This window comes from Dietzia sp. NPDC055877 (assembly GCF_053615975.1).
The window spans coordinates 228,218-285,888 of record NZ_JBSHCV010000003.1 but is presented as its reverse complement, the minus strand read 5'-3'; the positions used below and the strand labels follow the sequence as shown (position 1 = coordinate 285,888).

The window sequence follows — 57,671 nt, the reverse complement described above, 5'->3', positions numbered from 1 at the left end:
CGCGGGGCGAACGGAGACTGTCACGGCCACAATCCTAGGGGCCGGGTGCATTTCCCGGTTCTGCGACAGCCCTCTCCGGTTGATTCGATGTGATGGAATGATCACAGTGGTCGACACGACAGCCTTCGGCCAACCGGTCACCACCGAATCGGCCGGGGCGTGATCGTCCGAAGAATGGCCGGTCGTATCGATCCGGCGGGAACGCCGAGAGGGAGCGAGATACATGAGAACCGGACCTGCCGGTCGTGTGTCCCCACTTCGTTCATGGGGCACGGTGATCGTCGCGATGGCGTCGTCGATCGCGGTCGTCTCCGGGATCCTGTGGGGATATTCCCCGCCCCCGGCGCACAAGCCCACCGCAACCGTCGAGTCGCTCCGGGATCAGCCGCCGTGCCTGAACATCGGGATGGCCACCAACGCGGACTGGGATGTGTTCTCGTCGGAGGACTACGACCTCGCCACCGAGACGACGCGGGATCTGGGCATGGGACGGTTGCGGATCAACGCGAACTGGTCGGAGGTTGAGAGCAATCCGGGGCGCTACGACTGGACGGCGCTGGATATGCGGATGAGGCATGCCCTCGACGCGGGTTTGACGCCGCTCCTTCTCGTCCATTCGGTTCCCGACTGGCAGCAGGTCCCCGGGCCCGGCCAGATCACCGACGCCCATCGCCAGTTCGCGGCGAACTACGCGCGGTTCGCAGGGGCCGTGGCGGATCGCTACGGCGATGACGTGGACGGCTACGAGATCTGGAACGAGCCGAACCTGCCCAGGTTCTGGCCCGATCCGGACGTCAGCCACTATGTCGAGTTGATCAAGGCCGCGTACCCGGCGATTCACGCGGCCGACCCCACCGCCACCGTGATCTCCGCGGGGTTGGCTCCGGCCGACGACCTGCGTGGCCGGATCGAACCCGTGAGGTTCCTCACGACGTTCTACGACCTGGGCGGGAACCAGTACGCGGATGCCATCGGAATGCACCCCTACTCGCACCCTGAGATGCCCTCGCATGATGCGTCCTGGAACACTTTCGGGAAGCTGGACGCCATCGTCGAACTCATGCGCCGCAATGGTGACGGGGACAAGAAGATCTGGCTCACCGAGTACGGGGCCCCCACCCGACCCGAGGCGGCGGACAGGACCGTCCCGGTCGAGAAGCAGGCCGCGATGATCGCAGAATCGTATGAGCTCGCGACCGCGCACCCTGCGATCGGCCCGATCTTCATCTACACGCTGATCGACAATGCCGAGTCGTCAAACGATCCCGAGTCGCATTTCGGTATCTACCACTGGGATCAAACACCTAAGCCTGCGGCGGCAGCGATCCAGGAGGCGATCAGGGACTGCGTAGACACCGGCGGCGGCTCGGTGGCGAACCCCATGCCGGAGCTCGGCGACCAGCCGGCTCTGAGCTCCGTTTCTTAGAGCACGACCGTCGGTCGCCGGCAGGCCCTCCGACCCCAGTCGAGCCGGGGCCCGTGCCGGATGGCGCCTCAGCGAATCACGACCGGCGCCGACGTGACCTCGGCGACGCGCGCGGCGATCTCCTCGTTCTCTTCGCGGGACGTCTTCCCGGCGGGTCGGATGGTGATCCGCCGTCCGGATGCGGTGACCTCTGCGCCGGTATACCGCGGATCGCGCGTGACGGCCCGGCGCACGGCGTCCAGTTCGACATGGGCGCCGTTCACCACGACGCGATCCTCAGTAGTTCCGCGGTATTCGAGTCCGTCGCGGCCGAGTGAGACCAGCAGGTCGGACTCCCGGGCGCCCCGGGGAGTCAGGAACACGACGCGGCCGGGTCGCCCGAAGACGGATGGCCGACCGAGATCAGACCGGACCTCGATTCCCGTGACGTCGGTGAGGCCGACGCTCGAGGCGAGATCGGCGACGGTGCAGTTCGTGCCCCACTCCAGTGGTTGGGGAGAGTCGGGCCCCGCGGTGTCGGCGAGCTCGGCGTGGAGGCTCTGTTCGGCCGCGGTGAGGCAGACCAGGTCGGAGACGGGGGCGTCCGGCCGTGCGGCCACCTGCTCCAGCCAGTCGGCGAACCGCTGCGCGTGCAGAACGCGATCCGAGGCGGGATAGATCGAGGGATTGAACAGCATCTCGGTCCGGATCCCGTCCCCGGGCGCCGGCGTGATGGTGAACGAGAGATCATCGCAGGGGCCGTGACTGACCACTTCCAACCCGGTTTCGAGTGCTCCCGCCATCGACGGGATCTCAAAGGGAATGACGTTGACCATCGGCCCGTAGACCCGCCCGGTACGCCATGCGACCGGCAGTTCGGCGCGAAGGGCATCGGGCGCCTGTCGCTGGTGGTTCTTCGTGGTGCGAACCGTATTCCGGAACACGGTGACGAGGTCGGGGATCGTGGCCGCGTGATCGACGCGCAGGTGCAGCGGTAGAGCGCCCATCGACTGGGACGGGGTCATCTTCTCCTCCGGCGTGAATCGGCCGGTGACGGGGAGACCCACGACGACCGCCGGGCTCTCGAGGATCACCGACGTGTAGGCGATCGCGGCTGCCGCCGCGACGTGTGCCCAGTTCACCCCGTCGAGGGCCTCGGCGACCCGAGTGGTGAAGCGCGGGACGCGGAAATCGATCATCTCGTAGAGCGGGGCCGGCGGTGCGACACGATCGGCGAAGCTGATGACCTCCGGCGCTCCGTCCAGGTGGGCCTTCCAGAACTCGAGATCGGCGGGATCGGGCTCGGGAGTCGCGGCGATCAGGTCGGTGATGCTTCCCAGGGGGGAGTCAGGGACGGCCTGACCTGCTGCGAGCGCGCCCAGGACCTGGCCGACCCTGGCACGCAGGAGAGTCGCCCCGTACCCGTCGATGAACATGTGGTGGCAGATCCCGAACCATGCGAAGGAGGTGGGCCCGAGTGTGAGGACGTAGGACCTGAACGGGAGTTCGGGTCCGCTGATCGGAAGCGCACGCCGCACCTCGCGGAACGCGAGATCTCGGGCCGCCTGCTGCGGATCCGGCTCCGCGGAGAGATCCACCCGATGAACGGGAACCTCGGACGCGGTGTCGAGTTGCTGGTACCACTGGCCGTTCTCATCGGTTCCGGCGACGAGGAGGATCGAATGCGTATCCCTGACCCCGATCTCCACGGCGTCGACCACCATCTGCTCTGAGAGCTCCTCGCCGGCGAACCAGACGATCTGGGCGACCGAGTATGCCGAATTCTCAGGATCCTGGAGGTGCCCGTCGCGCATCCCGGTCTGTGAGGGAATCAGCGACAGGCGGGGGGAGAGCGTGTCGGTCATGAGCACCTATGCTGGTCAGGGTCCGGGCATCACCTGTTGCCGGGACGTTCGCCGCGCATGTTACCGCCAGACCGGGTGCTCCAGGCTGTGCTCGATGCCATAACGTGGAAGAGTATTCATCTGACGCCATCGGGGGATATGATCCCGCGGTGCTTTGTGATGTCCGGCCGGTGCCGGTCCCGGCGCCACCGCATCGACTGGAGGGACCCATCCATGGAGACGGCTAGCCCGGACGTGCGAGCTTCGTCCGTAGGGACCGGGAGAAACTACCGACCACCGGTGCTCGACCTGGGCCTGCTCCTGTCGTCGATGGGGAGATCGCTTCCGGTAGCGCTCGTGATCGGCATCGCGGTCGGTCTACTGGCAGGCGTGGTCGCCTCCACGTTCCGCGATGAGTACACGGCGACGACCACCGTGAACGTCGCCACGCCGGGTCGCGCCGAGCGGGACGCTGCGACCATGGAGGCACTGGCCGCGGGGATGTCCGAGTACGTCACCGACGAGCGGGCGAGGTTCTTCATCGAAGAGGGCGTCGGCGAGGCCGTGACGCTGTACGGGCTGCGTCCGTCGGTCGCGGCCACCACCTCGAAGATCCCCGGTCTGCTGGAGATCAGTACGCGGTCGCATTCCGGACCGCTGGCGGCCGCCAAGATGGGGAATCTCGCGGTCGAGGCCATGAACCTGCGGGCCGACGAGGCTCGTGAAGAGGTCCTGGAGCCCGTAGCAGAGGCTGCCCAGCAGGAGATCGACCGGCTCAACGAGCAGATAGAGGCCCGCCGTCGAATCGATCGCACGGCGGATACCTCGGATCTCCTCGCTCTCATCTACGAGGCACGGGCCGGCGCAGAGCAGCTCCGGACCGCCTACCCCACCGCCACGATCGTCGCCCAGACCGGCAGCACCGGACCGAGCTGGCCGGCTCCGGTCTCGACGGGATTCGTCGTGGGCATCACCGCGACGGTGATCGCCGTTCTGGTCCTCGGACTGCTACGTCTGCGCAGGGGTCGGCGTACTGACGCGATCTGGGCGAGGGCCGCGGGTCACCGTCACCTCGCGGCCGTCGACGTCGACTCCGCGACCTCCGATGAGCTCCCGCCTCTGACCGAGGCCGCGGTCTCCGCGGTGCTTTCCGCGGGCGGCACCGTCGTGGTGCTGGGACGGACGGAACCGATCGAGGTGCCGAGTGGAGACGGTATCGATGCGGGGCGACTGATGATCGCGCCATACGACGATCCGTGGTGGCGGGAGGTGCCCGCCGCGGACGTCGACCTGGGTGTGGTCGTGGTGGATGACCGCTCCACCGATGGTCGGACCGCAGAGGCCGGATTGGCCACGTTCTCGGAGGTCGGGGTCCCCGCGCGCGTGGCGGTCCGAACACCGGGGAAGAGTTGAGCGCGACGGGTGCGCAGGGTTCTTCGCGCACACCCCGGGTCGCGTTGGTCCATGAGCGGCTCACGGATATCGCCGGGAGCGAGCATGTGGTCGAGCAGATGGCCCGGACCTGGCCGGACGCGAGGATCCACGTCCCGTTCGCCCGGCCCGAGGGGGTCCCGGCAGGCCTCGGGGAACGGGTCAGCACCGGCCCGCTCCAGCGCGCCTACGACCTGGTCGGTGGCGTCTCCTACGCGCCGCTGCTCCCGATGGTGCCGTGGGCCCTCCGGAGGGCGGACATCACTCCCGCCGACACCGACGCCATGGTGATCAGCCACCACGCCTTCGCGATCGCTGCCGCAGCACTCGATGTCCCGTCGGTCGCATACGTCCACAGCCCGGCCCGGTGGGCCTGGGACCCCGCTTTTCGCCGAGGAGAGACGGACGCCGTCGCGGGCAGGACCGCACTCGGACTGCTCGCCGCACGGGCGAAGGCCAACGAGGCACGGTGGTCGCCTGCGCCGCAGGAGGTCGTCGCCAATTCCTCAGCGGTCAGGGACAGGATCCGCGACTGGTGGGGAAGGGACGCCCTCGTCGTCCATCCTCCTGTGGACACGACCTACTTCACCCCGGGAGACGTCACCCGGGGTGACTACTTCATCTCCGTGGGCAGGCTCGTGCCCTATAAGCGGGTCGACAGGGCGGTGGCCGCGGCAGTGCGGGCCGGGGTCCGGCTGCTCGTGGTGGGCGACGGCCGGGACATGGAGCGGTGCGTGTCGCGGTCCGGGCCCGGCGTCGAGTTCCTGGGCCGTCTCCCTCGCGACGAGATGCGGGATCTCGTGCGCGGGGCACGCGCCCTGATCATGCCCGGTGAGGAGGATTTCGGCATCGTGCCGGTCGAGGCCATCGCCGCCGGTACCCCGGTTCTGGCGCTGGGTCGGGGTGGCGCGTTGGACACCGTCGTTCCGGGCGTCAGCGGTGAGCTCGTGAATGGGTCCGACGACAACGACGACGTCGTGGTCGCTGCGCTCGCCGAAGCGATGCGCGACTGGGACGACTCGCGCTATTCGCGGTCGGAACTGGCTCGGTTCGCGGAAGCCTTCTCCGAGGCGACCTTCCGGGAGCGGATCGCCGCGGTGGTCGACTCCGTGTTGTGAGTCGTCAGCACCGCCGGCCGGCCGGGTCGTAGACGGCCGGTGATCCGATCGCGTACCGCCGTGGTGGTGCTGGCCGCGATCGCCGGGAACAGCCAGAAGTAGGCATCCATCGGAAAGATCTCGAGATAGGTCGAGAACAGTGCGGCCACGCACGCGGCGAGGGTCGCGGCGACAACCCCTCCGATGAGGCCGCGCTCCAAGGGGTCCTCGGTGACCGGCATCATCCGCAGCAACGGGATCACCATGAGCAGAACGATGGCGGTATAGCAGACGAAGCCCACCGGGCCCAGTTCCAGCAGGATCTTGATGACGTTGCTGTCGGGTTGGTACAGCGGGGCGACCGGGTCCCAGCCCGCCGCGACCTTCGCGGCCGAGGAGCCGGTTGTCCCGAGTCCCTGACCGAGCGGTTGGGTGACGATGAGCGGGAGATTGGTCGTCCAGTGGCCGCCGCGGTCTTCGAGACTGCTGCTGGAGATGAAGGCCGAGAGCGCACCGGTACCGAAGATCGCGGTGAACACTGCGAGTACGAGACCTCCGACGACTGCGCCGACCAAAAGCCAGCCCAGGAACCGGCGGTAGAGAAGTAGGCCGATGAGGACGAGGCCCACGACGACCCCGATGTAGCTCGCCCGCACCACGGACAGGACCATCCCGAGACCGAGGACGGGGAAGGCGAGCATGAACAGTCGTGATCGGAGACGGTGGGGTTCGGCGAGTGCCGCCGAGGTGCCGATGATGATCACCAGCATGAGGAAGAGCCCGAACGGGAACGGCTGGTTGAAGGTGCCGAAACTCCGTAACAGCGGGCCGGCGCTGCGGATGTGTTCGTTCCACTCGTAGCCCATGTCTGCCAGCGCGTGCGGACCGATGAGTTGCTGCCAGATCCCGTACACCGCGGAGATGGTCCCGGTGACGATCAGCACAGTGACGAACGTGTCCTTGTCACGCCGGTCGAACGGGAAGATCACCGCGATCACCGCGAGAAGAACGTAGAAGAAGGCGATCTTGAGCGGGAAGAACGCCTGCGCACCGTGCACGACCAGCGCGGAGACGATCCCGACCGGTGCGAGGACCACGAACGGGATCAGCCACGGGGCGACCACCGTCCGGCCGTGGGGGGCCCGTGGCGCGAAGGGGCATGCCACCAGAACGGCGAGGACCGCCGCCTCCTTCCAGAACGAGACTGTCACGGGATAAATCAACAGCAGGCCGTGGAGAGGCATCAGGGCCGCGATGGCCAGGACACCCCACTGCGGCCGCCTGAGAGCGAGCGCGAACAGCCCCAGGCAGACCGCCAGAGCGACCGCGAGTCCGACGATCATCGTCCTGCCTCCCGGGCGTGGTCGCGCAGATCACGGGCCTTCGGCCACGTGAGGTGGGGGCGTAGCAGGGTGGTGAGCCACGCCTTGGTGCGGAGCCCTTCATGCATCGCCATCCGTGGTTGGGCGAACGGATCGGTGCGGGGGTGGCTGCGCCCGTTGGTGAACGAGTACCCGACGCGGTAGCCGGCTCGTGCCGCGAGGGCACGCACGTCGGCGTTCTGGTGCCCGAACGGATAACACAGCTCCCGCACCTCCGATCCCGCCCACTCTGACAGGGTGTTCCGGGAGCGGGTGAGCTCATCGAGGGCGACCCGCGGCGCGACGTCCGGCAGCGACACGTGATTGGCCGTGTGCCCGCACAGCGTCGCCCCGGCCTCCAGCGCTTCGCCGATCTCGGCGCGGGACATCGTTCGTGCCGCTTCGGACCACCACCGCGGCCGCACTCCCGGATGATCGGTGACGGGAAGCAGCGTCCAGGGGATGCCCCGGTCACCGAGGTGGGGCATCGCATACCTGTGGACGCCGACGAGCGCGTCATCGAATACGACCGCCGCGAGACCGGAGGCGTCCCCGGCGAGGAGGTGGTCGGTGAACTCGGACAAGGTCACCGGGCGTAGACCCAGGCCCGCGACGATGTCGAGCTGGTGCAGGAAGGTCGATTCGGTGACGGCGTACTGATAGACGTCGGCGGAGTCCGGCAGGATGTCGTGGTAGGCGAGGACCACGCCCGAACGCCCGGCGTGGAGGAATGACGTCGCGGCACGGTTCGCGGCAGCTGCGGGCGGGCGAGGCATCATCGGTCCTTTCGTCCGATACCGAACGCCGCGGCGGTCCGGCTCAGTAACGGGATGTTCTCCAGTGAGCCGCTGTACTCGGCGAGCGCGGCGAACAGCAGCAGTGCCGCGACGATGACCGGCGGCCACGGCAGTCCGGCGTATCCGGTCAGGACGACGGCGGGCACGATGAGCGCTGCCGCCAACAGGACCTGCCTGACGAGCGGCCCCCAGGCCACCACACCTTCGATCCGGAGGCTTCTCTGGACGACGATGAGGCAGACGACGAACATCAACGTCTCGGTGACGAGAGTGGCCGCGGCCGCCCCGTCATACGAGAAGTGGGGGATTGCGAGATAGTTCAAACCGACGTTGAGCAGGACACCCGCACCCGCGACCCAGGGGAAGACGGTCAGCTTGCGTGTGGCCACCAGGGCGACGATCCCTATGTTGGTCACGCCGCTGATCGCGCTGGACAGGACCAGTAACCGGGCGGCGTCGGACGCCGGGACGAAGGTTTCGCCGTAGAGGAGGCCGATGAAGAACTCGGCGGTCGGCCAGAAGCCGATCACTGCGAGGGCCCCGAGCCCGCCGGCGACGACCATCGCCTGCCGGGTCCGGCAGCGGAACGTCTCTGCGTCGTGCGGCCATGCCTTGATCAGGACGGTGGTGAAGGGTACCGAGATGGTCACCGTCACGATGATGACGAGGTCCGAGAACTTGTAGCCGATGGCGTACATCCCGACCGCGTCGTAGGTGTCCAACCGCTGGAGGATCAGGATGTCGACCTTGGTCAGCAGCATGATCAACGCGAAACCGATGGAGATCGGGACCGCCTCCCGCAGCATCTCCCGCCAGTACCTCGTGCCGGCGCTGAACACCGGCCGCGGACCGAGTTTTCCGCGGAGCACCCCGGCTCCGCGCACCACGAGCACGACCACCTCCTTGACCACGGAGGGGACGACGAACCAGGCGAGACCGGGGGCGGTCGCGGCGACGACGAGGACGAGGGCGAACTGGACGATCTGGGCGACGACGTCCCAGAGGGCCAGCGGGACCAATCGCAGACGGGCCTGGTACAGGACGAGGAGGGCGTTGGACGGGGTTGCGAGGACCACGCCGGTGGCGGCGAACGCGACCACCGCGACGAAGGCGACCGACAGGCCCGTCGCCCAGGCGTAGAGGACCGCGACCGCGAACCCGAGGAGCCCGAGCAGGATCCTCAGGAGAATGAACGACCCCGCGACCTGCTGGGCTTCGTCATGGTCGTCAGCTGTCAGCCGGGCGAGCACCACGCGGCCGACGCCGAGATCGGTGACCAGAGCCATGATCCCCAGCAGGCCGAAGATGAACGAGTACTTGCCCCAGTCCTCCGGCGAGAGCGTGCGCGCGATGACGACGGTGCCGGCCCAGCCGAAGACGGCCGTGATGATGCGGCTGATGACCATGGCACTCGAGTTGGTGATCAACGAGCGGTTCTGGGACGGCGTCGACGCGGTCGCGGCCATGGCGCCGTCCGGAACCGTGGTGCCCACGCCCTCGTCGCTCACCTGGGCGCGATCCTGGCGGCGAGGCTGCGAAGTAGCGAGACGGCACGGTCCGCCGCTGCCATCCGAGCGCGGGCGGTCCGGTTTCCGGCGGGGATCGCGACGAGCGTGCCGACGGGGTACTCCCGCGTCTGCCAGTCCTTCTTGTACCCGCTACGACCGATCAACAGGTCCACCTCGGTGACTCCCACGTCGTCGTGGTGGTCACAGATCGATTCGATGAGCAGGTGCCCGGGGCGGGCCCGGCCGTGCGCGGGATCGAACCTGGTGAACCACAGTTCGGCGGTGCTGCCGGTACGCAGCGTGGCGAAGTGGGAACCCCAGTCCCCCCCGAAGGTCCCGCCCCAGAGCAGTAGATGGCCGTTCTCGGCCTCCTGCCGGAGGAACTCTCTGGTGAATGCGTCGTGGGGCGGCGCGCACAGGTTGAGCCGGTCGTCGCCGCGATCCGATTGCGCCGACGCCGCGGTGGCCACGATGTCGGGCCACCGTGCGTCGAACTCCTCGCGGGTGCGCACGGTCTCGATCCTGAGTTCCTTGCCCTCCCTGGCGAGCTTGCGGCGGGTGGAGGCGGCACGAGAGAGCGTGGACCTGCCCCGCAGATCGGTGGCACGAACGCCCTCGGGAAGGTCGATCACGGGGCAGTGATCGTCGGGGGTGAACGACGCCCTCCAGGAACCTTCCGCCAGGATCGCGGCCAACAGGGGAGAGGACGCGGGGAGATGAGTCAGTTCGAGCACGCCGCCGGCCGTACCGAGCCCGACCACCAGGTCCCTCATCGCCTCGTCGTCGACCGCCAGGGCTTCACCGACGGTGCCGAGGCCGTGCCCCAGCAGCCGGAACACCCGCACCCCGAGGCGTCGGCGTTGGTGCAGGGGAGCAAGGGCGACCAACCGACCGTCGCGATGGACCGTCGCCACCCGGAGCGGACCACGGCCGAGGTGGCGGTGCCAGGACAGCCCGTAGGAGGGACGGGAGGCGAAGCGGGTTCCGACGTCCTCGGCGAGGGCGTGCCATTCGAGCCGGAGCCGGTCGTCGACGACGGAGGCGAGGGTGAAACTCATCGGTTCGGCTCCTCGGCTCGCGCATTCACCGCGTGGCGGAGCGCGTCGACGATCGCGTCGGCGGAATGGACGATGCTGTAGTGCGTTCGGACTCGAGCGTGGCCCGACTCGCCCATCCGACGTCGCAGGACGGGGTCGGAGACCAGCGTGTCGAGTGCCCGCGTCACCGCATCCCGGTCCGCTCCGTCGACCAGAAGGCCCGTCTCACCGTCCGTAACCATCTCCGGGATCGCCCCACCGGGATTGGCGATGACCGGCAGTCCGGCGGCCGACGCCTCCAGAACCACGTTGGGCGCCTGATCGATGGTGGACGGGAAGCACATGATGTCCGAGCCGGCCAGGAGCTCCCAGAGCCGGTCGTCCCCCGGGGTGAGATCGCGGACCACCCGGAGACCGGCTTCCTCGGGGACAGGGTCGAGGGTGACCAACAGGAGGTCGGCGCGGTCGCGGAACGATGAGCGCCACACATCGAGGAGGAGTGAGCCGCCCTTTCGATCCATCGACGTCCCCACGAAGACGATCGTCGGTTGACGGTCGGGGCTCCGGTGCGGGACCGGGGTGGTCAGGTACGGAGACCAGATCCCCATCCTCAGGAGGGAGACGGACGCGGGGGAGAGCCCGTACCCCGGGGAGGTCAGAGAGTCGGCCACGAGCTCGGAGTTGGCGAGGACGTGCCGGGCGGCGTGCAGAACCGGCCGCTCCCAGGGCAGTATGGCCCGGCTGGAGCCGGCGGTGAATCGGGTCGGCGTGCGGTACGGGATGCTGTAGGCGTTGAGCAGGCCGGTGCTGTCCGTCGTGATGACGGTCGGCACGGACCGGACGATCCGGGCGCCGCCGAGCATGCAGTTCTGTGTGTAGAGATGCACCGCATCGATGTCCCCGCGCCGGAGTCGGTCGCGCACGCGACGGTTGACCGCCCACGAGTGAACCAGTTGGCCCCGGAGGGGCTGCAGGTCCAGGTCCTGCGCGGCGAGCCCGGGGACCGGTGCCCGCAGGATGCGTCCGACGAGGCCGGGGCCCATGGCGTCGAGGAACTCCGCGTCGACATCCGAGCGCTCGGCGAGGGCACGGCGCAGCGCGTGATGGACGGTCGCGTGTCCGCCGATATTCTCGTTGACGAACAACGCGCGCAGCGGGCGCTGTGGTGTGTCGGTCACCGAGAGTCCGAGGCGCGAGCGCAGCACGTCGGCTTCCCGCCGGATCAGGCGGGCCGCGGAGCGGCGGGTGTCCGGACGGTACAGGTTGTGATCGCCTTGCGGGGTGCGTATGCGTTCGATACGCCCGGTGTAGCCGCGTCGACGTAGCCGCTTCAGCCCGTCGTCACCACGCTGGAAGGTGAAGTGTTCATCGTCCTCGGGGGTGAGCGCGACGACGGTACGGACACCCGCGTCGTCGAGGTCGGTCAGAAGGGGACCCGGCACCTGGGTGACACCTCGTCGTCCGAGCTGCTCCCACGCCCGATACGGGAGCAACCTGCGCGCCAGCGGTTTGAGTCGCGTACGGCCGGACTCGGTGGCCGGGGGGACCTGGTTCTCGAGGTCGTACCCGTGCGCGAGGAGGAACTCCTTCGTGACGGGCTCGCGCACCCGGGACCACTGGATCATCCCAAACAGAAGCGCCGCGCCGGCCCGCGTGCGGATCGCGGATTCGGCTGACATCCACGCCCCCGAACACAGTCCGACGAGAAGCAGATTCCGCGCCGGCAGGGGCAACGCGCGGAGCACGGCGGCGGCATCGTCCCGCGAGGCGTGGGAATAGAGCACCGCGAGCCCGCCGGGCTCGATCGCGCCGGCCTCCCCGCCACCGGTCTTGTCGAATCTGTAGCAGGCCAGCCCGTTTCCGGCGTTTTCGCGGGCGGCCTCGACCCAGGCTCGTGTCGGACCCCACGCCGGCTCGTTCGCGGTGGTCTGGAAGACGATCCCGCCCCGCACGGGCTCCCCGACGACCCGGGTGGTGGTCAGGGGGAGCTCCTTCGCGGTGACCGTCGAGAGTTCCTCCTCGACGACGGTTCCGTCCGCTCTGCGCGCGACGATCGCCGTGAGGCGCGGCGTCGGATCGAACACGGCCCCCTCGCTGGTCGTGCCGATGACCGCTTCACGGTCGACGACGGCGAGGACGGCGGCCGACAGCCGCTCGATGTCGGGCTCGGGGACGTGGTGGATGAACGCGAGCGGAGCGGTGAAGAGCTCGCTCTGGGTCAGCTCCACGGTGGCGGTGGCGTCGTCGGCGATCGCGTCGACCTGGGGGTCGGCGATCACCTCGGGTCGGGCCGCGAGGATCGCCACACGAGTCACTGGGGCCCACTTCGCTCTCCGGATGCGTGCGGCCGTTTCCGGGGAGAAGTGCCCACCGAGGGTGGAGACACCCGGGTCAGCGGGATCCTGGCCCACGGTGAGCCGATACTTGGCTGTCTGTTCGCGGAGGAACCGCCGACCCGACTGCGGCGGATCCCAGACCACCAGGGACGTGTTCGGCAGGTCCGCGTCGGCGAGCGCGGAGGCGGCGATGAGTGCGCCGGCTCGAATCCCGATCACGACGACGTGTCCGACACCGCGGTCCTGCATCCACCGGACCGCCGTCACGACCCCGGACTCCCATTCCTCCCACGCCGTCCCCGAGAGCTGATCGCCCGTCGACGAGCCCGTTCCGGGATGGTCGTAGCGCAACGTCGGCACTCCCGCGCACGCGAGCTTCTCGGCCAGGGCCCGGGCGCCCCGGTAGGTGGTCACCTGCTCGATGCCGAGGGAAGGAACGACGACGACACCGGTGCCGGAGTGGCGTCCGACGGGGTGATTGACGACCCCGAACAGGGAGGCGTCAGGTGGGCCGAACCAGGTCGCGAACGACGCCGAGGAGTTGCTCACGGGAACAGGGACTCCCTGGCCTCCGCGGGCCACTGCTGCGGATCGAGCCCATGGACCCCGAGCAATGCCAGCGTGATGCGCTCGAGTCCGAACCCGACACACGAGCTGTGTGCAACCGAGCCGTCGGCGAGGGTCAGACCGAAGTTCCGACCGAAGTGGTCCTCGGCGAGATTGCACGACGCAATGGCATCGGCCGGGTGGTCCTCGCCGTAGACGTGGACGACGATCTCCGTCTTGAGATCGTTGGCGAGTTGCTCGTTGGCGAGAAGTCTGCCCGCACGGCCGAAGAACGGGTCGTTGGCCGCGACGGCCTCCACCTCGAGCCCGAGACCGGCGAGCAGCCGTACGGCCCTGTCGACCCACGCGGTGCGGAATTCAGCGGCCTCCACCGGCGTCCCGACGCGGACGTACTCGTGCATGCGGAAGGACTGCATACGCATGGGGTCCGCTGACGGTTCATGCCGGAAGCAGTAGCCGTTGACCTCGGCCGCGATTCCGCCCTCGGGGAGCGGGTTCGGCAGCGTCCCGTACAGAGGATGGCAGGCGGATGACACCATCACCGTGTCGCCTGGAGACAGATGATGATCCCACGGGCGTTCGGCCGCACGGTCCGCGAGAAGCGCGCGGTGATCAGCACTCGTGCCGGTGAACGTATTGACCACACCCGTCAGATCCGGGAACGACTCGATGTAGTCGGTCTTCTCGTAGAGGTCTCGCGGGAACACCGGCGGAAACCTGTACAGCTGGTAGCCGCTGCCGCCCGGCGTCAGTTCCCCGGCGTCAGCACCCTCACGGATGATCAGGCCGTCGACTGCGTCCAGGACGCGCTCGAACCCGGCTCCCCGGGCGTAGAGGCCGGGTAATCCGGCGGGGATGAGGAGCCCGGCGTCGATGAGTCGCCCTCGGAACTCGTCGTGCAGTGTCGAGATCGGGGTCATGATCCTCCAGCCACCTCTCGTCTCGGGGAGCGGCCGCTCGCGGTCCGGCCAATGCCTGATGCCAGAGTGAGAGAGTACCCACCCGTGTGCCGTGGTGGATGCTACCCAACCGGTTCCATTGGACTCGCAGTCAATGTTTATCTCGTGTCGAATTGGTCACATGATCGAGGAGGTAAAGCACAGCGCGCTGGAGCCGCGAAGCGGGGTGCACCCGGGTCGCGGTCTATCCCGGATATGCCCCTGACCACCGGTTATCCTCGAAGTTGTGCGGACCTGGTCGGGGCGACGGTGCACCGTACGCACCCCATCGAAATCGACTATCCGCCGGCGTCTACCCGCCGGTGTGAGGATTCTTACCCTGCTGCTGGTGTAACGCTGAAGCGGATAGCTGATATCCCTAAGGGAGAGCTTAGGTGGAGGGGGCGGTTGTGGGCAGTAGCAACGATGTCGAGGTCAGGGTTCGTGAGACGGTGGCGGCCGCTCTCGTCGGCAAGGTTGAGGTCGACATACTGGAGACCGAGGATGATCTCTTCGATGCGGGGATGACGTCCCATCAGACCGTTCAGGTCATGCTCGCCCTCGAGGACGAGTTCGACGTCGAGTTCCCCGACGAGGTGTTGAACCGGACCACCTTCACCAGCATCCGCTCGATGATCGAAGCTCTGGGGAAGATCCTGTGAGCGTCCCCGCCCCGCCCCGGCCCGCGGTCGCGGGCGCGGCCACGACGCTGCCCGCCCCGGCGGCCGGCCGTCGAGAGCGACGTTCTTTCTGGGGGCGCGCCACGCGCTTCCTCCTCGTGGTGCCGCGCTACAGGTTCGACGTGTGGCACCGGCTCGCGGACTCGATCGCGATCTATCTCATCGCCTGGCTTTTTCTCCCGGAGCGACCGTGGCTCACCGCTACCGCACTCGTCATCGCTATAGCGTTCTCGCCGTCGCTGTATCGTCACCGCCTCAACATCTCCGTTCTCGATGACCTGCCGAGGGTGGTCGTGGTGGGCACCGTCCTCTCGGTCTTCGGTGCCGTCGTCGCCAACGCGGGCATGAATCTCTTCAGCCTCATCAAGTTCACCGCGGTGGTCGTATCGACACTCGTGCTCACCCGCATGGTGGTCGCCCCGCTGCTGCGGTGGAGCCGTCAACGACATCGGGCGTTTCGAAACCGCACCCTGATCGTCGGAACCGGGGATACGAGTCTGGATCTCGCCCGGACCCTCGTGGAACGGTCCGAGTTCGGTCTGTCCCCGGTTGCCCTCGTGGACGCCGAGCGGGGCCTCGCCGCCGAGGTCGCGGCCATGGACCTCGGGGTGCCGCTCGAGAGCCCGACCGGAGGTCTGGTCGAACTCATCCGGCGCCACCGCGTGCGCACCGTGATCATCGGATTCGGCGCCTATGACGATCGCCAGCTGCTGCGGATGCTCACCGAATGCGACCACGAGGACGCCGAGGTGTTCATCATCCCCCGGCTCTTCGACTACATGAACGTCGAGGGACGCATGGACCGGATCAACGCGCTGCCGTTGATCCGGGTGAAGCGTTCGGCTCACCGATCGGTCGCCTGGAACCTGAAGCGCCCCCAGGACCTCCTTCTCAGTGGCCTGGCGTTGGTCCTGCTCTCTCCGCTCTTCCTTCTCATCGCCCTCGCGGTCAAGCTCGACGACAGGAACGCCCCGGTGTTGTTCCGGCAGACCCGGATCGGCGAAGGCGGGCGACAGTTCGAGCTCCTCAAATTCCGCTCGATGCGCCCCGCGGACGAGAACGAATCCCAGACGAAGTGGTCGATCGCCGGCGATCCGCGAATCTCCCCTGTCGGGGCGTTCCTCCGTAAGTCGTCATTGGACGAGATCCCGCAGATCTACAACGTATTCCGTGGGGACATGGCGCTCGTCGGACCGCGCCCGGAGCGTCCGCACTTCGTCGAGCAGTTCAGCGGTGAGTACCGCGGCTACGCCTCGCGCCATCGTGTCCCGGCCGGTTTGACGGGATGGGCCGCGATCAACGGTCTACGGGGCGACACGAGCATCGCGGACCGCGTGATGTTCGACAATTTCTATATCGAGAACTGGTCTCCGTGGATGGATATCCGGTCGATACTCCTCACCATGTGGGTCGTGGTCAAGGGCACAGGTAAGTGACCGACACCGGCGTCGTGGTCTGGGGTGCGCTCGCGTTGCGCCCCGGCGGAAGCGGGGTGCAGACCTATGAGCGGGAACTCATCCGGGCGACCGCAGACCTCGGATCGGGGCGCGGCCTCGCCGCCGTCGTCCAGGAGGACGCGATCTCCGAACTGCCGGATGACGTGCGTGCGATCACGCGTCCTGTCTGTAGTGGTGCGCGACGTGCGGTCCACGGACTCCGCCCCGCGCCGGGAGCCGCGCTCTTCCACTCTCTGGATGTCGACCTCCCGGTCGCACAGCGGGGCCCGACGGTCAGCACTGTTCATGACATGTCGGTTTTCGACACCCCGTGGGCCTTCGGCGCGGTCCGGGCACGCGGCGAGCGCATCCTGCTGCGGCGATCTCTCCGCCGCGCAGATGCAGTGATCGCGGTGTCGGAGTTCACCGCCGAACGTGTCGCCGCGCTGACCGGACGTGTGGCCACGGTGACGCCACTCGCGCCGGCCGACTGGGCGCGGATCCCGGGCCAGGCCGAAGTCGAGGCGGTCCGCGTCAAATACGACCTTCCCCGGACGTTCGTCCTCCAATTGGGAACCCTCGAGCCACGCAAGAACCCTCACGTCGTGGCGGACGCGGCTCGAGACCTGGGGGTGCCGGTGGTTCTCGGGGGCGCGGGTACAGACGGCCCGGGCCGACCGGTGGGCAGCATCGGCCTGGGTTACGTCGATCAGGTCGATGTACCGGCGCTGTATCGCGCGGCCGACGTGGTCGCCTACGCGTCGAGATACGAGGGTTTCGGGCTTCCACCGCTGGAGGCCATGGCGTGCGGGGGCGTCGTGGCGGCCAGCGCGGTCGGTGGGATTCCCGAGTCGGTCGGGAGCGGTGCCGTCGTGATCGCCCGCGACACCGCCGAGCACTGGACCCGGGCGATCCGGGACCTCCTCTCCGATACCGATCGTCGTGCAGAACTCAGGGCCGCGGCGGCCACGGTCGTGGCGTCCCGGACCTGGAGTGCCGTCGCGTCAGACACCCTCGCCGTCTACGACTCCCTCGGCTGATGATCATCACCGGAACGGTTCGGGAGTATCCGGGCGATGTCGCCGCGCGGGTACGGCTGTCACAGAGGAACACGGCACGCACGCCCGGTCCGGCCGCACCAGGAACAGGAGATCGTCGATGAGCGCCGGCACCGCAGTACTCGTCAATGCGACCGGTGTGCGCTCCGGCGCCGAGAACGTCCTCGTGGCCGTGGCCGGTGAGCTCGCCGACTCGGGCCACGAGGTGGTGCTTCTCAGTCCGCCGGGCCCGGTCGTCGACGGGATGCCCCCCGGCACGCGGCACCTCCGGATCCCCACGCTCGGCCTGGAGGGAAAGGGCGGGGTCGCGAGGCTGGTGGCGGTGGCCCGTCTCATCGTTCGCTGGGTTCGGGCCGGTCTCATCCTGCGAACGGTCACCGGTGACCGCGGTGACGGCGAGGGCGGTGTCGTCGTCGTCAATTCTCTTTTCGCCCTGCCCGCTCTCCCGTTCGCGTTCCCGCGGGCCCGGGCCTCCGGCACGACGTCATGGCTCGTCCATGACACCGTCGTGAGCCGGAGGCAACGTGTGGCGGTCAGACTCGGCGCCCGGCGAGTCCACCGCGCGGTGGCCGTCTCCGAGGTGACAGCGGCATCGATACGACCGCTCGTGCCGCGGGTGATAGTCCGACCGAACGGCGTCGTCATCCCCCGCGGGAAGGTTGTGGGCGCGTCCGACAGGGAGCCGGTGGTGGGGATCCTCGCCGCGTTGACCTCCTGGAAGGGCCAGGATGTGCTGCTCGATGCTGTCGCACGATGCCAGGGAATGACCGTGGAGATCGCCGGCGGAGCGCTGTTCGGCGAAGATGAGTACGAGCGTGCCCTCCGGGACCGTGCCGATCAGGAGGATCTACGGGGCCGGGTCCGGTTCCTCGGGCACGTCGACCGCAGGCAGGTGCTCGACCGGTGGGCCATCGCGGTCTCGGCGTCAGTTCTTCCCGAGGCGGGCCCGCTCGGGGTTCTCGAGTGTATGGCCGCGGGGCTGCCGGTGGTCGCCACCGATCACGGGGGAGCGGCGGAGTACCTCCGTGAGGGCATCGGGGTCCTCGTCGCCCCCGGGGATCCCGAAGGCCTCGCGAATGCGCTGTCGGAGTTGATCGCCGACCCGGCACGGAGGGAGTTGATGGCCGAGCGCGGTCGCGCGCGGGCGGCGCAGGAGCATGACATCGAGATGACCCTGCCGGCGATGGCCGGGGCGCTTACGGGGCGCTGACGCCCGCGACGACGGGGCGCTGACGCCAGAATCCGCCCGTTGTCGAGAAATGACGAACGCCCCGGGCTGAGCCGGGGCGTTCTGTGCGGTGCGCGATACTGGGATTGAACCAGTGACCTCTTCCGTGTCAGGGAAGCGCTCTCCCGCTGAGCTAATCGCGCGGGTATCTCCTGCCGGATCACTCCGACGTGGAGGTGGAGACGGGAATCGAACCCGTGTTGACGGCTTTGCAGGCCGCTGCCTCACCACTCGGCCACTCCACCGCAAAAGGTATCGAGCCTGGTGAGGACAACCTGACTCCTCGATCCCTCCGAGCGGATGACGGGATTCGAACCCGCGACCCTCACCTTGGCAAGGTGATGCGCTACCAGCTGCGCCACATCCGCACTGCGTTCCGGTTCGCTGTAGGCGCTCCGGGCTGCGAGAAAGAACATTAGCCGACCCCGGATGAAGAACACAAATCGGGGGCCCGATATGGGGTGTGAACTGCAAAAACAGCAGATGTGCGCTGTTTTGTGGTCATGAACGCGTGGGTCTCCCGAAGGCCGGGGTGCGTGCGACGCTCGGTGCACTTCCACTACAGGCGTGGCGAGCGGCAGGCACCAGCCGTGGGCCCGTCGGAGGGCACGTACCGGGCGCCACGGGCCGGGCACCGGATGGGCTGCCGAACCCGGACAGTCGCGGCATCACGGGGTCGAATTGGGGTCCGGGATCACGCTTGCTACAGTGTTCGAGTGCCACGGCGGGAACGCCTCGACACAGTGCGGTCCTATAGCTCAGCGGAAGAGCGCTCCGTTCACACCGGAGAGGTCACTGGTTCGAACCCAGTTAGGACCACCACCCAAGTCACCGAACCCCTCCCGGTCAGCCCGGGAGGGGTTCGTCGGTTTCGCGGACTCGCTTTCGCCCGCCGCCTCCGTCAGGTCAGGACTCGTTGCCCGCCAGTGCCTGTTCGAGCGCCCGGGAGAACACCTCGACGGGCTGGGCCCCACTCACCGCGAGCCGACCGTCGAGGACGAAGAACGGCACGCCCCGCACGCCGATCTCGCGGGCGGTCTCGATGTCCTTCCGGACCTGATCGGCGTAGTCCTCTCCGCTGAGCAGGGCGTCGAGTTCGTCCGAGGGGAGCCCGGCCTCGATCCCGATACGTCGGAGGACATCCGGATCCGAAACCGCCAGTCCCGCGGTGAAGTGGGCGCGGCGCACTGCTTCGTCGACAACGTCCGAGCGGCCGTGCCGGCTGGCGAGCGCGGAGAGTCGATGGGCGTCGAACGTCGAACAGATCTGTGCAGACCGCCAGTCGAACTCCAAGCCGAGATCGCGAAAGCGTTCGGCCATCTGCTCCTGCCCGGTCTCCGCGTCGGCCAGTGGCGTCCCGTACTTGCGGGAGAGCATCTGCGCACTGCTCTCGCCCCGCTGGCCCGCCGTGAGTGTCGGCGACGCGGGGTCGAGTTCGTACGCACGCCACACCACCTCGACCGGAACGTCCGGGTGGCCGCCCCGGAACGACTCCAGCGCCTGCTCCAGGTGGCGTTTCCCGATCCAGCAGAAGGGGCAGATGACGTCGGACCAGATATCGATGCGCATGTCGGGTGCAACACCTCATGATGATCCGGGATTCCGTGACAGCCCGGGTAGCATGGACCGGCCCCGGTGCGTCCGCGTTCCGGGATGTCAGCCCGGGTGGCTCAAGCCGCCCGACGTCCACTGCCGAGGAGATCGCCCCCCGTGTCCGAGAACCGCATGCCGGAAGCCGATGTCGACGTGACGGGTGCGGCGACCGTGACCACCGTCATCCCGGCGGGGGAGCCGGCCGGGAAGATCCTCGCCGAGCGTGAGCTGCAGTCCAGGAGCGGCCCCGAGACAATCGTTGTGGTCCGGGATTCTGAGGGCGCGCTTCGCGACCTGTCCTGGGCGCCGGAGGCGGACACCGAGGTCGAACTGGTCCGCGCCGATTCCGAGGACGGCCGTTCGGTGATCCGCCACTCCTGTGCCCACGTGCTCGCGCAGGCCGTTCAGGACAAGTTCCCCGAGGCCAAGCTCGGCATCGGTCCGCCGATCGCGAACGGCTTCTATTACGACTTCGACGTGACCGAGCCGTTCACCCCCGAGGACCTCAAGGACCTCGAGAAGCGGATGAAGAAGATCATCAAGGCCGGCCAGCGCTTCTCCCGTCGTGAGTACACCTCGCTCGACGAGGCCCGCGCGGAGTTGGCCGGGGAGCCGTACAAGCTCGAGCTCGTCGAGGACAAAGGTCGCGCGGATGCCGGCGATTCCGAGGGAACCGAGGCCCTGGCGGATTCCGAGATCATGGAGGTCGGCGCCGGCGCGCTGACCGCCTACGACAACCTGAACCCGCGCACCGGTGAGGTCATCTGGTCGGACCTGTGCCGCGGCCCGCACACGCCCACCACCAAGTTCATCCCGGCGTTCACGCTCACCCGCTCATCGGCGGCCTACTGGCGCGGGGACCAGAGCAAGGCAGGCCTCCAGCGCATCTACGGCACCGCGTGGGAGAGCACCGAGGCGATGGACGCCTACCTCGACCGCCTCGCCGAGGCCGAGAAGCGCGACCACCGGCGGTTGGGCACGGAGCTGGATCTGTTCAGCTTCCCCGACGAGATCGGTTCGGGCTTCCCGGTGTTCCACCCGCGCGGCGGAATCATCCGCAACGAGATGGAGCAGCACTCCCTCAAGCGGCACCTCGCTGCGGGTTATTCGCTCGTCAACACCCCGCACATGACCAAGGGCGACCTGTTCCGCAAGTCCCAGCACCTGAGCTGGTACGCCGAGGGCATGTTCCCGCCCATGATCGTGGACGCGGAGTACGACGCGGACGGCAACGAGACCAAGCCGGGGCAGGACTACTACGTCAAGCCCATGAACTGCCCGATGCACAATCTCGTCTTCGACTCGCGGGGCCGTTCGTACCGCGAGCTGCCGCTGCGGATGTTCGAGTTCGGCACGGTGTACCGCTACGAGAAGTCCGGGGTGATCCACGGCCTGACCCGCGCCCGCGGATTCACGCAGGACGACGCCCACATCTACTGCACCGAGGAGCAGATGGAAGGCGAGATCGCCTCGGTGCTCTCGTTCATCATCTCCCTGCTGCGCGACTACGGGTTGGACGACTTCTATCTCGAGCTGTCCACCAAGGACCCCGAGAAGTACGTCGGCGGCGATGAGCTCTGGGAGCGGGCCACCGAGACCCTCGAGCGCGTGGCCACGAACTCCGGCCTCGAGCTCGTGCCGGATCCGGGCGGGGCGGCGTTCTACGGCCCCAAGATCTCGGTGCAGGCCCGCGACGCGATCGGCCGCACCTGGCAGATGTCGACGGTGCAGCTGGACTTCAACCTGCCGGAGCTGTTCGACCTGACCTACAACGCCGCCGACGGCACCAAGAAGCGCCCGGTGATGATCCACCGTGCGCTCTTCGGATCGATCGAGCGGTTCTTCGCGGTGCTGCTCGAGCACTACGCCGGACTGTTCCCGGCGTGGCTCGCGCCCGTGCAGGTGGTGGGCATCCCCGTCGCGGATGCGCACGAGAAGCACCTCGAGGACATCATCGACGAGCTGCGTGGCCGGGGAATCAGGGCCGAGCTGGACACCTCCGACGAGCGGATGCAGAAGAAGATCCGCAACCACACGACCGGCAAGGTGCCGTTCATGTTGCTGGCCGGCGACCGTGATGTCGAGGCCGGCGCAGTGAGTTTCCGGTTCCCGGATGGCACGCAGCTCAACGGAGTCTCGCGCAACGCCGCGATGGACAAGATCCAGCACTGGGTCTCGTCGCAGCGTAACGACGCCCCGACCGCGGAGCGGTTGTGACGGGCGGCGGTCCGGTATCCACCGGGACCTACCGCCAGTACGGCGTGGGCGAGGACCGTCTCCAGTTGCTGTGGACGCCCTACCGGATGTCCTACATCGCCGAGACCCGGCCGGAGCCCGCCGAGGGGATGACCGGGGAGCCGTTCCTGGATATTCCGCAAATGAGCGACGAGGACGGGTTGGTGGTCGCCCGGGGCGAGCACGTGTACGTCGTCCTGAACCTGTACCCGTACAACCCGGGGCACTCGATGGTGGTGCCGTACCGCAAGGTGGCTGACCTGGAGGACCTCGACGACGACGAGGCCCGCGAGCTCATGTCGTTCACCCAGCATCTGCTCCGCGTCATCAAGGCCGTGTCGAATCCGGACTCGTTCAACGTGGGGCTGAATCTCGGCAGCGCCGCCGGGGGCTCGCTCTCCGAACACCTGCATCAACATGTCGTGCCACGATGGATCGGCGACGCCAACTTCATCACCGTGACCGGTGGTACGAAGGTGTTGCCGCAGTTGCTCAAGCAGACCCGTCAGCTGCTCGCTGACGCGTGGACCACGACGCCTTCCGGGCCCGGCCACACCTGAGAAGCGGGGAGAAGAATGCTCAGCGAGTACGGACGGTCCGGGGTGACGAAGGTGGCGCACCCCGTCGCCGCCTTCCTGGTACGCATCGGCGTTACGGCCAACGGGATCACGCTCACGGGCCTGGTCCTGACCTGCGCTGCGGCGGTGGGGTTCTTCGGCACCGGCCATCTGTTCGCGGGCGCGATCGTGATCGGCCTATGCACCCTGTTCGATCTGGTCGACGGGGCCGTCGCGCGGGCCGGCGACGGCGGCTCGCCGTACGGCGCGCTCGTCGACGCGGTGTCCGACCGGGTGGCGGACGGCGTGATCCTCGGTGCCCTCGTGTGGTGGGTCGTCGACACCGAGCCGACCAACCGGTTCGCCCTGGTCATGCTGCTGGCCTGCATGGTCCTGTCTCAGGTGGTCTCGTACTCCAAGGCCCGGGCGGATGCGGGCGACCTGCGCACCCCGGGCGGGCTGATGGAACGGGCGGACCGGCTGGTGATCGTCCTCGTCGGCGCAGGGCTCGAGGGACTCGGCGTCCCGTGGGCCCTCGAGGTGGCGGTCACGGTGGTCGCGCTGGGCAGCCTCATCACGGTCATCCAGCGTGTCCTGGGTGGCCGTGCCGACTACCTGTCCCGGGTGGCGGACAAGGGCGCGGCCTCGGTCGGTGACCGATGAGCCGGGTGGGCCAGACGCTCTCCGATTACGGTTATGCCGCCGGCTGGGCGGTCGTCCGGGCTCTGCCGGAGGGGCTCTCCCGAGGGCTGTTCCGCGCGGGCGCGGATCTCGCGGCTCGCCGGCAGCGCCCCGATTCGCAGTTGCGCAAGAACCTCGCCCGCGTCCTCGGCGTACCCCCCGCCGACGTCCCGGACGAGCTGATCCGGGACTCGATGCGGTCCTACGCTCGTTATTGGCGTGAGGCGTTCCGACTGCCGTCCATGGACCGTGAGGCGGTGGCGCAGGAGATGGACCGAACCATCTCCGGTGTGGAGCACATCGACGACGCCCTCGCTCTCGGGCGAGGGGTCGTGGTGGCACTTCCGCACGCGGCGAACTGGGATCTCGGTGGTACGTGGCTGGCTCGCCGCTACGGCGGATTCGCCACAGTCGCTGAGAGGCTCAAGCCGGAGTCGCTCTACCAGCGATTCCTGGAGTATCGGGAGGGTTTGGGCTTCACCATCTATCCGCATTCCGGGGGGCCAGTTCCGCCTCTCGAGGCGCTGAAGGCGTACCTCGCCGAGGGCGGGATCGTGTGTCTTCCCGGCGAACGGGATCTACGGCACACCGGCGTACCCGTGACGTTCTTCGGCGAGGAGACCCGGATGCCCGCGGGAGCTGCCAAACTCGCTGTGGAGACCGGAGCCCCGCTGCTAGTGGCCCACTTCTGGTACGAGGACGAGGACACGATGCGCGTGCGGATCACCCCGCCGATCGACGTGTCCGGGGGAGTCGAGGCGGGCGTGCAGGCCATGGCGGACACGTTCGCCGAGGGAATCGCGCTCCACCCCGCGGACTGGCACATGCTCCAGCCGCTGTGGCTCGACGACCTGTCGGCCGAGCGTCGAGAAAAGCTCGAGGGCTGATCCGACCGTGCGCATCGGCATGATCTGCCCGTATTCGTTCGACGCGCCCGGTGGCGTCCAGGCCCACGTGGTGGACCTGTCCCAGGAGCTTCGCCGCCGCGGGCACGACGTCCGGATCCTCGCACCGGGTCGGCCGGAGAACGCCCCTGCCCCCGGGATGACACTCACAGGGCCCGGGGTGGCGATCCCGTACAACGGCTCGGTGGCACGCCTGAGCTTCGGCCCGGCGTCGTGGCGGGCGACCCGCAACTGGCTGCGCGAGGCACCGCTGGACGTGCTGCACATCCACGAACCCAACGCGCCCGGGGTCGGGATGTTCGCCCTGGCCATGGCCTCGGGCCCCATCACCGCCACGTTCCACACCTCCACCACCAGTTCGATGATCCTCGAGGCCTCCGACGCGGTGCTCGCGCCGCTGCTGGAGAAGGTCCGCGGACGGATCGCGGTCTCGGCACTGGCCCGGCGCTGGCAGATCGAGGCGCTCGGCTCGGACGCGGTCGAGATCCCCAACGGTGTCGATGTGGGCGCCTTCGCCGGGGTCGACGCGTCGGCGGAGTACGCAAACGTGCCCACCATCGCATTCCTCGGCCGCTACGACGAGCCCAGAAAGGGCATGGACGTCCTGGTCGCCGCGCTGCCGAATGTTCTCGACTCGGTTCCAGACCTGCGTCTGCGCGTCATGGGGGACGGGGACGAGAAGGCGTTACGGGAACGCCTTCCCCGAGGTATGTCCGTGGACTTCCTCGGTCGCGTGGACGACGCCCGTAAGGCCGCGGTCCTGGCCGCCGCCGACGTCTACTGCGCACCCAACCTCGGCGGGGAGAGCTTCGGGATCGTTCTCGTCGAGGCCATGGCGGCCGGTACCGCGGTCGTGGCATCCGACCTCGACGCGTTTCGCCGGGTCCTGCGGGACGGCGGATGCGGTGAGCTCGCGACCGTCGGCGACCCGGAAGCCCTCGGGGAGGCCCTGACGCGCGTGCTGGTCGACGACGACCGCCGCGCGGACCTGCGTGCGCAGGGCAGCGTCGCTGTGCGGGACTACGACTGGCCTGTCGTCGCGGACAGGGTGATCCGGGTGTACGAGACGATCCGCGGGCCGGGGGAGACGATCCGTGTCCGTTGAGCTCGTGGTGCTTCTCGTCGTCGTCGCCGTCCTCGTCCTCGCCGCATTGCTCGGCGCCTACCTGACCGCGCACCGCCTGGACCGTCTCCATATCCGCACCGACCTCGCGCGGGCGTCTCTCATCGGGGTCCTCGAACGCCGTCACACCGTCGGTGCGGCTGTCGCGCGGGACCTCGCGGCCCGGGACCCGGCCGGCGCGGAGCGGTTGACCCGAGCACTGGCGGACGCGCGCTCGCACCTCCCGGGCGAGGTGGTCGGCGTCGATCCCGCCCCGGCTCCCGACCGCCGACGCCCGGCACGTGACGACGACCTCGTCGGCTCCTCGCCAGATGCCGAGCTGGCGGAGAACAGACTCGGCGTGATCCTCGCGGGGCTCGAGACGGCCGCGCTGCCCGACGACCTGGAAGCCGAGATCGACGACGTCACCGACCGCGTCGCGATGGCGCGGCGCTTCTACAACGACGCGGTCCGGGACACACGGAGCCTGCGCGAGCAGACCCTCGTCCGGTTGCTCCGGCTCGCCGGTCACGCGCCGATGCCCGACTATGTGGAACTGGTCGATGCACCGGCACCAGTGGGGTGAGGCGAGGCGGCCGGGTCAACCAGCGGGAGCCGGCCAGGGCGGCGGTTGGAGAGTCCGGGTGAGGGCAACCTACACTGGACGTCTATCACACGTCGTCTGAGCCAGGAAGGCCTATTCGTGAGCGAGTCGAGCGAGAACACCACCGGAACCGCACGCGTCAAGCGGGGCATGGCCGAGATGCTCAAGGGCGGCGTCATCATGGACGTCGTCACCGCCGAGCAGGCCAAGATCGCCGAGGACGCCGGCGCGGTGGCCGTCATGGCCCTCGAGCGTGTTCCCGCCGACATCCGCGCCCAGGGTGGCGTGGCGCGGATGAGCGACCCCGACCTGATCGACGGCATCATCGAGGCCGTCTCCATCCCGGTCATGGCCAAGGCCCGCATCGGCCACTTCGTCGAGGCGCAGGTCCTGCAGGCGCTCGGCGTGGACTTCGTCGACGAGTCCGAGGTACTGACCCCGGCCGACTACACCAACCACATCGACAAGTTCGACTTCGAGGTGCCGTTCGTCTGTGGCGCCACCAACCTCGGCGAGGCACTGCGTCGCATCACCGAGGGCGCGGCCATGATCCGCTCCAAGGGCGAGGCCGGTACCGGTGACGTCTCCAACGCCACCACCCACATGCGCACCATCCGCGGTGAGATCCGCCGGCTGCAGTCGCTGCCCGCCGACGAGCTGTACGTGGCCGCCAAGGAGCTCCAGGCGCCGTACGAGCTCGTCAAGGAGGTCGCCGAGACCGGCAAGCTGCCCGTGGTGCTGTTCACCGCCGGCGGTATCGCCACCCCGGCCGATGCCGCGATGATGATGCAGCTCGGCGCCGAGGGTGTGTTCGTGGGCTCCGGCATCTTCAAGTCCGGCAACCCCTCCGAGCGGGCGAAGGCCATCGTCAAGGCCACCACCTCCTTCGATGATCCGAAGGTGCTCGCCGACATCTCGCGTGGTCTCGGTGAGGCCATGGTCGGCATCAACGTCGACGAGATCCCCGAGCCGCACCGGCTCGCCGAGCGCGGCTGGTGATCAGCTCCGGCTGAGTGTGCGCGCAGAACCACCCCGGTGGCTCCGAATCCAGGAGCCACCGGGGTGATCTCGTCTCCGGGACACACGTGACCGCGGTGCGTACCCGCAGCGCTAGGATCTGTCCATGCATGCAGCCCCCCTGTGGACCCTGCCCCGGGTCCGGTCCCGTCGCCCGGCGGCGGGCTCGCGATCGACCGTCCGCCCGAACCGCGCCGGCTCCCCGGGAAGCGCGGGTGAGCGGTCGTGAACAAGATCGAGGACATCCTCGACATCGAGCGCATCGACCGCGACCTCTACCGGGGCCCGGCGATCACCACGAACCTCCAACGCACCTTCGGCGGGCAGGTGGCAGGACAGACCCTGACCGCGGCGGTCCGCACCGTCGAAGACGACAAGCACGTCCACTCACTCCACGGATACTTCATCCGGCCCGGCATCCCCGACGTTCCCACCGTCTTCCAGGTGGACCGCCTACGGGACGGCCGCAGCTTCGCCACCAGGCGGGTCACCGCGATCCAGGAGGGCGAGCCCATCTTCTCGATGTCGGCGTCGTTCCACCTCGTCGCCCAGGAAGGCATCGAGCACCAGGATTCGATGCCGCGGGTGATCGATCCCGAGGAGATCGCCGTTCCGACGATCGAGGATCTCGACGAGACCCATCGGGTGTTCGTCGAGGAGTGGGCGCAGTGGGACATCCGCATCGTGCCGCGGGACCGCATGGAGACCCTCTCGTCGCTGGCCGCCCAGCAGCGGGTCTGGTTCCGCTGCGTCGACACACTGCCCGACGACCCCAACTTCCACGTGTGCACCCTGGCGTACATGTCCGACATGACCCTTCTGGGCTCCGCCAAGATCCCGCACCCCGGCGAACCCACCCAGGACGCGTCCCTCGACCACGCCATGTGGTTCATGCGTCCCTTCCGCGCGGATGACTGGCTGCTCTACGACCAGACGTCCCCCTCCGCCTCCGGCGGGCGCACGCTCACCCAGGGCCGCATCTTCGACCGTCAGGGACGCCTTGTCGCTGCGGTCACCCAGGAAGGGCTGTCCCGCCGCCTCCGGCCGGGCGCCCAGTCATTCCCGGTCGATCTGTCCCGCGGGAAGGGGTCGGACGGCCCGGCCTCCGGCGAATGAGCCGGCCCGCACCGACGATCGGGGTGCTCGCCCTCCAGGGCGCCGTGATCGAGCACATCCGCCATCTCGAGGAGGTCGGCGCCCGCGCGATCTTGGTCCGGAAGCAGTCGGAGCTCGACGCCGTCGACGGCCTCGTCCTGCCGGGTGGCGAGTCGACCACCATGAGCCGACTGCTCGACGTGTACCAGATGTATGAACCGGTGGCCGAGAGGATCGGCGCCGGGATGCCCGTATACGGGTCGTGCGCCGGAATGATCCTGCTCGCCTCGCACGTCGTGGACACCCGCGCCGACGCCACCTGGTTCTCGGCCATCGACATGACCGTCCGGCGGAACGCCTTCGGCCGCCAGGTGGATTCCTTCGAGGCCGACCTCGTCGTCGACCCCCTCGGGCCGGAACCACTGCGGACGGTGTTCATCCGTGCCCCGTGGGTCGAGACCATCGGCCCCGGCGTCGAGGTACTCGCCCGGGTCCGGGCGTCCGATGGACGCGACCACGCGGTCGCGGTGCGTCAGGGCAACGCGCTGGCCACCTCGTTCCACCCCGAGGTCACCGACGACGTTCGGGTACACAGGTACTTCCTCGACATGGTACGGGCCGCGACCTCGTAGACTGGGCGGTCAGCGAGACCTCGCGCCGGAGCCCGCGGACATGCGGGCCCCGGACCCAGACACCCCCGGAGGGCGGAGAAACACATGGCAGGCCATTCCAAGTGGGCCACCACCAAGCACAAGAAGGCGGCGATCGACGCCAAGCGCGGCAAGCTCTTCGCCAAGCTGGTCAAGAACATCGAGGTGGCGGCCCGCACCGGCGGGGGCGACCCGACCGGCAACCCGACTCTCTTCGACGCCATCCAGAAGGCGAAGAAGAACTCCGTCCCGGCGGACAACGTCGAGCGCGCCCGCAAGCGCGGCGCCGGCGAGGAGGCGGGCGGCGCCGAGTGGGAGACCATCATGTACGAGGGCTACGGCCCGAACGGCGTGGCCATGCTCATCGAGTGTCTGACGGACAACCGCAACCGCGCCGCGGGAGAGGTGCGCGTCGCCATGACCCGCAACGGCGGCAACCTGGCCGATCCCGGCTCGGTCGCGTACCTGTTCGCGCGCAAGGGCGAGATCGTGCTGGACAAAGCCGAGCTGACCGAGGACGACGTGCTCATGGCGGTCCTCGAGGCCGGCGCCGAGGAGGTCAACGACCTCGGGGAGCAGTGGGAAGTGGTCTGCGAGCCCACCGACCTCGTCCAGGTGCGTACCGCTCTCCAGGACGCGGGAATCGACTACGAGTCGGCCGAGTCCGGTTTCCGGGCTTCGGTGGAGGTGACCGTCGACGCCGACGGCGCCGGCAAGGTGTTCAGGCTCATCGACGCGCTCGAGGACTCGGACGACGTCCAGAACGTCTTCACCAACATCGACGTCCCCGACGACGTGCTGGCGGCCCTCGACGCCTGACGGCCGTGCCGCTGGTAGGGTCTCGAACGTAGGTTCTACCGCCGGTCGTGGAGGGGGCGCTATGCGCGTCATGGGTGTGGACCCGGGGCTGACCCGGTGCGGTCTCGCGCTGATCGAGACCGCACCGGGTCGGGCTGTCACCGCATTGGACGTGGACGTGGTGCGGACGACCGCGGACGAGCCGCTCGAGCGGCGGTTGCGGGCGGTGCACACGGTCGCCGACGAGTGGATGGACGTCCACGAGCCGGACGTCGTGGCGATCGAGAGGGTCTTCGCACAGAACCAGGTGTCCACGGCGATGGGCACCGCGCAGGCCGCCGGCGTGGTCGCGCTCGCCGCCGCCTACCGGGACATCCCGGTGGCATTCCACACACCGTCGGAGGTCAAGGCCGCCATCACCGGAAGTGGGCGCGCGGACAAGAAGCAGATGACGCTGATGATCACCCGGATCCTGGGACTGCAGAAGCCGCCCAGTCCGGCCGACGCGGCGGACGCGCTCGCGTTGGCCGTATGCCACAGTTGGCGGGCTCCGATGCAGGGCCGTGTCGCCTCGCTGGACGCGCAGGTGGCGCGGTCCCGCGCAGGTTTCGAGGCGAAGGTCGCGGTGGCGCGTGAGTCGGCCGCGTCGCGGGGGATCCGGGGCCGGGGATCCGCCGCGGACCAGGAACGTGCCCGGGCAGCCGCCCGGGGGATGGCTCGAACGAAGGGAGTCCGCTGGTGATCGCCTCGATCCGGGGAACGGTGGCCGAGATCGGTCTGGATCGCTGTGTCGTGGAGACCGGCGGGGTCGGGGTCCTGGTGCACGCGACACCGGCGGCGCTCGCCGGGTTGCGCCGCGGTTCGGAGGGCATGCTCCACACCGAACTCGTGGTGCGGGAGGACTCGCTGACGCTCTACGGGTTCGACTCGGTGGAGGCCAGGGGACTGTTCCTCACTGTTCAGACCGTGTCCGGCGTGGGGCCGCGACTGGCGCTGGCGATCCTGGCCACTCTCGAGCCGCACGAGTTGATCCGCGCGCTCGGCTCCGGTGATGTCAAGGCGCTCACCCGCGTCCCGGGCGTCGGCAAACGCACAGCGGAACGCATGGTTCTCGAACTCAAGGACAAGGTGGGGCCGCTTCCCGGCGAGGCGGGCGCGGCTTCGGCCGACGGCAGCGGTGGCGCGGTCCCCGCCGCGACCGAGGTGGCCGAGGCGCTGGAAGGGCTGGGGTTCTCCGCCGCAGAGGCGGACAAGACCGCCACCGCGGTGTTGGCCTCCGATCCGGGTCTGGGTCCTGCAGAAGCCCTCCGGATGGCGCTCAAGTCGCTCGGGAAACGCTGATGACGGGTCCCTTCGAGGAATCGGGTGGCGAGCCGGAGTCCGGGCTCACTGCTGCACTCACCCCGTTCGACACGGATGTCGAGGGGGCGTTGCGCCCGCGAAACCTCGGCGAGTTCATCGGCCAGGAGACGGTCCGGGAGCAGCTGGACCTGGTCTTGACCGCCGCTACCCGGCGTGGGGTCGTACCGGATCATCTGCTGTTCTCCGGCCCGCCCGGCCTGGGCAAGACGAGCCTGGCGATGATCGTCGCCGCGGAGCTCGGCGGCTCACTCCGCATCACCTCGGGCCCCGCGTTGGAACGTCCCGGGGATCTCGCGGCCATGCTCTCGAACCTCATCGAGGGCGACGTGCTGTTCATCGACGAGATCCATCGGATCGCCCGGCCCGCGGAAGAGATGTTGTATCTCGCGATGGAGGATTTTCGGATCGACATCATGGTGGGAAAGGGGCCGGGCGCCACCTCGATTCCTCTCGAGATCGCGCCGTTCACCCTCGTCGGTGCCACCACCAGGTCCGGCGCACTGACCGGGCCGCTTCGAGACCGGTTCGGTTTCACCGCACACATGGACTTCTACACCGATCAGGATCTGGCGCGGATCGTGACGCGGGCCGCTGACATCCTGACCATCCCGGTCGACCCCGATGCGGCGCTCGAGGTGGCCGGCAGGTCGCGGGGCACACCGCGAATCGCCAATCGTCTGTTGCGGCGAGTCCGGGATTTCGCCGAGGTGCGGGCCGACGGCCGGATCACCGTCCCGGTCGCCCGCGCGGCACTGGAGGTCTACGAAGTCGACCAACTGGGGCTCGACAGGTTGGACAGGGCCGTACTGCGAGCCCTGCTGGTCCAACACGAGGGCGGCCCGGTCGGACTGAGCACACTGGCCGTAGCCGTCGGTGAGGAAGCCACCACGCTGGAAGAGGTGTGTGAACCGTTTCTCGTGCGGGCCGGCCTTCTCGCGCGCACGCCACGAGGCCGGGTGGCAACGGCGGCGGCGTGGGACCACATGGGCATGACGCGTCCGGAACGGGGGAGTGGGCAGCCCATGCTCCGTATGGAGGTCGACGGGGGACCCGACTCGGCACGGTGAGCCCCCGGCTGGCATCCTCGGACGAGACCGTCCGCCATCCGGACCACAATTGACAGGGCCTGCAGCAGCGCTGGGTCCGTACCAGGAGGACCCCATGGGACTTGAACTGCTTCTGCCGTTGATGATCGTCGTGCTGATCGTGCTCATGTTCCTGCAGAGTTCCAAACAGCGGAAGGCGATGAAGGCACTCCGCGAGATGCAGGACTCCCTCACGGTTGGTGACCGGGTGCTCACGACCTCCGGCGTCCACGCGACGATCGCGTCGATCGACGAGGAGACCGTCGGGCTCGAGATCGCACCCGGCGTCAAGACCGTCTGGGACCGGCGAGTGATCCGGGAGAAGCTCGACACCGCCGGATCCACGGATACCGGGACAGATTCCGGATCGGACGACTCGAGTTCTCTGTAAGGCCCTACCCGGAAGTAGGGTGATAGGGCCGTCCGGTCCGCTGTCGGCCACCGAGTCACCTACGCAAGGAAGTTCCCCGTGACACCAGTACGTCCCCGGCGCGCGGACGCGAGACCGAGGCCATGGCGGTTACTCGCCATCTTCTTCCTGGCTCTGTTCATCATCTTCGTCGCCTCATTCGCGGTGGCGGACCGGGGGCTCTCCCCGAAACTGGGGATCGATCTCCAGGGCGGGACGCGCGTGACGCTGATCCCCAAGGGACAGCCGGCTGAGGCTGATCTCCAGCTCGCGCAGGAGATCATCCGAGACCGCGTCGACGGTTTGGGCGTCGCCGGAACCTCCGTGGTGATCGAGGGCAGCAACATCGTGCTCACCGTTCCCGGGGAGGACTCCAGCCAGGCCCGAGACCTCGGAACCACCTCGCAGCTGACCATTCGACCGGTCATCCAGTTCCAGCCCGTTGAGCCGGGCGATCGTGAACCGGTGCCCGCAGCGAAGGGGGACAGCGAGGCGGTGGCCCAGGAGGTCGCCGAGGCTCGCGAGGTGCGGCAGGGCGACCCCCAGGAGCTCACCGAGTCGCTCGCCACGTTCCGCTGTCCGGAGCGGGATGTCCTCGCGGGTTTCGATGATCCTGCGCAGGCGTTGATCGCGTGTGGGGAGACCGGGAAGTACGTACTCGGTCCGGTGCCGCTACTCGTCGGAGAGCCCGACGACGGCAAACGCCTGGACGGGCAGCAGATCGTCAAAGACTCCGTCAGCTCCGGGTTCAGTCAGCAGGCGGGAAAAAACGAGGTCTCCTTCCGGTTCAACGCCGGCCCGGGCGAGCAGGGAAGCGCCACCTGGTCGCGTCTGACCCAGGAGAACCTGCAGAAGCAGATCGCGATCCTCCTCGACGGCGAGGTGATCAGCGCCCCGGTCGTCCAGAGCGTGACCCCGGTCGGTTCGGCAACCTCGATCACCGGCGAGTTCTCGACCGACGAGGCGTCGACGCTCGCCGGCAACCTCCGGTACGGCGCCCTCCCGATCTCTTTCGAGGACCCGAACGTCGACAACGTGCCGGCCTCGCTCGGCCTGGCCTCGCTCGAGGCGGGGCTTCTCGCCGGCGCGATCGGGTTCCTCCTCGTGCTCATCTACTCGGCCGTGTTCTACCGGTTGCTCGGCGTGCTCGCGTTCATCTCGCTGGCCCTGTCCTTCCTCCTCACCTACGGGATGTTGGTCTTCCTCGGATACACGGTCGACTACAGCCTCGACCTCGCCGGCATCGCCGGACTCGTGATCGGCATCGGTATGACCGCCGACTCCTACGTCGTGTTCTTCGAGCGCATCAAGGACGAACTCCGGGACGGACACAGATTCAGATCGGCCGTTCCGAGAGCATGGAAGAGCGCGAGCCGGACGATCGTCACCGGAAACATGGTCAGCCTCATCGGCGCGGTGGTCCTCTACCTGCTTGCCAGCGGCGAGGTGCGCGGGTTCGCGTTCACTCTGGGTCTGACGACCGTCATGGATGTGTTCGTGGCCTTCACCGTGACGTGGCCGTTGGTCTACCTGGCCTCGACCAAGGACGTCTTCTCCAAGCCCTGGGCCAACGGTATGGGTCGCATGGCGAACCTGCAGGCCGCCGCCGCTGAACGGCGGCGTATCGAGCGTCGCGAGGAGAAGAAGGCCGAGCAGACCCGTGGACGGGGCGTCACCGCCACGATCCAGGGACCCGACGGGGCCATGGCCACCGGAACCCCGGGCCGTCCCGGCACCGAAGACGAGGAGGAGCGCCGATGAGCACGTCCACCATGGCCACGCCCGGCGACGGCGCCCCGGCAGAGCATGACTCGAATGACAGTCTGTTCAACCGTCTCTACACGGGCACCGGTGCGTTCGAGGTGGTCGGTAACCGTCGTAGGTTCTACGTCCTCACCCTGGTGATCGTCGCGGTCTGTCTCGCGAGCATCCTGCTACGTGGTTTCAGCTTCGGCATCGACTTCGCCGGCGGCACGAAACTCACCATGCCCGCCGGCGAGATCGACAAGGACCGCGTCGCCGCGGTGGTCGAGGAATCGTTGGGCGAAGAGCCCGAGATGGTGCAGATCGTCGGCACGGGCAATGCACGGATCGTCGAGGTGGAAACCCGCTTCCTGACCACGGACGAGATCGCGGCCACCAAGAACGCGATGTTCGAGGAGTTCCAGCCCGTCACCGCGGCCGGCGAGACGTCGGTGGAGGCCATCGGCGATTCCGCGCGTAGCGAGAGCTGGGGCGGCCAGGTCACCCAGAAGGCCCTGATCGCGCTTGCCGTGTTCCTCGTGATCGTCTTCGGTTACATCGCTTTCCGATTCGAGTGGCAGATGGCGACGGCCGCGATCGTGGCCCTGCTCTTCGACATGATCACCACTGCGGGGATCTACTCGATCGTCGGATTCGAGGTAACTCCCGCCACCGTGATTGGATTGCTGACGATCCTCGGATTCTCCCTGTATGACACGGTGATCGTCTTCGACAAGGTCGAGGAGAACACCCGCGGGCTCAAACACACCGCTAGTCGCACGTATGCCGAAGAAGCGAACCTCGGTGTCAACCAGACACTCATGCGGTCCATTCACACCACCGTCATCGGCATCCTTCCGCTCCTGTCGCTCGTCATCATCGCGGTGTGGATCCTGGGCGTGGGCACCCTCATGGATCTGGCGATCGTGCAGATGGTCGGTATCGTGACCGGTACCTTCTCGTCGGTATTCCTCGCGACACCGCTCCTGGTGACGCTCAAGCAACGCGACCCCGAGATCAAGCGCCAGACGACGAAGGTACTGGCCCGACGTGAAAAGGCGGAAGCGCTCGCATGACCGAGTCCCCCCTGACAACTGTCTCCCCGGCGATCAGTTCAGCTGTTGAACGTCTGATGCGCCGCGTCGAGGACTTTCCCTCCGCCGGCGTCCAGTTCTGTGACCTCACCCCGGTCCTCGCGGATTCCGAGGGTTTCGACGCGGTCGTGCGTGGGCTGGCCGCAGGACACGAGGTCGGATCCATCGATTATGTCGCGGGGCTGGACGCGCGAGGCTTCCTTCTCGCCGGTGCGGTGGCCATACGTCTGCACACCGGTGTGCTCGCGATACGGAAGGCCGGGAAGCTACCCCCGCCGGTGCATTCGCGGTCCTACGAGCTCGAGTACGGGGCTGCGACCCTCGAACTGCCCGCTGACGGCCTCGACCTCAGCGGTAAGCGCGTTCTCGTCGTCGACGATGTGCTGGCGACCGGAGGAACGCTCAGCGCGGCAGTCGGTCTGCTGGACGACTGCGGCGCGATCGTCGCCGGTCTCTCCGTCGTTCTCGAGGTCCCGGGTCTCGGGGGTCGGGATAGACTGGCCGACACATCGCTGACCTGCCTCACGGTCGCGTAACACCCGGCCGCTGGGCGCGGCACTTCGATGCTCAGGGAGGAGGCGGGAATGACGCAACGACCGGACCCCGCGGCTCAGACCGGCCGCGGGGAACGTGAGGGCGCGGCCGGACAGCCGCAACCCACCACCCAGCCGCTACCGGTGATCCCGGGCACCAAGCCGTCGGCGAGTCGTCGGGTGAGGGCTCGCTGGGCTCGGCGCCTGACGTCGGGTCTGGCCATCACGTCGACGCCCGCGGTGCTCGAGCCGCTGGTCCGGGTCCATCGGGTCCACCACCCGAAGGCCGACGTCGGCCTACTCGCCCGGGCCTACGCGCTGGCCGACAAGCAGCACGCAGGCGTCTACCGGAAGTCCGGCGACCCCTACATCACCCACCCGCTCGCCGTCGCGACCATCTGCGCGGAGATGGGGATGGATACCACGACACTCGTGGCCGCCCTGCTCCACGACACCGTGGAGGACACCGACTACTCGCTCGAGCAGCTGTCCACGGATTTCGGCGGCGAGGTCGCGCACCTCGTCGACGGCGTGACCAAACTCGACAAGGTCGAGTTCGGCGAAGCCGCGGAGGCGGAGACGATCCGCAAGATGATCATCGCGATGGCGCACGATCCCCGTGTGCTGGTGATCAAGGTGGGGGACCGGCTGCACAACATGCGGACGATGCGTTTCCTCCCGCCGGAGAAGCAGGTCAAGAAGGCCCGTGAAACGCTCGAGGTGATCGCGCCGCTGGCGCATCGGCTCGGAATGGCCACGATCAAGTGGGAACTCGAGGACCTCGCGTTCGCGATCCTGGAGCCCAAGAAGTACCAGGAGATCGTCCGGCTGGTCGCCGATCGCGCGCCGAGCCGGGACGTGTACCTGGGCACAGTGATCGGGCGGGTCAACGCAGAGCTGGAGAAGGCCCATATCGAGGCCACGGTGGAGGGACGTCCGAAGCACTATTGGTCGATCTATCAGAAGATGATCGTCCGCGGTCGTGAGTTCGACGAGATCCACGACCTGGTCGGCATCCGCGTCCTGTGCGAGGACGTGCGGGACTGCTATGCGGCGATCGGTGTCGTCCACTCCACGTGGAAGCCCATGCCGGGTCGGTTCAAGGACTACATCGCGCAGCCTCGGTTCGGCGTCTACCGGTCTCTGCACACCACAGTGATAGGCCCGGACGGCAAACCGCTCGAAATCCAGATCCGCACCCACGAGATGCACCGAAACGCCGAGTACGGCATCGCGGCGCACTGGCGGTACAAGGAGACGCGGGGCAAGCACCACGGCGACCAGGCCGAACTCGATGATATGGCGTGGATGCGCCAGCTGCTGAGCTGGCAGCGAGAGGCCGCGGATCCCGGTGAGTTCCTCGACTCGCTGCGTTTCGAGATGACCAGCAAGGAGATCTTCGTCTTCACCCCGAAGGGGGACGTGGTGAACCTTCCGGTGGGTGCGACGCCGGTCGATTTCGCCTACGCCGTGCACACCGAGGTCGGACACCGGTGTATCGGTGCGCGCGTGAACGGAAAGCTCGTCGCCCTCGAGCGGCCTCTCGAGAACGGCGAGGTCGTGGAGGTGTTCACCTCCAAGGACCCCAACGCCGGCCCGAGCCTCGACTGGCAGAAGTTCGTCGTCTCCGGCCGGGCCAAGAGCTCCATCCGGCAGTGGTTCGCCAAGGAGCGCCGCGAGGAGGCTCTGGAGAGGGGCAAAGACCTCATCACCCGTGAGGTCAGACGCGGCGGCGTTCCCGTTCACCGGGTCTTCTCCAACGAGACGATCGCCGGCGTGGCCCGCGAGCTCGGCTTCGCCGACGTCACCGCGCTCTACACGGCCATCGGCGAGCATCACGTCTCGGCGAAGACCGTCGTCGGACGACTCGTCGCAGCCCATGGTGGCGTGGATGAGGTCACCGAGGAACTCGCCGACAGGTCGCGGGACAAGACCATCGCCCCGCGTCGATCCGCGCCTGCGGGCGCCGGCGTCCTGGTCGGTGGTGTCGAGGACGTCCACGCGAAACTCGCTCGGTGCTGTATGCCGGTTCCCGGTGACGAGGTACTGGGTTTCATCACCCGGGGCGGCACGGTCAGTGTTCACCGTACCGACTGCACCAATGCCTCCGATCTACATCGTGAACCCGAGCGGCTCGTCAAGGTCGAGTGGGCACCACAGCCCGGCGCGGTCTTCCTCGTGGCGATCCAGGTGGAGGCCCTCGATCGTCATCGCCTGCTTTCGGATGTGACCAAGGTCCTCGCCGACGAGAAGGTCAACATCCTGTCCGCGTCGGTGCAGACCGCCGGCGATGACAGGGTGGCGATCTCCCGATTCACGTTCGAGATGGCCGATCCCAAACACCTGGGTCACGTCCTGGGCGCCGTCAGGCGGGTGGAGGGTGTCTTCGACGTCAGCCGGATGACCTCGAACTGAGAAGAGAAAAGGACGGTCTCCAGCGTGGAAGCTGGGGACCGTCCTGTCTCCGGCGCCCGATCACTCTTCAGGCAGGCCCTCCTGGGCACCGACGGTGACCTTCTCGATCTCGACAGCACTCTTCGGCCGTTGGTAGTCGGCATTCGACGGGTCATTGCTCTTCACGCCCGCGTCGGTGATCTCGTCGAGTACCTCGAGGCCGGACTCACTGATCGTTCCCATGACCGTGTACTCGGCGGGGAGCATCGAGTCCTCGTAGACCAGGAAGAACTGGCTACCGGCACTGTTCGGCGCCTGCGACTTGGCCATGGCGACCGTGCCGCGCGGGTAGACCGACATCCCCGAGCCGTCGTCGGCCACGGCGAGATCGGTGGGCGGCTCATCGACCACCGTGTATCCCGGCCCGGACAGGCCCGTGCCGGTCGGGTCGCCACACTGTAGGACGGACAGGGCCGCGCCCTCCTCGGCGACGGTCAGACGGTGGCATTCGGTGTCGTTGAAGAAACCCTGCTCCGACAGGGAGACGAAACTCGCGACGTTGCACGGGGCGCCCTCGCGGTCGAGCCGGAGCGGGATCTCCCCGCTGTTGGTGGTGATGGTGATCTCGGCGGTACCTCGACGCGGCTGGTCCCCGGTGGGCGCCTCGCCGTCGCGCTTGCTCTCACCGATCTCGTCGACCTGCTCGTTGAACCGCTCGACCTCGGCAACGACCTCGGGCCCCTGGTCCTCGTACTCGGCGGGGTCGATCTTCTCCGGCGCCGCCGTGTCCTCCGGGTATTCGCAGGTGATCCAGTTCGCCGCGTATTCCTCCGCGCGGGCCTCCTCGGCCTTGTTCCAGACCACGAAGCCGACGATCCCGAGGAGCACCACGACCACCACGGCGGCCGCAGCGATCTTCAGCTGCTTCTCACGGCGCGCCTGGGCCTCCATCTGCTCGCGCAGGCGCTGGCGTGCCTCGGCTCGACGTTCCTGGTTGGTGGACACAGACCCTCCTGGGTACCTGGACTAGGCTGGAACGGTCGGCTGGATCGTCCTAGGTGACTTCCCCCGGGAAGCCGTGACGCTCCAGCCCAGGGTCCTTGTCTACCAGGTCGGGCTGAGATGACCGAACACCACTCCGGTGTCGCGGTCCGTTGGCCCCAGCTCCGCGTCACACGTCGTGGGTGATGCGAGAAGAGGAGTACGTGACGTGCAGATCGTCGGTTTCCCCGCGGGGATGTTCCAGACCAACTGCTACATCGTGTCGGACGATTCCGGGGACTGCGTGGTCGTGGACCCGGGTCAGGATTCCGAAGCGCAGGTCCGCCAGCAGGTTTCCGAGGCGGGTCTGCGGCCCCGGGCCGTGCTGTTGACCCACGGTCATCTCGACCACATCTGGAACGCGCAGCAGGTCGCCGATCATTACGGGGTGCCTGCCTACATCCACCCGGATGACCGGGAGATGTTGTCGGATCCGGCCAAGGGACTGTCTCTGGACCTGTCGGCGATGCTCAAGGGCGCGGAGTTCACCGAGCCCACCGAGGTGATCGAGGTATTCGACGGTGACACCCTGACATTCGGTTCGATGGTCTTCGACGTCGACCATGTCCCCGGGCACAGTCCGGGTTCGGTGTCGTTCAGGATCCAGGTGGAGAGCGAGCAGGGGCCTCGCATGGTGGTCCTCGGTGGTGACGTGCTGTTCCAGGACGGTGTCGGCCGAACCGACCTGCCGGCCGGGGACACCGACGTGCTCATGCAGTCCATCGCGAAGAAGTTCCTCGTGTTGGACGACGACGCCGTGGTCCTGCCCGGGCACGGCCCGTCCACCACGGTCGGTCGTGAGCGGCGCTCGAACCCGTTCCTGCGAGACCTGTAGCAACCGCCATCCCTGCATTTCGAGAGAGCCGAGGATTTTCGACCCGTGACCGGTAGCCAGAAGAAGACCGCCATCAAGGCGCCCAAGGGCGTGCCCGATTACGTGCCGCCGACGTCGGCGGCGTTCGTCGCCGTACGGGACGCGATCACGCATGCGGCGCGCAGGGCGGGCTACGGCCATATCGAGTTGCCCGTCTTCGAGGAGACGACCCTGTTCGCGCGGGGCGTCGGCGAGTCCACCGACGTGGTCTCCAAGGAGATGTACACCTTCTCCGACCGGGGCGGGCGGAGCGTGACTCTGCGACCGGAGGGCACCGCGGGCGTCATGCGCGCGGTGATCGAGCACGGCCTGGATCGAGGGCAGCTACCGGTGAAGCTCTGTTATGCGGGTCCGTTCTTCCGCTACGAGCGTCCGCAGGCCGGCCGCTACCGCCAGCTGCAGCAGGTGGGGATCGAGGCCATCGGTGTGGACGACCCGGCGCTTGACGCCGAGGTGATCGCGGTCGCTGACGAGGCGTTCCGCTCGCTCGGGTTGACCGGGTTCCGCTTGGAGTTGACCTCACTGGGCGACGACACGTGCCGCCGCGAGTACAGGGAGCGGCTCCAGGGCTTCCTCGCCGGGCTGGAGCTGGACGAGGCCACCCGCGAGCGCGCCCGGATCAACCCGCTCCGCGTTCTCGATGACAAGCGTCCCGAGGTCCGCGTCCAGCTCGAGGACGCGCCGCTGATGATCGATCACCTGTCGGACTCGAGCGCGGAGCACTTCGGGTCGGTGCGTGCCCATCTCGACGCGCTCGGCGTGCCGTACGTGGTCAATCCCCGGATGGTGCGGGGACTGGACTACTACACCAAGACCACGTTCGAGTTCGTTCATGACGGTCTCGGCGCACAGTCCGGGATCGGCGGTGGCGGTCGCTACGACGGTCTGATGGCGCAGTTGGGCGGCCAGGACCTGTCCGGGATCGGGTTCGGGATCGGCGTGGACCGCACGATGCTCGCGCTCGAGGCGGAGGGCCTCGATCCGACGGCCGGCGGCAGGGTCGACGTCTACGGGGTCGCCCTGGGCGCCGCGGCGAAGTCGGCGCTCGTGCCGGTACTTGCGGAGTTCCGTCGGGGCGGGGTACGCGCCGACATGGCCTACGGGGACCGCGGGATGAAGGGCTCCTTCAAGGCCGCCGACAGGTCCGGGGCGGCGGTGACGATCGTCGTGGGCGAGGACGAACTCGCCGCGGGGACCGCCGTGGTCAAGACCATGTCGACGGGGGAGCAGCACTCGGTTCCGCTCGATTCGGTGGTCGATCACGTTCGTGGACTGCTCGACGACTGACGATGCGTGGCCGCCTGCGCTGCCTCCGCGGCAGAGCAGGCGGCGCCACGTCGTTGAGAACCACCTCGTTCAGAGCTGCGCGCTGAACGTGTCGCAGTCGGCCACGGACCCCTGCTGGTAACCCGTGACGAACCACTGCCGACGCATCTCGGACGAGCCGTGGGTCCACGAGCCCGGATCGACGCGTGCGCCGCCGGACTTCTGGATGTGGTCGTCGCCGATCGCCTCCGCGGTCTGGATGATCGCGTCGACGTCCCGCTCGGTCAGGCTCTCGAGGAGGGGCTGCTGCCCTCCTGGCGCGGGGGTGGACGTGGCGTAGTGCGCCCACAGCCCGGCGTAGCAGTCGGCCTGCAGTTCCACGCGTACCGCGCCGGAGGAGGGGCCGCGTGGATCCTGCTGAGATCGTCGGATGTCGCCGAGCATGGTCTGCAGGTGATGGCCGAACTCGTGTGCCACCACGTACATCTGGGCCGCGCCGTCCGGTGAACCGCCGAGACGCCCTACCAGGACGTCGTCGAAGAACGCCGGGTCGATGTAGACCTCCTGGTCCGCGGGACAGTAGAAGGGCCCGACGTCGGAGGAGCCGGCGCCGCAGCCGGTGTTGATGCGGCCGGTGAAGATGTTGGTATGGGGTTGGCCCCAGTTCATGCCGACCTGGGCGGGTAACTCGGCGGTCCAGACGTCCTCGAGACTCTCGGTGGTGGCGACGATCCGGCAGATGGTGTCGGAGTTCGCCTGTTGGAGATCGCACTGATCGATGTGCGTCTGGAACTGCTCCGCCGATGAGGAATTCTGACCCTGTTCGTCGGAACCGCCTTCGGTCAGGCCCAGCTGGGCCGGGTCCACGCCGAGGAACAGGGCGATGACGACGACAACGATGCCGCCGACACCGCCACCGATCGCCACCCCCCGACCGCCCCGACCTCCTCGGCCACCACCTGACACACCGCTGGTGTCCAGCCGGCCGCCCTGCCTGAATGTCATGGCCTCCGCCCTCCCTCGCGTGGGCCGCCCGGTCTTCCGAGCCGTCGCCACCCCGCGCTGTCGGCCTCACACTATTGCGCGGTACACCCCGTGTGCAGCCGGCACGGGCCTATCCGGGTGGTGGACGTAGACTGTTGTGCGTCCGGGCTGGCGGCGGACTGTCGGCGTCGTCGACCGTCCCCTGGCTCATCGAACACACTTTGCTTCCCCGACGAGAGGACCACCGTAGTGCTGCGCACCCATTCCGCCGGCCAGCTCCGAGCCGCCGATGCAGGGGCCACCGTCACCTTGGCCGGGTGGGTGGCGCGCCGCCGGGACCACGGCGGGGTGATCTTCGTCGATCTCCGCGACTCCTCCGGCGTCTGCCAGGTGGTCTTCCGATCCGAGGAGGTCGCCGAGCGGGCCCATCGTCTCCGCAACGAGTTCTGTGTCGCCGTCACCGGCGTGGTGGATCGTCGCCCGGAGGGCTCGGAGAACCCCAACCTCGACTCCGGTGAGATCGAGATCGACGTGACCTCGTTCGAGGTCCTCGGCGAGGCCGCCCCGCTCCCGTTCCAGCTCGATGACGAGGTGGGGGAGGAGGCGCGCCTGCGTCACCGTTACCTCGATCTACGCCGCGAGGGCCCGGGTGCCGCGTTGCGTCTGCGCTCGAAGGTCAACTCAGCGGCCCGTGGTGTCATGGCGCGGCATGACTTCGTCGAGATCGAGACCCCGACCCTGACGCGGTCCACTCCCGAGGGCGCCCGCGACTTCCTGGTTCCCGCACGCCTGCAGCCGGGCACCTTCTACGCGCTCCCGCAGTCTCCGCAGTTGTTCAAGCAGCTCCTCATGGTGGCCGGGATGGAGAAGTACTACCAGCTGGCCCGCTGCTACCGCGACGAGGATTTCCGCGCGGACCGGCAGCCTGAGTTCACCCAGCTCGACGTCGAGATGAGCTTTGTCGACCAGGACGATGTGATCGCCTTGGCCGAGGAGATCCTCACGGCCGTGTGGGCGACCGCGGGCTACGAGATCTCGACCCCTATTCCCCGTATGACCTATGAGGAGGCGATGCGTCGTTACGGCTCGGACAAGCCGGACCTGCGTTTCGAGATCGAGCTCGTCGAATGCACCGAGTTCTTCGCGGACACCCCGTTCCGGGTCTTCAAGGCACCGTATGTCGGCGCCGTCGTGATGAAGGGCGGGGCGTCGCAGCCGCGTCGTCAGCTGGACGCCTGGCAGGAGTGGGCCAAGCAGCGCGGAGCCAAGGGCCTCGCGTACATCCTCGTGGGCGAGGACGGCGAGCTCGGCGGCCCCGTGGCCAAGAACCTCTCGGACTCGGAGCGTGCCGGTATCGCCGCGCACGTCGGGGCGGAGCCGGGAGACTGCATCTTCTTCGGCGCCGGCCCGGTCAAGACCACGCGGGCCCTTCTGGGCGCGGCGCGTGGCGAGATCGCCGACAAGCTCGGTCTGATCGACCCCACCAGGTGGGCCTTCACCTGGGTGGTCGACGCCCCGATGTTCGAGCCGGCCGACGACGCCACCGCTGCCGGCGACGTGGCCGTTGGCTCCGGCGCCTGGACGGCGGTGCACCACGCGTTCACCTCGCCCAAGCCCGAGCACCTCGACACCTTCGACACGGATCCGGGATCAGCTCTCGCCTACGCCTACGACATCGTGTGTAACGGCAACGAGATCGGCGGTGGCTCGATCCGCATCCACCGTAAGGACATCCAGGAGCGGGTGTTCGGCGTCATGGGCATCACGCAGGAGGAGGCGCAGGAGAAGTTCGGCTTCCTCCTGGACGCCTTCTCCTACGGCGCCCCGCCGCACGGCGGCATCGCGTTCGGTTGGGACCGCATCTGCGCTCTGCTCGCCGGCACCGATTCGATCCGCGACGTGATCGCGTTCCCGAAGTCGGGCGGCGGGATCGACCCGCTCACCGATGCGCCGGCCGAGATCACCACCCAGCAACGCAAGGAGTCGGGGATCGACGCCAGGCCCGCGTCGCGGGGTCAGCAGGCTCAGGCTCCCGTCGAATCCTGACCAGGCAGCCTGGAAACGAACCGCCCGCCACCCGGTCGCCCCGGGTGGCGGGCGGTTCGTCGTCGACCGCGGGATTCGGGCGGCTTCGCTGCTATCAGAGGTCGAAGGCCTCGACCGCCGGGGAGCCGTCCATGTCGTCGTGGCTCAGACCGAAGAGGTGGGCGACCGTCGGGGCCACGTCGCGGGTGGTGACCGGGCGGTCAATCACCTGGCCGTGGCGCACCATCCGGTGGCCACCGCTGATGAAGAACGGGATCGGCAACGTCACCTCATGACCGTGGTTGCCGGGGATCGGGTTGGACAGCGGCGTCGGGTCGGAGAAGCGCCAACCCGGGTGGCAGGTGGCGACCAGGTCTCCGGCGCGGTCGCCGAGACGCAGATCGGCGGGGTCGTACAGGCTCTTGACGCCCGGGATCCCGGCGACCACCTGCCGGAGTCGGGCCAGCGCGGCGTCGCGCTCGGCCGGGTCGCCGAGGAACGTGAAGGTGTCGGCGCCCCCGTTCTGAGCGATCCCGAAGCGTCCACGCAGCGCCGGGTCGGCATCGAGTGCGCCCTGGGCGCTGATGACGTTCTCCGGCACCGACCAGTCCATGGAATGGTCGGCCAGGACCATGATCACCGAACGCTCCCAGCGTCCGGTGTCCCGCAGGAAGCGCTCGAACTGGTAGAGCTTGTGGTCGGAGTTCCACACGGCCTGGTTCCGCGCGGCGCGGAGGGAGTAACCGGTGAGGTCCATGTGCCCGAACCGGTCCATGTCGCCGAGGTTGACGAACGTGAACCGTGGGTTGTGGTCGGTCACCGTCCGCTTGAGCGCCTCGACCGTGAACTCGTCCAACGAGTGATCGGTGATGGGGACCAGCGGGAAGGGTGCCCACTGCACAGAGGCCCGGCCGGAGAAGATGCCGTGCAGGTAGTCCTTGCTCAGCACGCTCGCGGTCGTCAGGCCCGCCTCGACCCGGACCCGCTCCAGAACGGTCGGGTAGGTGATGTCATCGACCCGGTCCATCGTCCGGTCCTCACCGGCCGCGTGGTCCCAGATGCTGTTGGAGGGCACGCCGTTGCGCTCAGGGAAGACCCCGGTCATCATCGCGGCGTGGTTCGGGAGCGTCTCTGCGATCATGTGGGCCTGCGCCGAGGTGTATCGCGTGCCGTGCTCGGCCCACCGGTTCAGCGTGGGCGCCTGGGCGGGGTTGAGTTCGCCCGGGTTCATCCCGTCGGTGACGATCACGTACAGGTCCAGGTCGTCGGCCACCGGGCGAGTGGGTCGGGCCCACGCCTTCACCGGCGTACCGAGGACGGTCGCACCGACCGCGGCGAGCAACCCGGCACCGCCTGCGGCGAGGGCGGTTCGCCGCGTGATGGTCGTGAGGTCCCGGGGGGAATGGTGACGATCGATCTGGCACATGGTCTCGCCGCTGGCTTTCCTGTCACTGGTGAACATGGGGTCACCGATCCGATGCTCCAGTCAAGCGCATAGGCGTCATCTGCGGAAGCGTTCCGCCCGATAGTTGGACCAACGTTCACCTGTCGGGCACGTGGACGCGGCGTGTCGGAGCGGCCCGGTAACCTGACCGTGTGACTGACGAGGCCGGATTGTTCGCCACGCCCGGGTCGCCCGGAGCGGCCGGGACGGGTTCCGGCTCCCCGCTCAGCGGGGGGCGGGTCGTCGACCCCTCGGCACCGCTGGCCGTCCGCATGCGGCCACGTGCGCTCGAGGAGGTCATCGGTCAGGACCACCTGCTGCGGGACAACTCGCCGCTTCGACGCCTGGTCGAGGGCCGCGGTGGCTCGTCGGTGATCCTGTACGGCCCGCCGGGCACCGGTAAGACGACTCTGGCGAACCTGGTCGCGAGCACGTCGGGTCGGCATTTCGTGGCGTTGTCAGCGCTGAGCGCCGGGGTCAAGGACGTCCGTGCGGTGATCGACGACGCCCGGACCCGCCAGATCCACGGTCAACGCACCGTCCTGTTCATCGACGAGGTGCACCGGTTCTCCAAGAGTCAGCAGGACGCGCTCCTGGCCGCCGTGGAGAACGGGATCGTTCTACTGGTGGCCGCGACCACGGAGAACCCCCACTTCTCGGTGATCGCCCCGTTGCTCAGTCGATCGCTCATCGCAGAGCTCCGGGGACTCGACGACGAGGGGGTGCAGACCGTACTGCGTCGCGCGGTGGCGGACGAGCGAGGTCTGGGCGGGCAGGTGGACGTCACGGACGAGGCGGTCGCTGACATCGTCCGCCTCGCCGGAGGGGACGCCCGTCGTAGTCTGACGATCCTCGAGGCCGCCGCCGGCGCCGCGGAGGACGGTTCGGTGACGCCGGAGATCGTGGAGCTGAGCCTGGATTCGGCCCCAGTGCGATACGACCGCGACGGTGACCAGCATTACGACGTCACGAGCGCGTTCATCAAGTCCATCCGCGGGTCCGACGCGGATGCCGCGCTGCACTATCTCGCCCGCATGCTGGTCGCCGGCGAGGATCCCCGTTTCATCGCCCGCCGATTGATGGTGCACGCGAGCGAGGACATCGGGATGGCCGATCCCACGGCGTTGTTGGCAGCCACCGCGGCCGCGGAGATCGTCCAGAAGGTCGGCCTGCCCGAGTGCCGCCTGGCCCTGGCCCAGGCGACGGTTCACCTCGCGACGGCGCCCAAGTCCAATGCGATCATCTCCGCGATCGATGCCGCGATGTCCGACGTGCGGGCGGGGGGAGTGGGTGAGGTTCCCAAGCACCTGCGGGACGGGCACTATGCGGGCGCGAAGGGCCTGGGCAACGGGGTGGGGTACCGGTATGCACACGATGCACCGGCCGGTGTCGCCACGCAGCAGTATCCGCCCGACGAACTGGTGGGCAGGGACTATTACGCGCCGAGCGGTCACGGCCATGAGCGTGAACTCGCGGCCCGCCTGGCCAGGCTGCGTTCGATCACCCGGGGCGGGTCGTAGGGCCGAGAAGCCGGGCGCACACGGCTTTGCCGGCCGCGGCACCGGGCATCTCGGTCGTTCTCGGCGTCAGCGGTAGTCTGGGGAGTCGACCGATACGTCCTTTCGTAGACCCCAGCGAGGCTTCCCAGTGCAGACCCATGAGATCCGGCGCCGTTTTCTCGACCATTTCGTCAAGGCCGGACATACCGAGGTCCCCAGTGCGTCGCTGGTGCTCGACGATCCCAATCTGCTGTTCGTGAACGCGGGCATGGTCCCGTTCAAGCCGTACTTCCTCGGGCAGGAGACCCCCGCCTACGCCACGGCGACATCCATCCAGAAGTGTGTGCGCACCCTCGACATCGAGGAGGTCGGCATCACCACGCGTCACAACACGTTCTTCCAGATGGCCGGCAACTTCTCCTTCGGTGACTACTTCAAGGAGGGGGCGATCCGCCACGCGTGGTCGCTGCTCACCACGCCCGTCGACGAGGGCGGGTTCGGGATCGATCCGGCTCTGCTGTGGGTCACCGTCTATCTCGACGACGACGAGGCCTTCGGTATCTGGCGTGATGTGATCGGTCTGCCGGAGGCCCGGATCCAGCGTCGTGGGATGGCGGACAACTACTGGTCGATGGGCGTCCCGGGCCCCTGCGGTCCCTGCTCGGAGATCTTCTACGACCGCGGGCCGGCGTACGGGGTCGAGGGCGGCCCGGAGGCGGACGAGGACCGGTACATCGAGATCTGGAACCTCGTGTTCATGCAGAACGAGCGCGGCGAGGGCACCGGCAAGGACGCGTTCGAGATCCTCGGGCCGTTGCCCAAGCAGAATATCGACACCGGCATGGGCGTGGAGCGCGTCGCGTTCCTTCTCCAGGGGGTGGAGAACGTCTACGAGACCGACCTGCTGCGCCCGGTGATCGACACCGCCGAGCGCCTGTCGGGCGCGAGGTATGGCGTGGACGGCGCCGCGGACGTGCGGTTCCGTGTGATCGCCGATCACGCGCGCACCGCGTACATGCTGATCTCCGACGGGGTCACGCCGGGCAACGAGGGCCGCGGGTACATCCTCCGCCGGCTGCTTCGTCGCATCGTGCGCTCTGTCCGCCTGCTCGGGGCGTCCACGGAGACGATGGCCGAGTTCATGGCGACCGTCCGTGACGCCATCGGCCCCTCGTTCCCGGAGACGATCGCGGGCTATGACCGCATCGAGCGGATCGCAGTGGCCGAGGAGGCGGCGTTCCTCAAGACTCTCGAGTCCGGCACCCAGTTGTTCGAGCGCGCGGCGGAGGACGCCCGCGGTTCCGGCGCCGCGGTCCTCTCGGGAAGCCAGGCATTCGCCCTGCACGACACCCACGGATTCCCGATCGACCTCACGCTGGAGATGGCGGCCGAGGCGGGCCTCGAGGTGGACGAGGACGGATTCCGGTCACTCATGGCCGAGCAGCGTGCCCGGGCCAAGGCAGATTCGCGGGCCAAGAAGCATGCGCACGCGGACCTGTCGGTGTATCGGGACTTCCTCGACGCCGGGGAGACCGTCTTCACCGGGTTCACGGACCTGTCCGACGAGGCGACGCTGCTGGGCATCGTCTCCGGGGGCGTCTCCGTGCCGGTGGCGAGCGAGGGCGACGAGGTCGAGTTCCTGCTCGACCGCACCCCGTTCTATGCGGAGTCGGGCGGGCAGATCGGCGACCGCGGGCTCATCTCGACCGCCGGTTTCCAGATGCGCGTCGACGATGTGCAGAAGATCGGTAAGAAGCTCTGGGTTCACAAGGGCGTCGTGACCGCCGGACAGGCCGAGGCGGGGCAGCTCGTCACCGCCGCGGTCGATCGGGACTGGCGCAAGGGCGCCACCCAGGGCCATTCGGCCACCCACCTCGTCCACGCCGCGCTGCGCCAGATCCTCGGGCCGGAGGCCGTGCAGGCGGGCTCGCTGAACAAGCCCGGGTACATGCGGTTCGACTTCAACTGGAGCGGCTCGATTCCCCCCGACGTCCTCGCGCAGGTCGAGGAGGTCACCAACACCGCCGTCGATGCGGACTACACCGTCAACACGGTGGAGACCTCGCTGGACGAGGCCAAGCGGATGGGTGCGATGGCCCTGTTCGGGGAGAACTACGGGTCTCAGGTCCGGGTCGTCGAGATCGGCGGGCCGTTCTCGATGGAGCTGTGTGGTGGAACCCACGTGGCGAACTCGGCGCAGATCGGCCCGGTGAGCCTGCTCGGTGAGTCATCCGTCGGCTCCGGCATCCGTCGCGTCGAGGCCTTCGTCGGTATGGACGCCTACCGCCACCAGGCGAAGGAGCGGGCGCTCGTGTCCGGGCTCGCCGCGTCGCTCAAGGCTCCCACCGACGAGGTGCCGGATCGCGTGGCGGCGCTGGCCGCGAGACTGCGTGAGGCCGAGAAGTCGCTGGATGCGCTGCGTGCCGCCCAGCTCACCGCCCAGGCCGCGGGCCTCGCCGCCGCTGCGGAGGATCTGGGCGGGGTCCGCTTCCTCGCCCATAACGCGCCGGGGGCCGCTGCCGGCGATCTCCGGACGCTCGCTTCCGACCTCAAGGGTCGACTCGGCTCCGAGCCCGCCGTCGTGTTGCTCACGGCTCCGGGCGAGGGGAAGGTGCCGTTCGTCATCGCCGTCACCAAGACCGCGCAGGAGCGGGGTCTCAAGGCCGGCGACCTGGTCAAGGCCATCGCCCCGGCGCTCGGGGCCCGCGGCGGAGGAAAGCCCGACATGGCCCAGGGCGCGGGTACTGATCCGACCGGGATCGACGCTGCGGTGGCGGCGCTGCGCACCGCTGTACAGGACGCCGTGTGAGTGCCGCCGGCCACGGCCCGGTCGGCGGGAGCGACGTCACGCCGGCGGCGGGATGGACGCGGGGTCGCCGGGTGGGTCTCGACGTGGGGACCGCCCGGATCGGGGTCGCCTCGTGCGACCCCGACGGGATCCTCGCCACTCCTGTAGAGACGATCCGGGTCGTCGACGGGGACCCGGGCTGGGGGGCGGAGATCCGCCGTCTGTCCGACCTCGTCGAGGAGTACGACGCGGTCGGGGTGGTGGTCGGACTACCGACCTCGCTGAAGGGGCGGGAGACCGCCTCCACCGCGATGGCCCGCTCGTTCGTGGCTGCTCTGTCCACGTCGTCCCCGGGGCTGCCGGTGGAGTTCGTGGACGAGAGGCTCACCACGGTGACCGCGGGGGCCGCGCTCCATGGAGCCGGCCGAAACACCAGGAAACAGCGCGATGTCATCGATCAGGCGGCGGCCGTGGTCCTGCTCCAGGCCTGGATCGAGTCGCGGCGCGCCCGAGGGTGATCGGCGCGTCGCACCTGCGGGCTGGATAAACTCGCCGCCGAGCACGATGCTGTCCGCGGGACAGCTCCCTCTAATCCCTGACCGAGGAGCATGATGTCTGCGGCACGAGGACGACCACGCACGGGGGGTACCACCCGGTTCCTCCTCCTGGCGGCCGTGATCGGAGTGGTCCTGGCATTCGGGTTCATGGCATTCCGCAATATCAACAACCAGACCGGTGCGGCTCCGGACTTCGACGGCTCGGGCACCGGGAACGCCTTGTTGCATGTCGAGGCCGGCGATTCACTGGGCATGGTGGGTGACCGCCTCTACGACGTCGGCGCCATCGCGAGCACGCGGGCATTCACCGCCGCGGCCACCGGGACGCCTGTAGAGGGCATACAGCCGGGCTACTACCAGGTGCAGCAGAAGATGAGTGCCGCCGCCGCGGTGGAGGCGTTGTCGGATCCGGAGAACCGTGTCGGATTCATCGACGTCAAGCCCGGTGGCCGTCTTCTTGACACCGTCGTCGTCGGTGGTGGTACGGAGAAGGGGATATACACCCTGATCGCGGACGCGACGTGTACCCGTGACCTCGATTCGCCGGACAGCGAGCCCGCCTGCCGACAGCCGCAGGAGATCGTGGACGCCGCGGTCCAGATCGACCCCGCTGCGCTGGGGGTCCCGGCCTGGGCGATCAACGAGGTCCAGGCGGCTCCCGATCCGGTACGTCGCCTCGAGGGCCTGGTGTCGCCCGGCGTGCACAACATCGATCCGCACGGCGAACCCGCGGAGATCCTCCGGCAGCTGATCGAGTCCTCCACGGCGTCCTACGACGCCACCGGCCTGACTCCGTCCGCCGAGAGGATCGGTCTGACGCCGTACCAGTTGCTGACCTCGGCCTCGCTCGTCGAGAAGGAGGGCACTCTCCAGGACTTCGACAAGGTGGCGCGGGTCATCCTCAACCGTCTGGCCGAGCCGATGCAGCTCCAGTTCGACTCGACGGTGAACTATGCGCTCGCCGATCAGGAGATCGCCACGACCGACGACGACCGCGCGGCGGCCACGCCCTGGAACACCTACGCGATGGACGGGCTGCCGTACGGCCCCATCGGCTCGCCGGGCCTCGATGCGCTGCGTGCGATGGAGAACCCGGCCGAAGGCGCCTGGCTCTACTTCGTCACGGTCGACATGCAGGGCACGACCAGGTTCGCCGACGACTACCCGGAGCACGAACGCAACCAGAGTGAGGCCATCGCGAACGGGGTCCTGGCAAGTGGGCGCTGAGCTGCCGCCCGACGTCATCGGGGCGGGCGGCGGCCCGGTCGCGCCGGGGGGGCCGCGGTCTGCAGCGGTCCTCGGCCACCCCGTGGATCATTCTCTGTCACCGGTCCTGCACGGAGCGGCCTACCGCGCCCTCGGATTGGCGGGCTGGACGTACGAGCGAATCGATTGCGACGAGGCGATGCTCCCTGCCGTCGTCGACGACTCACCCGGTCATCGGATCGGCTACTCGGTCACCATGCCGGGGAAGTTCGCGGCGCTGGAATACGCCTCGGCGGTGAGCGAACGCGCTCGGATCGTGGGGAGCGCCAATACGCTCGTCCGGCGGGACGGCGGCTGGTTCGCCGACTGCACGGACGTCGACGGCGTGACGGGCGCGCTCGCCGCGTTCGGTGACCTGCCCGCCTCGCCGTCGGCGGTCGTTCTCGGGGTGGGCGGGACCGCACGGCCGGTCCTGGCGGGCCTGGCCGCCATGGGTGCCAACCGGGTGGTCCTGGCCTCACGCCGGGACAATTCCGGCCCCGCCGCCGACTGTGGGCGCGAACTCGGGTTGGAGGTGACCACGGTTCTCCTCCGCGACGCGTCGCTGCCCGCGGCCATCGCGGACGCCGACGTCCTGGTCAACACTGTTCCCGAGCCGGGCGTCAGGGAGATCGTCGATCTGGTCTCCCGTTCGCATCGACTGTTCGACGTGCTGTACGACCCGTGGCCCACCGCCGCCGGCGCCGTTGCCGCCGCAGCCGGGATCCCGGTGGTGGGCGGGGACGTGATGCTGCTCAATCAGGCCTTCGGTCAGGTCGAACTGTTTACCGGGCTGCCCGCACCTCGAGACCAGATGGCCGCCGCTCTCGCGGAGGCACTCGGCCGGTGAGGCCCCTCCGGCGGGCCTGATGTGCCTGGGCACACGAGGTCATGGGATGATCGGCGACGTGCTGAAGTGGACCACCGCCGGAGAATCCCATGGCCAGGCCCTCGTGGCGATCATCGAGGGCGTCATCGCCGACGTGGAGGTGACGAGCGAGGAGATCGCTGCGCAGCTTGCGCGGCGTCGTCTCGGGTACGGCCGTGGCGCGCGGATGAAATTCGAGGCCGACGCGGTGCGCGTCCTCGGCGGTGTGCGACACGGTCGCACGATGGGCTCGCCCATCGCGATCGAGGTCGGAAACACCGAATGGCCGAAGTGGGAGCAGATCATGTCCGCCGACCCGGTCGATCCCGAGTCGATCGATGACAAGGCGCGGGCAGCGCTCCTGACCCGTCCGCGTCCCGGCCACGCCGATTTCTCCGGAATGCTCAAGTACGACTTCGACGACGCCCGGATGGTTCTCGAGCGCGCCAGCGCCCGGGAGACCGCGGCCCGTGTCGCCGCCGGCACGGTGGCGCGCGCGGTACTGCGCGACGTGCTGGGCGTCGAGGTGCTCTCCCACGTGATCTCGATCGGCGCCTCGGATCCCTACGTCGGTGCCGAGCCCGGTTTCTCCGACCTCGAGGCGATCGACGCGAGCCCCGTGCGGGCGTTCGGCGCTGCGGCGGGGGAGTCGATGATCTCCGAGATCGAGGCGGCCAAGAAGGCCGGTGACACGCTCGGCGGTGTCGTCGAGGTGGTGGTCCACGGTCTACCCATCGGCCTTGGATCCCATGTGTCGGGGGAGGAGCGCCTGGACGCCCAACTCGCCGGTGCGCTCATGGGCATCCAGGCGATCAAGGGCGTCGAGGTCGGTGACGGCTTCGAGACCGCCCGTCGCCGCGGAAGTGTCGCCCACGATGAGATGGACCGGGGCGCCGGCGGCGTCGAGCGTCGCAGCAACCGTGCCGGTGGTCTCGAGGGCGGCATGACCAACGGGCAGGCGCTGCGGGTGCGCGCCGCCATGAAGCCGATCTCCACTGTTCCGCGCGCGCTGAGCACCGTGGATATGGCGGACGGATCCGCTGCGACCGCGATTCACCAGCGTTCCGACGTCTGCGCCGTCCCGGCCGCAGGTGTGGTCGCCGAGTCGATGGTGGCGCTGGTGCTTGCCCGTTCCGTGCTCCAGAAGTTCGGTGGCGATTCGCTCGGCGAGACCCGCCGGAACGTCGAGGGGTATCGTGCCGCGGTGGCCGAGCGTCTGAACTGGACGACGGACCAGGCATGAGCGTCCCGGCACGACCGGTCGCCGTGCTCGTGGGGCCGCCCGGTGCCGGCAAGACGACCATCGGACGGAAGCTGGCACGCCGCCTCGACGTCCCCTTCCGCGACGCCGATCACCTGATCGAGGACGCGGAGGGCCGCTCCATCCCCGATATCTTCGCGACCTGCGGGGAGCCGGAGTTCCGTCGCATCGAGGAGCGCGTCATCGGCGAGACTCTCGAATCATTCGACGGCGTCCTGTCCCTCGGCGGTGGCGCGGTGCTCTCCGAGGCGACGCGACATCGGCTGAGGGGCCTGAAGGTGGTGCACCTGACCATCGGTGTGGCCGAGGGCGTCCGGCGATCGCGTGGGCCGGGCCGGCCGCTTCTCGCGGGTGGCGACGCGACCGCTCGCTACCAGGCGCTGCTCACGGAGCGCTCACCCCTGTACCGCGAGGTCGCGTGGACCACGGTCAGCTCGGAGCGCCGTAGTTCCGGCAAGGTGGTGGCGGACATCGTCGACAGACTCGACTCCGGTGACCCGCATCCGAGGCGGAGAGGCCGGCGGCCGTGACCGTGCGCCCGGCCATTCCCCCTAGCCTGGGCGTGGGGCCCGGGTGGAGCATCGGGAACGGGCCGGGTCGGCGAACTGTCCGGAGGGCGACGGCCCGGGACCGCCGGGGCCCACATATTCACCTTGAGACGAGCCGGAGACGGCGACAAGCGACGAGCGGGAGCTGCAGATGAACCACGAATCGAACACCAACGAGCCCGTAGTCGTGGAGGTGCGTTCGGAGTCCCCGTACCCGGTCGTCATCGGGCGTGGCCTGCTCCCCGAGATCATCGAGGCCTGTTCCGCGTCTCGGACGGTCGCGATCTTCTACCAGCCCCCGCTGGCACAGACCGCCGAGGCGGTCCGCGAGAAGCTCGAGGAGGCGGGCGTCAACGCACACCGCATCGAGATCCCCGACGCCGAGGCGGGCAAGGATCTCGCCGTGGCGGGGTTCTGTTGGGACGTGCTGGGGCAGATCGGGGTGAACCGGAAGGACACCATCGTCAGCCTGGGCGGCGGCGCAGCCACCGATCTCGCCGGGTTCGTCGCCGCCACCTGGATGCGTGGCGTGCGCGTCATCCACATCCCCACCACGCTCCTGGCGATGGTGGACGCGGCTGTCGGAGGAAAGACCGGCATCAACACCGACGCCGGGAAGAACCTCGTGGGCAGCTTCCACGAGCCGGCTGCGGTCTTCATCGACACCGCGACGTTGGAGACCGTTCCGCGCAACGAGTTGATCTCGGGAATGGCCGAGGTCGTCAAGTGCGGCTTCATCGCGGACCCCGAGATCCTCGATCTCATCGAGGCGGACCCCGAGGCCGCACTAGACCCGGGCGGCGAGATCATCGTCGACCTCATCCGCCGCAGCGTCCAGGTCAAGGCGGACGTAGTCGGCCAGGATCTGAAGGAATCCGGGCTCCGCGAGATCCTCAACTACGGGCACACCCTGGGCCATGCCGTGGAGCGGCGCGAGCAGTACCGGTGGCGGCACGGTGGCGCGATCAGCGTCGGGATGTGCTTCGTGGCCGAACTGGCCCGACTGGCCGGGCGGCTGGACGATGCGACGGCGGATCGCCACAGGTCGATCCTGTCCTCGATCGGTCTGCCGACCGGCTATGACGAGGACGCGTTCCCGCGCCTTCTCGAACTGATGGCCGGAGACAAGAAGAACCACTCCGGCTTCCTCCGACTGGTCGTTCTCGACGGGCTGGCGCGGCCCTCACGTATGGAGGCACCGGACCCCACGCTGATGACCGCCGCCTACGCCGCCATTTCAGAGGGCCGGAAGCCGAGCGGCGGGGGGATCCTGCTGTGACCGGGCGGTTCGCGGACCGGAGGGAGGCGGTCGGAGCAGCACTGGTGGACACCGGTGCCACCGCTCTGTTGGTCACCGATCCACGCAACATCGCCTATCTGACCGGTTTCCGAGGTTCGGGCGGGGCGGTCCTGGTCGAGACCGACGGGGGGGCGGTGCTGTGCACGGATTCGCGGTACGAACTGCAGGTCGTGGAACAGGCCCCGGATGTCGGACACGTGATCTCGCGCGAGTACGTGAGCGGTGTGCTCGGCCGTCGCCGGGGCCCGGCTGATGCACCGCTCGCGGTGGAGGCGGACGAGCTGACCCTGACGGCGGCTTCCGCGCTGCGGCGGGCGATGGCGGACGTCGGCGCCCCCGACACCGGGGTGATCGAGACCAGTGGCGTGGTCGAGCAGGTCCGTCGGCGAAAGGACGACTCCGAGGTCGCCCTCATCGAACGAGCCTGTGGTGTCGTTGATGACGCCTGGACGCACCTGCTGACCAGCGGCGCGATCGCAGCCGGTCGGAGCGAACGCGACGTGGCGGCCGACCTCGAGCACGCCATGCGCCGCGCGGGTTCCGACGGCGTCGCGTTCGAGACGATCGTGGCGAGTGGCCCCAACGGCGCGCACCCGCACCATGTCCCCGGAGACCGTCTGCTCGCCGACGGCGAACTCGTGGTGATCGACTTCGGCGCGATGGTCGGGGGATATTCGTCTGACTGCACGAGGACCGTGGCATTGGGACAGGCACCGGGCCGACTCGTCGACGCCTATGCCGTCGTACTGGAGGCGCAACTCGCCGGTGTGGCGGCCGTCCGGCCGGGGATCGCCTGCTCGGATCTGGACGCGGTCAGCCGCGGCATCATCGACTCCGCGGGCTACGGCGGTTACTTCGGTCACTCCCTGGGGCACGGTGTGGGGTTGGACGTGCATGAAGCGCCCGCTGTGTCCAGCAGGTCCACGAGTACACTGTCCGACGGCGATGTGATCACCATCGAGCCCGGAATCTACCTTCCGGACCTCGGCGGGATCCGAATCGAGGACACCGTGGCCGTCAGCGGCGGTGGCGGCAGGTCCCTGACGACTACCTCGAAGGCCTTCAGCGTTCTCTGAGGGCCAGATCCACGACTATCCGCGAGGCAGCTCTCCCGGCCGCCCGCGGACGACTTTCGAAGGAGTACCCACCATGGCGTCCACCGCCGACTTCAAGAACGGTCTCGTCCTCAAAGAGGAGGGCCAGCTGTGGCAGATCGTCGAGTTCCAGCACGTCAAGCCCGGCAAGGGCCCGGCGTTCGTGCGGACCAAGATGAAGAACGTGGTCTCCGGCAAGAACATCGACAAGACGTTCAGCGCCGGCGTGAAGGTGGAGACCGCCACCGTCGACCGCCGGGACATGACTTTTCTGTACCGCGATGGTGAGGACTACGT

General features: G+C 68.4%; 50 protein-coding genes and 4 tRNA genes (2 of these 54 running past the window's edge). 39 read left to right on the top strand and 15 right to left on the bottom strand.

Going from position 1 to position 57,671, the window contains the following annotated elements; genetic code table 11:
* On the bottom strand, window positions 1-24 hold the 5' portion of the coding sequence (locus ACWGLC_RS05705) for an N-acetyltransferase family protein (protein WP_452098971.1). Its footprint begins 510 nt before the window's first position; only the first 24 of its 534 coding nucleotides appear in the window; its start codon is at window positions 22-24; the stop codon falls past the left edge of the window.
* 199 nt (window positions 25-223) lie between these two features.
* On the opposite strand from ACWGLC_RS05705, the gene ACWGLC_RS05700 reads away from it, so the two are divergent.
* On the top strand, window positions 224-1,426 hold the full coding sequence (locus tag ACWGLC_RS05700; protein ID WP_452098970.1) for a cellulase family glycosylhydrolase: 1,203 nt from the start codon (window positions 224-226) through the stop codon (window positions 1,424-1,426).
* Between the two features lie 68 nt (window positions 1,427-1,494).
* Here the strand turns inward: ACWGLC_RS05700 and ACWGLC_RS05695 are convergent, their stop codons facing one another.
* A complete protein-coding gene (locus ACWGLC_RS05695; RefSeq protein WP_452098969.1) occupies window positions 1,495-3,270 on the bottom strand; it encodes a condensation domain-containing protein in 1,776 nt (591 codons plus the stop codon).
* Between the two features lie 279 nt (window positions 3,271-3,549).
* Here ACWGLC_RS05695 and ACWGLC_RS05690 point away from each other — a divergent pair, with 279 nt between their 5' ends.
* Window positions 3,550-4,662 carry a hypothetical protein gene (locus ACWGLC_RS05690; RefSeq protein WP_452098968.1) on the top strand — a complete coding sequence of 371 codons (1,113 nt, stop codon included), beginning with the start codon at window positions 3,550-3,552 and terminating at the stop codon, window positions 4,660-4,662.
* Window positions 4,659-5,798 carry a glycosyltransferase gene (locus tag ACWGLC_RS05685; protein WP_452098967.1) on the top strand — a complete coding sequence of 380 codons (1,140 nt, stop codon included), beginning with the start codon at window positions 4,659-4,661 and terminating at the stop codon, window positions 5,796-5,798. Before ACWGLC_RS05690 ends, ACWGLC_RS05685 begins: the two co-directional genes overlap by 4 nt.
* Here the strand turns inward: ACWGLC_RS05685 and ACWGLC_RS05680 are convergent.
* The 6 genes from ACWGLC_RS05680 to ACWGLC_RS05655 are packed head-to-tail and all read right to left on the bottom strand — an operon-like array spanning window position 5,705 to window position 14,303.
* Window positions 5,705-7,120 (bottom strand): O-antigen ligase family protein, encoded by a 1,416-nt coding sequence (locus ACWGLC_RS05680; protein ID WP_452098966.1) that lies wholly within the window; start codon window positions 7,118-7,120, stop codon window positions 5,705-5,707. The two genes, ACWGLC_RS05685 and ACWGLC_RS05680, sit on opposite strands and share 94 nt — an antisense overlap.
* Window positions 7,117-7,914 carry a polysaccharide deacetylase family protein gene (locus ACWGLC_RS05675; protein WP_452098965.1) on the bottom strand — a complete coding sequence of 266 codons (798 nt, stop codon included), beginning with the start codon at window positions 7,912-7,914 and terminating at the stop codon, window positions 7,117-7,119. Before ACWGLC_RS05675 ends, ACWGLC_RS05680 begins: the two co-directional genes overlap by 4 nt.
* Window positions 7,914-9,443, bottom strand: a complete 1,530-nt coding sequence (locus tag ACWGLC_RS05670) for a flippase (protein ID WP_452098964.1) — start codon at window positions 9,441-9,443, stop codon at window positions 7,914-7,916. Before ACWGLC_RS05670 ends, ACWGLC_RS05675 begins: the two co-directional genes overlap by 1 nt.
* Window positions 9,440-10,501 carry a GNAT family N-acetyltransferase gene (locus ACWGLC_RS05665; RefSeq protein WP_452098963.1) on the bottom strand — a complete coding sequence of 354 codons (1,062 nt, stop codon included), beginning with the start codon at window positions 10,499-10,501 and terminating at the stop codon, window positions 9,440-9,442. Before ACWGLC_RS05665 ends, ACWGLC_RS05670 begins: the two co-directional genes overlap by 4 nt.
* Complete coding sequence (locus tag ACWGLC_RS05660) at window positions 10,498-13,365, bottom strand: glycosyltransferase (protein WP_452098962.1); 2,868 nt, start codon at window positions 13,363-13,365, stop codon at window positions 10,498-10,500. Before ACWGLC_RS05660 ends, ACWGLC_RS05665 begins: the two co-directional genes overlap by 4 nt.
* Complete coding sequence (locus ACWGLC_RS05655) at window positions 13,362-14,303, bottom strand: amino acid--[acyl-carrier-protein] ligase (protein ID WP_452098961.1); 942 nt, start codon at window positions 14,301-14,303, stop codon at window positions 13,362-13,364. Before ACWGLC_RS05655 ends, ACWGLC_RS05660 begins: the two co-directional genes overlap by 4 nt.
* Window positions 14,304-14,731: 428 nt before the next feature.
* Between ACWGLC_RS05655 and ACWGLC_RS05650 the strand changes: the two genes are divergently transcribed.
* The 4 genes from ACWGLC_RS05650 to ACWGLC_RS05635 all read left to right on the top strand — a co-directional run bounded on the left by ACWGLC_RS05650 (window position 14,732) and on the right by ACWGLC_RS05635 (window position 18,705).
* Window positions 14,732-14,983 (top strand): acyl carrier protein, encoded by a 252-nt coding sequence (locus ACWGLC_RS05650; RefSeq protein WP_452098960.1) that lies wholly within the window; start codon window positions 14,732-14,734, stop codon window positions 14,981-14,983.
* A complete protein-coding gene (locus tag ACWGLC_RS05645; protein WP_452098959.1) occupies window positions 14,980-16,437 on the top strand; it encodes a sugar transferase in 1,458 nt (485 codons plus the stop codon). The genes ACWGLC_RS05650 and ACWGLC_RS05645 overlap by 4 nt, the downstream gene beginning before the upstream one ends.
* The gene (locus ACWGLC_RS05640; protein ID WP_452098958.1) at window positions 16,434-17,477 is read left to right on the top strand and encodes a glycosyltransferase family 4 protein; all 1,044 of its coding nucleotides are present in this window, start codon (window positions 16,434-16,436) and stop codon (window positions 17,475-17,477) included. The genes ACWGLC_RS05645 and ACWGLC_RS05640 overlap by 4 nt, the downstream gene beginning before the upstream one ends.
* A gap of 118 nt (window positions 17,478-17,595) precedes the next feature.
* Window positions 17,596-18,705, top strand: a complete 1,110-nt coding sequence (locus tag ACWGLC_RS05635; RefSeq protein ID WP_452098957.1) for a glycosyltransferase family 4 protein — start codon at window positions 17,596-17,598, stop codon at window positions 18,703-18,705.
* An 89-nt stretch (window positions 18,706-18,794) separates the two neighbouring features.
* Here ACWGLC_RS05635 and ACWGLC_RS05630 read toward each other — a convergent pair.
* The 3 genes from ACWGLC_RS05630 to ACWGLC_RS05620 form a co-directional block, all read right to left on the bottom strand.
* Window positions 18,795-18,866 (bottom strand) — tRNA-Val (locus ACWGLC_RS05630).
* A gap of 28 nt (window positions 18,867-18,894) precedes the next feature.
* Window positions 18,895-18,968: transfer RNA gene (locus tag ACWGLC_RS05625), tRNA-Cys, on the bottom strand.
* A gap of 50 nt (window positions 18,969-19,018) precedes the next feature.
* Window positions 19,019-19,091: transfer RNA gene (locus tag ACWGLC_RS05620), tRNA-Gly, on the bottom strand.
* Window positions 19,092-19,470: 379 nt separating this feature from the next.
* Between ACWGLC_RS05620 and ACWGLC_RS05615 the strand changes: the two genes are divergently transcribed.
* Window positions 19,471-19,545, top strand: a tRNA-Val gene (locus ACWGLC_RS05615).
* A gap of 84 nt (window positions 19,546-19,629) precedes the next feature.
* On the opposite strand, the gene ACWGLC_RS05610 is transcribed toward ACWGLC_RS05615, so the two are convergent.
* Window positions 19,630-20,292 carry a DsbA family oxidoreductase gene (locus tag ACWGLC_RS05610; RefSeq protein ID WP_452098956.1) on the bottom strand — a complete coding sequence of 221 codons (663 nt, stop codon included), beginning with the start codon at window positions 20,290-20,292 and terminating at the stop codon, window positions 19,630-19,632.
* Window positions 20,293-20,448: 156 nt separating this feature from the next.
* Between ACWGLC_RS05610 and thrS the strand changes: the two genes are divergently transcribed.
* From thrS to ACWGLC_RS05520, 18 genes are all read left to right on the top strand, one after another.
* Window positions 20,449-22,533 (top strand): threonine--tRNA ligase, encoded by a 2,085-nt coding sequence (thrS, locus tag ACWGLC_RS05605; RefSeq protein WP_452099066.1) that lies wholly within the window; start codon window positions 20,449-20,451, stop codon window positions 22,531-22,533.
* The gene (locus tag ACWGLC_RS05600) at window positions 22,530-23,111 is read left to right on the top strand and encodes an HIT family protein (protein WP_452098955.1); all 582 of its coding nucleotides are present in this window, start codon (window positions 22,530-22,532) and stop codon (window positions 23,109-23,111) included. The genes thrS and ACWGLC_RS05600 overlap by 4 nt, the downstream gene beginning before the upstream one ends.
* Before the next feature lie 15 nt (window positions 23,112-23,126).
* Window positions 23,127-23,771 carry a phosphatidylinositol phosphate synthase gene (gene pgsA, locus ACWGLC_RS05595; protein ID WP_452098954.1) on the top strand — a complete coding sequence of 215 codons (645 nt, stop codon included), beginning with the start codon at window positions 23,127-23,129 and terminating at the stop codon, window positions 23,769-23,771.
* The gene (locus tag ACWGLC_RS05590) at window positions 23,768-24,676 is read left to right on the top strand and encodes a phosphatidylinositol mannoside acyltransferase (RefSeq protein WP_452098953.1); all 909 of its coding nucleotides are present in this window, start codon (window positions 23,768-23,770) and stop codon (window positions 24,674-24,676) included. Before pgsA ends, ACWGLC_RS05590 begins: the two co-directional genes overlap by 4 nt.
* Before the next feature lie 7 nt (window positions 24,677-24,683).
* Entirely contained in the window at window positions 24,684-25,799 is a 1,116-nt protein-coding gene (locus ACWGLC_RS05585) for a glycosyltransferase family 4 protein (protein WP_452098952.1), read from the top strand.
* Complete coding sequence (locus ACWGLC_RS05580) at window positions 25,789-26,382, top strand: NUDIX hydrolase (RefSeq protein WP_452098951.1); 594 nt, start codon at window positions 25,789-25,791, stop codon at window positions 26,380-26,382. The genes ACWGLC_RS05585 and ACWGLC_RS05580 overlap by 11 nt, the downstream gene beginning before the upstream one ends.
* 117 nt (window positions 26,383-26,499) lie before the next feature.
* On the top strand, window positions 26,500-27,399 hold the full coding sequence (pdxS, locus tag ACWGLC_RS05575; RefSeq protein WP_452098950.1) for a pyridoxal 5'-phosphate synthase lyase subunit PdxS: 900 nt from the start codon (window positions 26,500-26,502) through the stop codon (window positions 27,397-27,399).
* Between the two features lie 243 nt (window positions 27,400-27,642).
* Window positions 27,643-28,533 carry an acyl-CoA thioesterase gene (locus ACWGLC_RS05570; protein WP_452098949.1) on the top strand — a complete coding sequence of 297 codons (891 nt, stop codon included), beginning with the start codon at window positions 27,643-27,645 and terminating at the stop codon, window positions 28,531-28,533.
* A complete protein-coding gene (gene pdxT, locus ACWGLC_RS05565) occupies window positions 28,530-29,144 on the top strand; it encodes a pyridoxal 5'-phosphate synthase glutaminase subunit PdxT (RefSeq protein ID WP_452098948.1) in 615 nt (204 codons plus the stop codon). The genes ACWGLC_RS05570 and pdxT overlap by 4 nt, the downstream gene beginning before the upstream one ends.
* Window positions 29,145-29,228: 84 nt before the next feature.
* Complete coding sequence (locus ACWGLC_RS05560; RefSeq protein WP_452098947.1) at window positions 29,229-29,981, top strand: YebC/PmpR family DNA-binding transcriptional regulator; 753 nt, start codon at window positions 29,229-29,231, stop codon at window positions 29,979-29,981.
* Window positions 29,982-30,042: 61 nt separating this feature from the next.
* Window positions 30,043-30,702: a crossover junction endodeoxyribonuclease RuvC gene (gene ruvC, locus ACWGLC_RS05555; RefSeq protein ID WP_452098946.1), complete on the top strand. Its 660-nt coding sequence runs from the start codon at window positions 30,043-30,045 to the stop codon at window positions 30,700-30,702.
* Window positions 30,699-31,301: a Holliday junction branch migration protein RuvA gene (gene ruvA, locus ACWGLC_RS05550; protein ID WP_452098945.1), complete on the top strand. Its 603-nt coding sequence runs from the start codon at window positions 30,699-30,701 to the stop codon at window positions 31,299-31,301. The genes ruvC and ruvA overlap by 4 nt, the downstream gene beginning before the upstream one ends.
* The gene (ruvB, locus tag ACWGLC_RS05545) at window positions 31,301-32,389 is read left to right on the top strand and encodes a Holliday junction branch migration DNA helicase RuvB (protein WP_452098944.1); all 1,089 of its coding nucleotides are present in this window, start codon (window positions 31,301-31,303) and stop codon (window positions 32,387-32,389) included. The genes ruvA and ruvB overlap by 1 nt, the downstream gene beginning before the upstream one ends.
* Window positions 32,390-32,483: 94 nt before the next feature.
* Complete coding sequence (gene yajC / locus ACWGLC_RS05540) at window positions 32,484-32,798, top strand: preprotein translocase subunit YajC (protein WP_452098942.1); 315 nt, start codon at window positions 32,484-32,486, stop codon at window positions 32,796-32,798.
* Between the two features lie 78 nt (window positions 32,799-32,876).
* Window positions 32,877-34,577, top strand: a complete 1,701-nt coding sequence (gene secD, locus ACWGLC_RS05535) for a protein translocase subunit SecD (RefSeq protein ID WP_452098941.1) — start codon at window positions 32,877-32,879, stop codon at window positions 34,575-34,577.
* Between the two features lie 11 nt (window positions 34,578-34,588).
* Complete coding sequence (gene secF / locus ACWGLC_RS05530; RefSeq protein ID WP_452099065.1) at window positions 34,589-35,635, top strand: protein translocase subunit SecF; 1,047 nt, start codon at window positions 34,589-34,591, stop codon at window positions 35,633-35,635.
* Complete coding sequence (locus ACWGLC_RS05525; protein WP_452098940.1) at window positions 35,632-36,189, top strand: adenine phosphoribosyltransferase; 558 nt, start codon at window positions 35,632-35,634, stop codon at window positions 36,187-36,189. The genes secF and ACWGLC_RS05525 overlap by 4 nt, the downstream gene beginning before the upstream one ends.
* Window positions 36,190-36,237: 48 nt before the next feature.
* A complete protein-coding gene (locus tag ACWGLC_RS05520; protein WP_452098939.1) occupies window positions 36,238-38,601 on the top strand; it encodes a RelA/SpoT family protein in 2,364 nt (787 codons plus the stop codon).
* A gap of 60 nt (window positions 38,602-38,661) precedes the next feature.
* Here ACWGLC_RS05520 and ACWGLC_RS05515 read toward each other — a convergent pair whose 3' ends face one another.
* Complete coding sequence (locus ACWGLC_RS05515) at window positions 38,662-39,585, bottom strand: peptidylprolyl isomerase (protein ID WP_452098937.1); 924 nt, start codon at window positions 39,583-39,585, stop codon at window positions 38,662-38,664.
* Window positions 39,586-39,790: 205 nt separating this feature from the next.
* Between ACWGLC_RS05515 and ACWGLC_RS05510 the strand changes: the two genes are divergently transcribed.
* Window positions 39,791-40,456 (top strand): MBL fold metallo-hydrolase, encoded by a 666-nt coding sequence (locus tag ACWGLC_RS05510; RefSeq protein WP_452098936.1) that lies wholly within the window; start codon window positions 39,791-39,793, stop codon window positions 40,454-40,456.
* Between the two features lie 45 nt (window positions 40,457-40,501).
* A complete protein-coding gene (gene hisS, locus ACWGLC_RS05505; RefSeq protein ID WP_452098935.1) occupies window positions 40,502-41,782 on the top strand; it encodes a histidine--tRNA ligase in 1,281 nt (426 codons plus the stop codon).
* A 69-nt stretch (window positions 41,783-41,851) separates the two neighbouring features.
* Here the strand turns inward: hisS and ypfJ are convergent, their stop codons facing one another.
* Complete coding sequence (gene ypfJ, locus ACWGLC_RS05500) at window positions 41,852-42,766, bottom strand: KPN_02809 family neutral zinc metallopeptidase (RefSeq protein WP_452098934.1); 915 nt, start codon at window positions 42,764-42,766, stop codon at window positions 41,852-41,854.
* A gap of 228 nt (window positions 42,767-42,994) precedes the next feature.
* Between ypfJ and aspS the strand changes: the two genes are divergently transcribed.
* Window positions 42,995-44,791 (top strand): aspartate--tRNA ligase, encoded by a 1,797-nt coding sequence (gene aspS, locus ACWGLC_RS05495; protein WP_452098933.1) that lies wholly within the window; start codon window positions 42,995-42,997, stop codon window positions 44,789-44,791.
* A gap of 94 nt (window positions 44,792-44,885) precedes the next feature.
* On the opposite strand, the gene ACWGLC_RS05490 is transcribed toward aspS, so the two are convergent.
* Window positions 44,886-46,196, bottom strand: coding sequence for an alkaline phosphatase family protein (locus ACWGLC_RS05490; protein WP_452099063.1), 1,311 nt, complete (start codon window positions 46,194-46,196; stop codon window positions 44,886-44,888).
* A 170-nt stretch (window positions 46,197-46,366) separates the two neighbouring features.
* On the opposite strand from ACWGLC_RS05490, the gene ACWGLC_RS05485 reads away from it, so the two are divergent.
* The 10 genes from ACWGLC_RS05485 to efp all read left to right on the top strand — a co-directional run.
* Window positions 46,367-47,734, top strand: coding sequence for a replication-associated recombination protein A (locus ACWGLC_RS05485; RefSeq protein WP_452098932.1), 1,368 nt, complete (start codon window positions 46,367-46,369; stop codon window positions 47,732-47,734).
* A gap of 127 nt (window positions 47,735-47,861) precedes the next feature.
* The gene (gene alaS, locus ACWGLC_RS05480; protein WP_452098930.1) at window positions 47,862-50,522 is read left to right on the top strand and encodes an alanine--tRNA ligase; all 2,661 of its coding nucleotides are present in this window, start codon (window positions 47,862-47,864) and stop codon (window positions 50,520-50,522) included.
* On the top strand, window positions 50,519-51,019 hold the full coding sequence (gene ruvX, locus ACWGLC_RS05475) for a Holliday junction resolvase RuvX (protein WP_295648208.1): 501 nt from the start codon (window positions 50,519-50,521) through the stop codon (window positions 51,017-51,019). Before alaS ends, ruvX begins: the two co-directional genes overlap by 4 nt.
* A gap of 186 nt (window positions 51,020-51,205) precedes the next feature.
* Window positions 51,206-52,285, top strand: coding sequence for an endolytic transglycosylase MltG (locus ACWGLC_RS05470; protein WP_452098929.1), 1,080 nt, complete (start codon window positions 51,206-51,208; stop codon window positions 52,283-52,285).
* A gap of 16 nt (window positions 52,286-52,301) precedes the next feature.
* Window positions 52,302-53,153: a shikimate dehydrogenase gene (locus ACWGLC_RS05465; RefSeq protein WP_452099062.1), complete on the top strand. Its 852-nt coding sequence runs from the start codon at window positions 52,302-52,304 to the stop codon at window positions 53,151-53,153.
* Window positions 53,154-53,199: 46 nt separating this feature from the next.
* Window positions 53,200-54,414: a chorismate synthase gene (gene aroC / locus ACWGLC_RS05460; protein ID WP_452098928.1), complete on the top strand. Its 1,215-nt coding sequence runs from the start codon at window positions 53,200-53,202 to the stop codon at window positions 54,412-54,414.
* Window positions 54,411-54,962 carry a shikimate kinase gene (locus ACWGLC_RS05455; protein WP_452098927.1) on the top strand — a complete coding sequence of 184 codons (552 nt, stop codon included), beginning with the start codon at window positions 54,411-54,413 and terminating at the stop codon, window positions 54,960-54,962. Before aroC ends, ACWGLC_RS05455 begins: the two co-directional genes overlap by 4 nt.
* 169 nt (window positions 54,963-55,131) lie before the next feature.
* Entirely contained in the window at window positions 55,132-56,259 is a 1,128-nt protein-coding gene (gene aroB / locus ACWGLC_RS05450) for a 3-dehydroquinate synthase (protein ID WP_452098926.1), read from the top strand.
* The gene (locus ACWGLC_RS05445) at window positions 56,256-57,356 is read left to right on the top strand and encodes a M24 family metallopeptidase (RefSeq protein ID WP_452098925.1); all 1,101 of its coding nucleotides are present in this window, start codon (window positions 56,256-56,258) and stop codon (window positions 57,354-57,356) included. The genes aroB and ACWGLC_RS05445 overlap by 4 nt, the downstream gene beginning before the upstream one ends.
* A gap of 73 nt (window positions 57,357-57,429) precedes the next feature.
* A protein-coding gene (gene efp / locus ACWGLC_RS05440) for an elongation factor P (RefSeq protein WP_230928871.1) crosses the window boundary here: on the top strand, window positions 57,430-57,671 show its 5' portion. The gene runs 322 nt beyond the window's last position; the window shows 242 of its 564 coding nt (coding positions 1-242); its start codon is at window positions 57,430-57,432; its stop codon lies beyond the right edge, outside the window.

What these genes read in the sequence shown, in the direction of transcription:
- secF (WP_452099065.1), top strand. Translation starts at nt 34,589, where the DNA reads ATGGCCACGCCCGGCGACGGCGCCCCGGCAGAGCATGACTCGAATGAC.
- ACWGLC_RS05655 (WP_452098961.1), bottom strand. Translation starts at nt 14,303, where the DNA reads ATGACCCCGATCTCGACACTGCACGACGAGTTCCGAGGGCGACTCATC.
- ACWGLC_RS05700 (WP_452098970.1), top strand. Translation starts at nt 224, where the DNA reads ATGAGAACCGGACCTGCCGGTCGTGTGTCCCCACTTCGTTCATGGGGC.
- ACWGLC_RS05520 (WP_452098939.1), top strand. Translation starts at nt 36,238, where the DNA reads ATGACGCAACGACCGGACCCCGCGGCTCAGACCGGCCGCGGGGAACGT.
- yajC (WP_452098942.1), top strand. Translation starts at nt 32,484, where the DNA reads ATGGGACTTGAACTGCTTCTGCCGTTGATGATCGTCGTGCTGATCGTG.
- ACWGLC_RS05695 (WP_452098969.1), bottom strand. Translation starts at nt 3,270, where the DNA reads ATGACCGACACGCTCTCCCCCCGCCTGTCGCTGATTCCCTCACAGACC.
- ACWGLC_RS05680 (WP_452098966.1), bottom strand. Translation starts at nt 7,120, where the DNA reads ATGATCGTCGGACTCGCGGTCGCTCTGGCGGTCTGCCTGGGGCTGTTC.
- aroB (WP_452098926.1), top strand. Translation starts at nt 55,132, where the DNA reads ATGAACCACGAATCGAACACCAACGAGCCCGTAGTCGTGGAGGTGCGT.
- ACWGLC_RS05675 (WP_452098965.1), bottom strand. Translation starts at nt 7,914, where the DNA reads ATGCCTCGCCCGCCCGCAGCTGCCGCGAACCGTGCCGCGACGTCATTC.
- ruvB (WP_452098944.1), top strand. Translation starts at nt 31,301, where the DNA reads ATGACGGGTCCCTTCGAGGAATCGGGTGGCGAGCCGGAGTCCGGGCTC.
- aroC (WP_452098928.1), top strand. Translation starts at nt 53,200, where the DNA reads ATGATCGGCGACGTGCTGAAGTGGACCACCGCCGGAGAATCCCATGGC.
- ACWGLC_RS05470 (WP_452098929.1), top strand. Translation starts at nt 51,206, where the DNA reads ATGGCATTCCGCAATATCAACAACCAGACCGGTGCGGCTCCGGACTTC.
- ACWGLC_RS05610 (WP_452098956.1), bottom strand. Translation starts at nt 20,292, where the DNA reads ATGCGCATCGATATCTGGTCCGACGTCATCTGCCCCTTCTGCTGGATC.
- ACWGLC_RS05590 (WP_452098953.1), top strand. Translation starts at nt 23,768, where the DNA reads ATGAGCCGGGTGGGCCAGACGCTCTCCGATTACGGTTATGCCGCCGGC.
- ACWGLC_RS05665 (WP_452098963.1), bottom strand. Translation starts at nt 10,501, where the DNA reads ATGAGTTTCACCCTCGCCTCCGTCGTCGACGACCGGCTCCGGCTCGAA.
- ACWGLC_RS05560 (WP_452098947.1), top strand. Translation starts at nt 29,229, where the DNA reads ATGGCAGGCCATTCCAAGTGGGCCACCACCAAGCACAAGAAGGCGGCG.
- ACWGLC_RS05490 (WP_452099063.1), bottom strand. Translation starts at nt 46,196, where the DNA reads ATGTGCCAGATCGATCGTCACCATTCCCCCCGGGACCTCACGACCATC.
- ACWGLC_RS05455 (WP_452098927.1), top strand. Translation starts at nt 54,411, where the DNA reads ATGAGCGTCCCGGCACGACCGGTCGCCGTGCTCGTGGGGCCGCCCGGT.
- ACWGLC_RS05635 (WP_452098957.1), top strand. Translation starts at nt 17,596, where the DNA reads ATGAGCGCCGGCACCGCAGTACTCGTCAATGCGACCGGTGTGCGCTCC.
- ruvC (WP_452098946.1), top strand. Translation starts at nt 30,043, where the DNA reads ATGCGCGTCATGGGTGTGGACCCGGGGCTGACCCGGTGCGGTCTCGCG.
- ypfJ (WP_452098934.1), bottom strand. Translation starts at nt 42,766, where the DNA reads ATGACATTCAGGCAGGGCGGCCGGCTGGACACCAGCGGTGTGTCAGGT.
- ACWGLC_RS05525 (WP_452098940.1), top strand. Translation starts at nt 35,632, where the DNA reads ATGACCGAGTCCCCCCTGACAACTGTCTCCCCGGCGATCAGTTCAGCT.
- pdxT (WP_452098948.1), top strand. Translation starts at nt 28,530, where the DNA reads ATGAGCCGGCCCGCACCGACGATCGGGGTGCTCGCCCTCCAGGGCGCC.
- thrS (WP_452099066.1), top strand. Translation starts at nt 20,449, where the DNA reads ATGCCGGAAGCCGATGTCGACGTGACGGGTGCGGCGACCGTGACCACC.
- pgsA (WP_452098954.1), top strand. Translation starts at nt 23,127, where the DNA reads ATGCTCAGCGAGTACGGACGGTCCGGGGTGACGAAGGTGGCGCACCCC.